53 protein-coding genes and 1 pseudogene (1 of these 54 only partly in view) are annotated in these 56871 nt (G+C 67.7%); 16 read left to right on the top strand and 38 right to left on the bottom strand.

The genetic code is table 11. The features are described 5' to 3' along the window. Positions 1-724, top strand: partial view of a hydrogen peroxide-inducible genes activator gene (locus tag DIS04_RS17975; RefSeq protein WP_111415171.1) — the 3' portion only. The gene continues 197 nt to the left of window position 1, outside the view; the window shows 724 of its 921 coding nt (coding positions 198-921); the start codon falls outside the window, past its left edge; the stop codon is at positions 722-724. After that, complete coding sequence (recG, locus tag DIS04_RS17970; RefSeq protein ID WP_111415170.1) at positions 721-2814, top strand: ATP-dependent DNA helicase RecG; 2094 nt, start codon at positions 721-723, stop codon at positions 2812-2814. The genes DIS04_RS17975 and recG overlap by 4 nt, the downstream gene beginning before the upstream one ends. A 6-nt stretch (positions 2815-2820) precedes the next feature. On the opposite strand, the gene yccS is transcribed toward recG, so the two are convergent. The 4 genes from yccS to DIS04_RS17950 all read right to left on the bottom strand — a co-directional run bounded on the left by yccS (position 2821) and on the right by DIS04_RS17950 (position 7249). Further along, positions 2821-5034, bottom strand: a complete 2214-nt coding sequence (gene yccS / locus DIS04_RS17965; RefSeq protein WP_111415169.1) for a YccS family putative transporter — start codon at positions 5032-5034, stop codon at positions 2821-2823. Between the two features lie 140 nt (positions 5035-5174). Further along, entirely contained in the window at positions 5175-5531 is a 357-nt protein-coding gene (locus DIS04_RS17960) for a hypothetical protein (protein WP_111415168.1), read from the bottom strand. Between the two features lie 79 nt (positions 5532-5610). Beyond that, a complete protein-coding gene (locus DIS04_RS17955; RefSeq protein ID WP_010625919.1) occupies positions 5611-5889 on the bottom strand; it encodes an HU family DNA-binding protein in 279 nt (92 codons plus the stop codon). A 199-nt stretch (positions 5890-6088) separates the two neighbouring features. After that, positions 6089-7249: an FAD-dependent oxidoreductase gene (locus DIS04_RS17950; RefSeq protein ID WP_111415167.1), complete on the bottom strand. Its 1161-nt coding sequence runs from the start codon at positions 7247-7249 to the stop codon at positions 6089-6091. Positions 7250-7351: 102 nt separating this feature from the next. Between DIS04_RS17950 and DIS04_RS17945 the strand changes: the two genes are divergently transcribed. From DIS04_RS17945 to phoR, 4 genes are all read left to right on the top strand, one after another. After that, positions 7352-7909, top strand: a complete 558-nt coding sequence (locus DIS04_RS17945; RefSeq protein WP_245904602.1) for a chorismate--pyruvate lyase family protein — start codon at positions 7352-7354, stop codon at positions 7907-7909. A 29-nt stretch (positions 7910-7938) separates the two neighbouring features. Beyond that, entirely contained in the window at positions 7939-8832 is an 894-nt protein-coding gene (gene ubiA, locus DIS04_RS17940) for a 4-hydroxybenzoate octaprenyltransferase (RefSeq protein ID WP_111415165.1), read from the top strand. An 85-nt stretch (positions 8833-8917) separates the two neighbouring features. Next, positions 8918-9607: a phosphate regulon transcriptional regulator PhoB gene (phoB, locus tag DIS04_RS17935; RefSeq protein ID WP_111415164.1), complete on the top strand. Its 690-nt coding sequence runs from the start codon at positions 8918-8920 to the stop codon at positions 9605-9607. A gap of 1 nt (position 9608) precedes the next feature. After that, a complete protein-coding gene (phoR, locus tag DIS04_RS17930) occupies positions 9609-10928 on the top strand; it encodes a phosphate regulon sensor histidine kinase PhoR (RefSeq protein ID WP_111415163.1) in 1320 nt (439 codons plus the stop codon). A 27-nt stretch (positions 10929-10955) separates the two neighbouring features. Here phoR and cysZ read toward each other — a convergent pair whose 3' ends face one another. The 6 genes from cysZ to DIS04_RS17900 form a co-directional block, all read right to left on the bottom strand. Next, positions 10956-11687: a sulfate transporter CysZ gene (gene cysZ, locus DIS04_RS17925; RefSeq protein WP_111415162.1), complete on the bottom strand. Its 732-nt coding sequence runs from the start codon at positions 11685-11687 to the stop codon at positions 10956-10958. A gap of 22 nt (positions 11688-11709) precedes the next feature. Then, positions 11710-12438: a phosphate signaling complex protein PhoU gene (gene phoU, locus DIS04_RS17920; protein WP_111415161.1), complete on the bottom strand. Its 729-nt coding sequence runs from the start codon at positions 12436-12438 to the stop codon at positions 11710-11712. A gap of 33 nt (positions 12439-12471) precedes the next feature. Then, a complete protein-coding gene (gene pstB / locus DIS04_RS17915) occupies positions 12472-13284 on the bottom strand; it encodes a phosphate ABC transporter ATP-binding protein PstB (RefSeq protein ID WP_111415160.1) in 813 nt (270 codons plus the stop codon). A gap of 17 nt (positions 13285-13301) precedes the next feature. Beyond that, positions 13302-14771 carry a phosphate ABC transporter permease PstA gene (gene pstA, locus DIS04_RS17910; protein ID WP_179951301.1) on the bottom strand — a complete coding sequence of 490 codons (1470 nt, stop codon included), beginning with the start codon at positions 14769-14771 and terminating at the stop codon, positions 13302-13304. Between the two features lie 92 nt (positions 14772-14863). Further along, the gene (locus DIS04_RS17905; protein ID WP_111415158.1) at positions 14864-15997 is read right to left on the bottom strand and encodes an ABC transporter permease subunit; all 1134 of its coding nucleotides are present in this window, start codon (positions 15995-15997) and stop codon (positions 14864-14866) included. Between the two features lie 43 nt (positions 15998-16040). Continuing rightward, positions 16041-17012 (bottom strand): PstS family phosphate ABC transporter substrate-binding protein, encoded by a 972-nt coding sequence (locus DIS04_RS17900; RefSeq protein ID WP_111415157.1) that lies wholly within the window; start codon positions 17010-17012, stop codon positions 16041-16043. Positions 17013-17165: 153 nt separating this feature from the next. Between DIS04_RS17900 and DIS04_RS17895 the strand changes: the two genes are divergently transcribed. After that, positions 17166-17573, top strand: a complete 408-nt coding sequence (locus DIS04_RS17895; RefSeq protein ID WP_111415156.1) for an acyl-CoA thioesterase — start codon at positions 17166-17168, stop codon at positions 17571-17573. A gap of 103 nt (positions 17574-17676) precedes the next feature. On the opposite strand, the gene DIS04_RS17890 is transcribed toward DIS04_RS17895, so the two are convergent. From DIS04_RS17890 to hexR, 3 genes are all read right to left on the bottom strand, one after another. After that, positions 17677-18765 (bottom strand): TRAP transporter substrate-binding protein, encoded by a 1089-nt coding sequence (locus DIS04_RS17890; RefSeq protein WP_111415155.1) that lies wholly within the window; start codon positions 18763-18765, stop codon positions 17677-17679. A 298-nt stretch (positions 18766-19063) separates the two neighbouring features. Next, on the bottom strand, positions 19064-21271 hold the full coding sequence (gene uvrD / locus DIS04_RS17885; RefSeq protein WP_111415154.1) for a DNA helicase II: 2208 nt from the start codon (positions 21269-21271) through the stop codon (positions 19064-19066). Positions 21272-21570: 299 nt separating this feature from the next. Then, positions 21571-22434 carry a transcriptional regulator HexR gene (gene hexR, locus DIS04_RS17880; protein WP_111415153.1) on the bottom strand — a complete coding sequence of 288 codons (864 nt, stop codon included), beginning with the start codon at positions 22432-22434 and terminating at the stop codon, positions 21571-21573. A 212-nt stretch (positions 22435-22646) separates the two neighbouring features. Here hexR and DIS04_RS17875 point away from each other — a divergent pair, with 212 nt between their 5' ends. Further along, positions 22647-22847: a PA3496 family putative envelope integrity protein gene (locus DIS04_RS17875; RefSeq protein ID WP_111415152.1), complete on the top strand. Its 201-nt coding sequence runs from the start codon at positions 22647-22649 to the stop codon at positions 22845-22847. 69 nt (positions 22848-22916) lie between these two features. Here DIS04_RS17875 and DIS04_RS17870 read toward each other — a convergent pair whose 3' ends face one another. From DIS04_RS17870 to argC, 25 genes are all read right to left on the bottom strand, one after another. After that, on the bottom strand, positions 22917-24263 hold the full coding sequence (locus DIS04_RS17870) for a sodium-dependent transporter (protein ID WP_111415151.1): 1347 nt from the start codon (positions 24261-24263) through the stop codon (positions 22917-22919). Between the two features lie 130 nt (positions 24264-24393). Then, entirely contained in the window at positions 24394-25224 is an 831-nt protein-coding gene (locus DIS04_RS17865; RefSeq protein ID WP_111415192.1) for a DUF72 domain-containing protein, read from the bottom strand. Between the two features lie 74 nt (positions 25225-25298). Then, entirely contained in the window at positions 25299-27134 is a 1836-nt protein-coding gene (gene glmS, locus DIS04_RS17860; RefSeq protein ID WP_111415150.1) for a glutamine--fructose-6-phosphate transaminase (isomerizing), read from the bottom strand. Between the two features lie 20 nt (positions 27135-27154). After that, positions 27155-28522: a bifunctional UDP-N-acetylglucosamine diphosphorylase/glucosamine-1-phosphate N-acetyltransferase GlmU gene (gene glmU / locus DIS04_RS17855; RefSeq protein ID WP_111415149.1), complete on the bottom strand. Its 1368-nt coding sequence runs from the start codon at positions 28520-28522 to the stop codon at positions 27155-27157. An 89-nt stretch (positions 28523-28611) separates the two neighbouring features. Next, positions 28612-29679, bottom strand: coding sequence for an FAD:protein FMN transferase (locus DIS04_RS17850; RefSeq protein WP_111415148.1), 1068 nt, complete (start codon positions 29677-29679; stop codon positions 28612-28614). Between the two features lie 33 nt (positions 29680-29712). Continuing rightward, positions 29713-30525 (bottom strand): undecaprenyl-diphosphate phosphatase, encoded by an 813-nt coding sequence (locus DIS04_RS17845; RefSeq protein ID WP_111415147.1) that lies wholly within the window; start codon positions 30523-30525, stop codon positions 29713-29715. 181 nt (positions 30526-30706) lie between these two features. Next, positions 30707-32080, bottom strand: coding sequence for a magnesium transporter (mgtE, locus tag DIS04_RS17840; protein WP_111415146.1), 1374 nt, complete (start codon positions 32078-32080; stop codon positions 30707-30709). A gap of 157 nt (positions 32081-32237) precedes the next feature. After that, positions 32238-32666: a F0F1 ATP synthase subunit epsilon gene (locus DIS04_RS17835; RefSeq protein WP_111415145.1), complete on the bottom strand. Its 429-nt coding sequence runs from the start codon at positions 32664-32666 to the stop codon at positions 32238-32240. Positions 32667-32690: 24 nt separating this feature from the next. Further along, positions 32691-34067, bottom strand: a complete 1377-nt coding sequence (atpD, locus tag DIS04_RS17830) for a F0F1 ATP synthase subunit beta (RefSeq protein ID WP_111415144.1) — start codon at positions 34065-34067, stop codon at positions 32691-32693. A gap of 69 nt (positions 34068-34136) precedes the next feature. Beyond that, positions 34137-35021: a F0F1 ATP synthase subunit gamma gene (atpG, locus tag DIS04_RS17825; RefSeq protein WP_111415143.1), complete on the bottom strand. Its 885-nt coding sequence runs from the start codon at positions 35019-35021 to the stop codon at positions 34137-34139. A gap of 68 nt (positions 35022-35089) precedes the next feature. After that, complete coding sequence (gene atpA / locus DIS04_RS17820; RefSeq protein WP_111415142.1) at positions 35090-36634, bottom strand: F0F1 ATP synthase subunit alpha; 1545 nt, start codon at positions 36632-36634, stop codon at positions 35090-35092. 16 nt (positions 36635-36650) lie between these two features. Next, positions 36651-37187: a F0F1 ATP synthase subunit delta gene (locus DIS04_RS17815; RefSeq protein WP_111415141.1), complete on the bottom strand. Its 537-nt coding sequence runs from the start codon at positions 37185-37187 to the stop codon at positions 36651-36653. 11 nt (positions 37188-37198) lie between these two features. Then, complete coding sequence (locus DIS04_RS17810) at positions 37199-37669, bottom strand: F0F1 ATP synthase subunit B (RefSeq protein ID WP_111415140.1); 471 nt, start codon at positions 37667-37669, stop codon at positions 37199-37201. Between the two features lie 73 nt (positions 37670-37742). Then, entirely contained in the window at positions 37743-37970 is a 228-nt protein-coding gene (atpE, locus tag DIS04_RS17805; protein ID WP_111415139.1) for a F0F1 ATP synthase subunit C, read from the bottom strand. Positions 37971-38036: 66 nt separating this feature from the next. After that, entirely contained in the window at positions 38037-38864 is an 828-nt protein-coding gene (gene atpB / locus DIS04_RS17800) for a F0F1 ATP synthase subunit A (RefSeq protein ID WP_111415138.1), read from the bottom strand. Between the two features lie 7 nt (positions 38865-38871). Next, positions 38872-39279: an ATP synthase subunit I gene (locus DIS04_RS17795; protein WP_111415137.1), complete on the bottom strand. Its 408-nt coding sequence runs from the start codon at positions 39277-39279 to the stop codon at positions 38872-38874. A gap of 187 nt (positions 39280-39466) precedes the next feature. Then, a complete protein-coding gene (locus DIS04_RS17790) occupies positions 39467-40393 on the bottom strand; it encodes a ParB/RepB/Spo0J family partition protein (protein WP_111415191.1) in 927 nt (308 codons plus the stop codon). A 53-nt stretch (positions 40394-40446) separates the two neighbouring features. Then, positions 40447-41217, bottom strand: a complete 771-nt coding sequence (locus DIS04_RS17785; RefSeq protein WP_111415136.1) for a ParA family protein — start codon at positions 41215-41217, stop codon at positions 40447-40449. A 28-nt stretch (positions 41218-41245) separates the two neighbouring features. Then, positions 41246-41911, bottom strand: coding sequence for a 16S rRNA (guanine(527)-N(7))-methyltransferase RsmG (gene rsmG / locus DIS04_RS17780; RefSeq protein WP_111415135.1), 666 nt, complete (start codon positions 41909-41911; stop codon positions 41246-41248). Continuing rightward, positions 41908-43803, bottom strand: a complete 1896-nt coding sequence (mnmG, locus tag DIS04_RS17775) for a tRNA uridine-5-carboxymethylaminomethyl(34) synthesis enzyme MnmG (protein ID WP_111415134.1) — start codon at positions 43801-43803, stop codon at positions 41908-41910. Before mnmG ends, rsmG begins: the two co-directional genes overlap by 4 nt. A gap of 529 nt (positions 43804-44332) precedes the next feature. After that, complete coding sequence (locus DIS04_RS17770; protein ID WP_111415133.1) at positions 44333-45106, bottom strand: ATP-binding cassette domain-containing protein; 774 nt, start codon at positions 45104-45106, stop codon at positions 44333-44335. A 10-nt stretch (positions 45107-45116) separates the two neighbouring features. Then, on the bottom strand, positions 45117-45788 hold the full coding sequence (locus tag DIS04_RS17765; protein ID WP_111415132.1) for an amino acid ABC transporter permease: 672 nt from the start codon (positions 45786-45788) through the stop codon (positions 45117-45119). Positions 45789-45894: 106 nt separating this feature from the next. Continuing rightward, positions 45895-46659, bottom strand: a complete 765-nt coding sequence (locus DIS04_RS17760; protein WP_111415131.1) for a transporter substrate-binding domain-containing protein — start codon at positions 46657-46659, stop codon at positions 45895-45897. Positions 46660-46772: 113 nt separating this feature from the next. Further along, complete coding sequence (gene erpA, locus DIS04_RS17755) at positions 46773-47129, bottom strand: iron-sulfur cluster insertion protein ErpA (protein WP_111415130.1); 357 nt, start codon at positions 47127-47129, stop codon at positions 46773-46775. Positions 47130-47235: 106 nt separating this feature from the next. Continuing rightward, the gene (gene argC, locus DIS04_RS17750; protein WP_111415129.1) at positions 47236-48270 is read right to left on the bottom strand and encodes an N-acetyl-gamma-glutamyl-phosphate reductase; all 1035 of its coding nucleotides are present in this window, start codon (positions 48268-48270) and stop codon (positions 47236-47238) included. A gap of 141 nt (positions 48271-48411) precedes the next feature. On the opposite strand from argC, the gene DIS04_RS17745 reads away from it, so the two are divergent. From DIS04_RS17745 to DIS04_RS17710, 8 genes and pseudogenes are all read left to right on the top strand, one after another. Beyond that, entirely contained in the window at positions 48412-50169 is a 1758-nt protein-coding gene (locus DIS04_RS17745; protein WP_111415128.1) for a chloride channel protein, read from the top strand. 52 nt (positions 50170-50221) lie between these two features. Further along, positions 50222-50653: a protoporphyrinogen oxidase HemJ gene (hemJ, locus tag DIS04_RS17740; protein ID WP_111415127.1), complete on the top strand. Its 432-nt coding sequence runs from the start codon at positions 50222-50224 to the stop codon at positions 50651-50653. A gap of 2 nt (positions 50654-50655) precedes the next feature. Further along, positions 50656-51447: pseudogene (thiD, locus tag DIS04_RS20685) on the top strand (bifunctional hydroxymethylpyrimidine kinase/phosphomethylpyrimidine kinase); the annotation flags it as partial. 189 nt (positions 51448-51636) lie between these two features. Then, positions 51637-52926: a glutamate-1-semialdehyde 2,1-aminomutase gene (gene hemL, locus DIS04_RS20680; RefSeq protein WP_218938194.1), complete on the top strand. Its 1290-nt coding sequence runs from the start codon at positions 51637-51639 to the stop codon at positions 52924-52926. A 28-nt stretch (positions 52927-52954) separates the two neighbouring features. Further along, on the top strand, positions 52955-54193 hold the full coding sequence (locus tag DIS04_RS17730) for a P-loop nucleotide/nucleoside kinase family protein (protein ID WP_162623114.1): 1239 nt from the start codon (positions 52955-52957) through the stop codon (positions 54191-54193). 464 nt (positions 54194-54657) lie between these two features. Further along, a complete protein-coding gene (locus DIS04_RS20535; protein WP_162623113.1) occupies positions 54658-55839 on the top strand; it encodes a hypothetical protein in 1182 nt (393 codons plus the stop codon). A gap of 93 nt (positions 55840-55932) precedes the next feature. Next, positions 55933-56301 (top strand): hypothetical protein, encoded by a 369-nt coding sequence (locus DIS04_RS17715; protein ID WP_111415122.1) that lies wholly within the window; start codon positions 55933-55935, stop codon positions 56299-56301. A gap of 24 nt (positions 56302-56325) precedes the next feature. Then, positions 56326-56871 (top strand): C39 family peptidase (locus DIS04_RS17710; RefSeq protein WP_111415121.1); only part of this gene is annotated, 546 nt, incomplete at its 3' end.

The following is a 56871-nucleotide window of genomic DNA, read 5'->3' as shown; positions in this document are numbered from 1 at the left end:
GCAGGCCCAGCGCGTGCTGGAACAGAGCAGCGTGATCAAGGAGCTGGCCAACGCCGGCAAGGACCAGTTGGCGAGCCCGCTGCGCATCGGCGCCATCTACACCATCGGTCCCTACCTGTTTCCGCACCTGGTGCCGGCGCTGACCCGCAGCGCGCCGCAGATGCCGCTCTACATCGAGGAGGGCTTCACCGCCAACCTGCGGCGCAAGCTGCGCAGCGGCGAGCTCGACGCCATCATCATCGCGCTGCCGTTCAACGAGACCGACGTGGTCACCAAGCCCCTCTACGAGGAGGAGTTCGAGGTGCTGATGCCGGCCGACCACGCCTGGGCCCGGCGCGAGTTCATCGACAAGGAGGACCTGCTCAAGGAGCGCCTGCTGCTGCTGGGCGAGGGTCACTGCTTCCGCGACCAGATCCTCGAGGCCTGCCCCGCCATCAGCCATCAGCTCAACAGCCCCAGCAACACCCTGACCGCCGAGGGCGGCTCGCTGGAGACGATTCGCCACATGGTCGCCTCCAAGCTCGGCATCACCGTGCTGCCGCGTTCGGCCATCGGCACCGGGCACTACGAGAGCGGGCTGCTCGTCAGCCGGCCGTTCAAGTCGCCGGCGCCGTCGCGCACCGTGGCGATCGCCTGGCGTGCCAGCTTCCCGCGTCCCAAGGCGATCGACGCCGTCACCGACGCCATCCAGCAGTGTCACGAGGCGCTTCCCGAATCGGCATGAGCGCTGACACAAAGGCGCTCGACGCGCCGGTCACCTCGCTCAAGGGCGTCGGCGAAGCGCTCGCCGTTAAGCTGGCGCGACTGCGCGTGGAGAGCGTGGCCGACCTGCTCTTCCACCTGCCGCTGCGCTACCAGGATCGCACCCGGGTCACGCCGATCGGCACCCTGCGCGCCGGCCACGAGGCGGTGGTGGAGGGCGAGGTCTCGGCCAGCGACGTGATCAAGGGGCGCCGGCGCAGCCTGCTGGTGCGGCTGCGCGATGGATCGGGCATCATCAGCCTGCGCTTCTTCCACTTCTCGCCGGCGCAGCAGCAGCAGTTCCGCCCCGGCACCCGGGTGCGCTGCTTCGGCGAGGCCCGCGCCGGCGCCACCGGGCTCGAGATCTACCACCCCGAGTACCGCCTGCTCAGCACCGATGCACCGCCGGTGGAAGATCACCTGACGCCCATCTACCCCACCACCGAGGGGCTGCACCAGGCGCGCCTGCGGGCGCTGATCGAGCAGGCCCTGGCCCGCCTCGACGAGGCCCCCGAGGCACTGCCCGACTGGATCGGCGAAGACCTGCGCACCCGCTTCGGCCTGCCGGAGCTGCACCACTGCCTGCACGTCCTGCATCAGCCGCCCCCCGACGCCGACCCCGAGCGCCTGGCCAGCGGCAAGCACCCGGCCACCCGCCGCCTGGCGCTGGAGGAGCTGCTGGCCCATCGCCTGAGCCTGCAGCAGGTCCGCCTGAAGATTCAGCAGGACGGCGCCCCGGCGCTGCCCAGCGGTCGCAGTCTGCAGGCGCGCTTCCTCACCCAGTTGCCCTTCTCGCTGACCGGTGCCCAGCGCCGCGTGCTCGACGAGATCGGCGCCGACCTGGCCCGCGAGGTGCCCATGCTGCGCCTGGTGCAGGGCGACGTGGGCTCGGGCAAGACGGTGGTGGCCGCCATGGCGGCCCTCTCGGCCATCGCCGGCGACTGCCAGGCGGCGATGATGGCGCCCACCGAGATACTGGCCGAGCAGCACTACCGTACGCTCAAGGCGTGGTTCGCGCCGCTCGGCATCGAAGTGACCTGGTTGGCCGGCAAGCTCAAGGGCAAGACACGCCTCGACACCAAGGCGGCCATCCTCGACGGCCGCGCGCGCATGGTGGTGGGTACCCACGCGCTGTTCCAGGGCGACGTGCACTTCCAGCGCCTGGGGCTCGCCATCGTCGACGAACAGCACCGCTTCGGCGTGCACCAGCGCCTGGCGCTGCGCGAGAAGGGCGAGGCCGGCGGGCTCACGCCGCATCAGCTGGTGATGACCGCCACGCCGATCCCGCGCACCCTGGCGATGAGCGCCTACGCCGACCTCGACGTCTCGATCATCGACGAGCTGCCGCCCGGGCGCACCCCGGTGAAGACGGTGGTGGTGCCCGACGAACGCCGCCCCGAGGTGGTCGCGCGCATCCGCCACGCCTGCGCCGAGGGGCGCCAGGCCTACTGGGTCTGCACCCTGATCGAGGAGTCCGACGCGCTGCAGTGCCAGGCCGCCGAGGCGACCCGCGACGAGCTCACCGAGGCGCTGCCGGAGCTGGCCATCGGCCTGGTCCACGGACGCATGAAAGCGGCCGAGAAGGCTGCGGTGATGGAGGCCTTCAAGAGCGGCGAGCTCGACCTGCTGGTGGCCACCACGGTGATCGAGGTGGGCGTCGACGTGCCCAACGCCAGCCTGATGATCATCGAGAATCCCGAACGCCTGGGGCTCTCCCAGTTGCACCAGCTGCGCGGTCGGGTCGGTCGCGGTACCAGCGAGAGCTTCTGCGTGCTGCTCTACCACGGCCCGCTGTCGGCCCACTCCCGCGAGCGCCTGGCGGTGATGCGCGAGACCACCGACGGCTTCCGCATCGCCGAGAAGGACCTCGAGCTACGCGGCCCTGGCGAGGTGCTGGGCACCCGCCAGACCGGGCTCGCCCAGATGAAGATCGCCGATCTGGAGCGCGACGGCGACCTGCTCGAGCGCGTCGCGCCCCTGGCCGAGGCGCTGCTGGCCCGCCACCCCGAGGCCAGTCGCCCGCTGATCCGCCGCTGGCTGGGCGAGGAGGCGGGCCGCTACGGACAGGTGTAGCGGGGGTCAGCCGGCCGCCACCGGGGCCGCGGTGTCGTCGCGGTCGCCGGGCGCGGCGATCAGACGCTCGGCGGCCTCGGTCAGCGGCCCGAGCTGCTGGGCGATCAGCAGCAGCTGCGTGTGCATGGGCCGGTAGACCTCTGCCTCCCACCCCGGCGGCTTGCCTTCGAGCTGCGCCAGGATCGCCTTTCTTGCCTCCTCCAGCCCGGGGCTGGCGGCGCGGCGCGCCAGCGCGTCGGCCAGCATCGCCAGGTAGTCGGCGATGCGATGCCCCTCGGCGAGCCAGCGGGCGTCGTGGGCCTCCGCGCCGAGCCGCTGGCGATGCGCACCCAGCGCCGACAGGTAGCCCAGCAGCGTGTGCGACAGCACCAGGAAGCGGAAGCCGTCGTCGGCGGCACGCTTGCGATAGGGCTCGGGCTCCTGCAGCACGTTGGCCAGCACGGTCGACAGCGCCGCATCGGCGTTGTGCGCATTGCGCCGCGCCAGGCGGTAGGCGAGATCGTCCTGCTTGCCGCTGGCGTACTGGCGCAGGATCTCCTCCAGGTAGCGACGGCTGGCCTCGAGCACACCTGCCGCCTCGCGGTGCAGGCGCCGACCCTGCCAGTCGGGCAGGATCAGGAACACCGCCGCCCCGGCGATCAGCGCGCCGATCAGGGTATCGAAGAGCCGCGGCCAGATCAGGTCGAAGCCGTCGCCGACCTGGTTGAAGCTGCACAGCACCAGCAGCGTGATGGCGGCGGTGGCGATCACGTAGTGCTTCTCGCGCGTGGCGAAGAAGGTCACGCCGGCGAATACCGCGATCAGCGCCTGCAGCAGCGCGGAGGGGAACAGCGTGATCGACAGCCAGCCGACCACCAGCCCCAGCACGGTGCCGGCGATGCGCTGGGTCAGGAAGCGCCGGGTGGCGGCGAAGTTGGGGCGACAGACGAACAGTGTGGTGAGCAGGATCCAGAAGCCTTGGGAGGGATGGACCCACTGCAGCAGGGCGTAGCCCGCCAGCAGCGCGATGGGCAGGCGAACGGCATGGCGGAAGGTGGGCGAACCCACCGTCAGGTTGAGGCGCACGCGCTCCCAGGCCTCCTTCACGCTGGCGGGCGAACGGTTGAACAGCGCCGCGTCGTCCGGGTCGTCGCCGGCATCGGGGTTGTCGCCCGCGGCCAGGCACTCCTCGAGGGTGGCGAGGTTGTCGGCCAGGGCGCTCAGGGGAGGCATCAGCTCGCGCCAGGCCGGGTTGCGCATGGCGCGCAGGTGGTCGATGGAAGCGCGCAGGTCGGCCAGCGCCTGCTCGCTCTGGTCGTGCTCGAAGGGGCGGTTGAGCAGCAGCGCCTTGCCCAGCCGCTTGCACGCCAGGCCCTGCTGGTCGAGCAGGCGCTGGCAGCGAAACAGCACGTCGTGATGGAAGAACGCCTCGGTCAGTCGGGCATAGGGGTAGTGCGTGGAGCTGGCGCGCTCGTGGATCTCCTGGGCGATGAAGTAGAGGCGCAGGTAGCGGTGGAGCTTGCCCTCGCCGCGCTGCCCCTCGAGCCGGCGGAAGATCATCTCCTTGGCCTGGTTGAGCGCCGTCACTACCCTGCCGTTCTGTCGCGCCAGCGCCAGGCGGCGCGCCTCGAGGTCGATGCCGCGCAGTGGCTCGAACAGCGTCGCCTTGAGCATCAGGTACCTGCCCAGCTCGCGATAGAGCTGGGCCATGCTCTGCTTGACCGGCTGGCGCGAGAAGAGCGCACACCAGACCACCGAGATCGCGCCGTACCAGGCCGCTCCCGAGAGGATCAGCAGCGTCTGGCTCCAGTCGCCCGGCTGCGGCACGCCGCCCTGGTGCTCGATGTTGATCATGGTGTAGATCGACAGGATCAGGGTGCCGGAGGCGATGGTGGCGTAGCGCTGCCCAATGGCGCCCAGCATGATCAGCACGAAGGTTGCGCCTCCCAGAGCCAGGGCGAACAGCCACGGCCAGGGAAACAGCCAGCGCACGACGAGCGCCGCCGCGGCGAAGCACACCAGCGTCACCGCCAGCGCCTGCAGGCGTCCCTGCCAGCTGTCGTCGGTCTCCGACAGCGCGCTGGCGATGATGCCCAGGAACAGCGGGATCACCAGACCGATGTCGGCCTGGAACCAGCTCAGCAGCAATGCCCCGCTGAAGGCGAGAAAGACCCGCAGGCTGTAGGCGAACTTGTCCAGCGTCCACAGACGCCGCAGGGGTAGCGTGAGCGAGATCGGCATGGGGGGCTCTAGGGCGCCATGTAGGAAGTCCAAGGGGTCATTCTAACCCACCCTAGACTTTCGTATAACTCATGATGCCTGGCGCGGCTGCGGCCGCTGGTGGGTAATGTCCACGTCACGTCATGCCGTGTACAGGGCGGTCAGAGCTGCTTGAGCAGCTTCTGCAGCTTGTTGAGATCGGCCGAGTCGCCGACCAGGCGTACCTTGCCGGCCATCATGCCGTCGAGGAAGGCCTGCTGGGTCGGCTTGCGCAGCACGCGGAGGGCGGTGGCCTCGTCGTCGAAGCGCAGCTCCAGGTCGAGATCCACCGGCAGGCCCGCACCGGTCTGGATGCCCTCCGGCGACATGCGGAAGTGGCGCGCGATGCTGAGGTCCTCGGTGGCGATGCCCCAGTCGAGGCGACGCGCGTCGGCGAGCGCCTGGCGGAACCCCGGCTTGCGGCGCAAGGCGCGCTTGAGCATCAAGCCCAGCAGCCACAGCAGCAGTCGCAGCTTCATGTCGAGTCCGATTCGAGCGAGGGAAGGGATATCGCGGCCTGACGGACAGGCCGCGTCACGAGAGCATTCGAACTTCGAATCAGCCCTTGCCGACGGCGTCCTTGAGGCCCTTGCCCGGCTTGAAGGCAACGGTCTTGCTGGCCGGAATGGCCAGCGGCTGGCCGGTCTGGGGGTTCTTGCCGGTGCGGGCGGCGCGCTCACGCACGGTGAAGGTACCAAACCCGATCAGTGAAACGTCCTGCCCCTGGGCCACGCTGCCGGTGATCTCGTCGAGAATGACGTTGAGCACCTGGCTGGCCTTGTCCTTCGAAAGTTCCGCACGCTCGGCAATTGCCGCAGCAAGTTCTGGCTTACGCATACTACAGCCCTCCTGGTATTGGCTTTGTCCCGGCAACGCTGCCGGTCAGTTGTTATTCATCTATGGTCAGTTCGTGCCGCCTGCCACTTCCCCCGGGAGAGCCCGTTCCCATGTGCGGGTTCGTCCCTTGCTCTTGAAGCGTCAAGCGCGTCGACCAACGGCGGTTCGCTCTGCGAAGCCGGCCGAGGCGATGACGTGACTAGCCTAGCAACGGCGGCGCCGCTCGCGCCAGCTCAACTTTCCGCTTCACGCAGGCTCCTGTCAACGCAAAGCCAATCAAACGTTCGTCTTGATCCTCGGCGAGGGCGGCCAGGTCGAAGCCATCCCCCTCGATTCGCCAGCGTGCCGGCGGCTCCAGCGGGGGCAGCGCCACCACCGGCAGCAGCGGCGTTTTCACCAGCACCGGCCAGGCGCCGTAGCTCACCGCGGTGGGCGTCCCGCTCAGCGTGCGCGCCAGCGCCTTGGCGCTGGCCTGCAGCGGCTGGACGTACATGGCGTTGACCCCGGCGACACAGGCCACGTCGCCCAGGGCGTGGATTCCGGGCGACGAGGTCGCCAGGTAGCGGTCGACCCGGATGCCGGCCGCCCCTGTCGCCAGCCCGGCCGCCCGGGCCAGCTCGCTGCGCGGGCGCAGGCCCGTGGCCACCAGCACCAGGTCGGCCTCGAGCCGCTCGCCATCGTCGAGCGTCAGGCGGACCTCTGCGCCGGCGTCCTTCAGCCGCGCCAGGCCGCGGCCCAGGTAGAGCCTCATGCCCGCCTCGGCGAAGGCCTGGCCCAGCGCCCGGCCCAGCGGCTCCGGCAGTAGCCGCGGCAGGGGCGCGTGCTCCGGCGCCACCAGGCTCACCGCATGCCCCCCCGCCGCCAGGTCGTTGGCGAACTCGCAGCCCACCAGGCCGGCGCCGACGATGGCCACGCGGCCGGGCCGGCCGAGCGCCTCCAGGGCGGCGTGGAAGGCGCGATAGTCGTCGAGATCGTTGATGGTGAAGACGCGACCGGCGAGCGCCTCGGGGATGCCGAAGGGCACCGCGGGCGCGGCACCGGTGGCCAGTACCAGCTCGGCGAAGGGCAGACGCTCCTCGCCGATGTGCAGGCAGCTGCCGGCCGGGTCGATGGCATCGACCCGGGTATGGGTGCGCACCACCGCGCCCAGCTGGTCGGCCATCTCCAGCGCCGAGCGTGCCGCCAGCCGCTCGGGCGGCAGGCGCTTGGCGAAGCCGGTGGAGAGCAAGGGCTTGGAATAGTCGTCACCGCTGTCGGCGGTGATCAGGGTCACGGGGCGATCGGTGTCCAGCGCGCGCAGCTGCCTGAGCAGGCCGATGCCCGCCATGCCGGAACCGATGATCGTCAGGGGTGCGCTCATGGAACTCCTCGCCGCTGGCGGGGCCGCGGGGGCGCCGCACGGGGAATCGTGTCAGGACCGCATGTTACACTATGCGCCCCCAGTTCGACCCGGAGAGTGACGGTGTCCCGGAACCGCACCGAGCGCCACGCCAATTGCCCTCATGCTGCCACCTGGCGCCCCCTGGCCGCGAGCCGACCGACGATGAGCCCGGCGTGGCGGGGCTGGGTCGCCACGCGGGACTCGCTCACCGCGCGGCTGATCGCGGCCGGCGCCGGCCGCGTCTTCCGCGTGCGCCTGCTCGATCAGCGCCTGGGCAAGCCGCGCCTCGACGAGGCCCGTGCCCTGGGGCTGCCGCTCGACCGCCTGGCCTGGCTGCGGGAAGTGGCGCTGTGCCTCGACGAGCGGCCCTGGGTGGTGGCCCGCTCGGTGGCCCCGCTGGCCCAGCTGCGCGGCCAGCGACTCGAACGGCTCGGCGAGCGCTCGCTGGGCAGCTGGCTGTTCCGCCAGCCCGGCCTGGAGCGCAGCCCCATCGAGGTCACCACCGCACGCCCCCCCTTCCATCCCGTGGCCGGCCCCTGGGGGCGTCGCTCGGTGTTCCGCCACGGCCGCTTCGCCGTGCTGGTGCAGGAGTTCTTCCTGGAGGAAATGGCGGATGAATTGGGCCTGCCATCACGCTAGGATGATCGCCATCGAATGAGGAGACACCGATGGATCGCTCCCTGATGCGCCCCAAGGGGCTGGCCCGCCTGCCCGACTTCCTGCACCTGATGCGGCTGGATCGCCCCATCGGCACCTGGCTGTTGATGTGGCCGACGCTGTGGGCGCTGTGGGTGGCCGCCGCCGGCGTCCCCGAGCGCCGCCTGCTGCTGATCTTCGTCGCCGGGGTCTACCTGATGCGCGCCGCCGGCTGCGTGATCAACGACTACGCCGACCGCCACTTCGACGGGCACGTCAAGCGCACCCGGAACCGTCCGCTGGCGACCGGGCGCATCGGCGAGCAGGAGGCCAAGGTGCTGTTCGCGAGCCTGGTCGCGGCGGCCTTCGTGCTGGTGCTGTTCACCAATCCGTTCACCGTCATGCTGTCGCTGGTGGGCGTGGCGCTGGCCTTCATCTATCCCTTCATGAAGCGCTATACCCATTTGCCGCAGGCGTTCCTCGGTGCCGCCTTCTCCTGGGCGATCCCGATGGCCTTCGGCGCCGTGCTCGGGCATGTACCGCTGGAGGCCTGGCTGCTGTTCGCCGCCAACGTGGCGTGGACGGTGGCCTACGATACCGAGTACGCCATGGTCGACCGCGACGACGATCTCAAGATCGGCATCAAGTCCACCGCGGTGCTGCTGGGCCGCGCCGACCGTGCCGCCATCGGTTTGCTGCAGCTGGCGACCCTCGCGCTGCTGGGCTGGGTCGGTTGGCGCCTGGGGCTCGGCGGGTTCTTCTGGCTCGGCCTGGCCGGCATGGCGGCCACCTTCGTCCACCAACAGTTCCTGATACGCGAACGCGCGCGCGAGCGCTGCTTCCAGGCCTTCCTCAACAACCACTGGTCGGGGCTGCTGGCGTTCGCCGGCATCGCGCTCAGCCTGTGGCCCGCCAGCGGTGCCTAGCGCCGCTATGGCGGGGCTGTCATCCAAGTGTCATGATGTCGTGGTGAGATCGTCACCGACCCGTCACTGACCGCGAGGCTTCGGGATGACCGCCAAGACCGTTCTGATCGTCGATGACGAAGCGCCGATCCGCGAGATGATCGCGGTGGCGCTGGAGATGGCCGACTACCGCGTGCTGGAGGCCGCCAACGCCCAGAGCGCCCACAGCATGATCGTCGACAACCAGCCCGACCTGCTGCTGCTCGACTGGATGATGCCCGGCACCAGCGGCATCGAGCTGGCACGCCGCCTCAAGCGCGAGGAGGCTACCCGCGAGCTGCCGATCATCATGCTCACCGCCAGGAGCGAAGAGGACAACAAGATCCAGGGCCTCGAGGCCGGCGCCGACGACTACATCACCAAGCCCTTCTCGCCGCGCGAGCTGGTGGCCCGGCTCAAGGCGGTACTGCGCCGTACCACGCCCAAGGGAGTCGAGGAGCCGGTGGAGGTCGACGGCCTGGTGCTCGACCCGGTCAGCCATCGCGTCAGCGCCGACGGCAAGGCGCTGGAGATGGGCCCCACCGAGTACCGCCTGCTGCAGTTCTTCATGACCCACCAGGAGCGGGCCTATACCCGCAGCCAGCTGCTCGATCAGGTGTGGGGGGGCAACGTCTACGTCGAGGAGCGCACCGTGGACGTGCACATCCGGCGCCTGCGCAAGGCGCTGGGCGATGCCCACCAGCATCTGGTCCAGACCGTGCGCGGCACCGGCTACCGCTTCTCCAACAAGGGCTGACGTGCGTCCCTGGAGCCACGAACTCTGGCGCATCGGCCTGCTCGCCGCTGGCGGCGGCCTGGCCGGCTGGCTGCTCTCCGCCCCGGGGCTCGGGCTCGCCGCGGGGCTCGCCCTGCGCCTCGTCTATCACCTGCGCCAGCTGCACGCCCTGCGCCGCTGGCTGACCCGCCACCCCCACAGCGAGCCGCCCGCGGCCAGCGGCCTGTGGGGCGAGCTGTTCGACCGCCTCTACCGCTACCAGAAGGGCCAGCGGCATACCCAGCATCGCCTGCAGGCGACCCTCAAGCGCATCCAGGAATCCTCCGAGGCGATGCGCGACAGCGTGGTGATGCTCGACCCCCACGGCGACCTCGAATGGTGGAACAGCGCCGCCGAGCGCATGCTCGGGCTCAAGGCCGCCCACGACCGCGGCCAGCACATCACCAACCTGGTACGCGACCCGCGCTTCGTCGCCTACTTCAACGCCCGCGACTACCGCGAACCGCTGACGCTGACCTCGCCGGTGGACGAACGCCAGGTGCTGCAGTTCCAGATCACCCTCTACGGCGACGACGAGCGCCTGGTGATGGCCCGCGACATCACCCGCCTGCACCGCCTGGAGGAGATGCGCCGCGACTTCGTCGCCAATGTCTCCCACGAGCTGCGGACCCCGCTGACCGTGCTGGCGGGCTACCTCGAGACCTATGCCGATGCCGCCGAGCGCCTGCCGCCGCGCCTGGCCCAGGGACTGACCCGCATGCAGGAGCAGACCATGCGCATGCAGAATCTGGTCAACGACCTGCTGCTGCTGTCGCGCCTGGAGATCGACCGCGGCGGCGCGGACCACCTGCCGCTGGCCATGGCCTCGCTGCTCGAGGAGGTGCGCCGCGACGCCGAGGCGCTGTCGGCGGGCCGCCAGCATATCGAGGTCGTGCTCGAGGAGTCCCGCTGGCTGCTGGGCAGCGACGCGGAGATCCACAGCGCGCTGTCCAACCTGGCCTCCAATGCGGTGCGCTATACCCCCGAGGGCAGCCATGTCGTGCTGCGCTGGAAGCCGCACCCCCAGGGCGCCTGCCTGGAGGTGGAGGACGACGGCGCGGGCATCGACCCGGTCCACATTCCGCGCCTGACCGAGCGCTTCTACCGGGTCGACAAGGGGCGCAGCAGCGAGACCGGCGGCACCGGCCTGGGGCTGGCCATCGTCAAGCACGTGCTGCTGCGTCACGACGCCCAACTCGAGATCGAATCCCGCCCCGGCCGCGGCGCCCTGTTCCGCTGCGTGTTCCCCGCCTCCCGCCTGGTCACGGCCGTGGCGTCGGCCGACAGCGCGGCCGATCGCTGAATCGGCGCCACGCCGCCGGCATTCCCCTCAGGTCGTGGCGATGTCCGCTTCGCCGCGGTAGTGGCGGTCCCACATCAGCACGGCCGCGGCCACGGCGCCGGGCAGCAGGAACAGGTTGGCCAGCGGGATCCAGGTGATCAGCGTCACCCAGCCGCCGAAGGTGAGGGTCTGCCAGGCGTGGGAAGAGAGCCGACGACGCATGTCGGCGAAGCTCACCTTGTTGTTGTCCATGGGGTAGTCGAGGTAGGTGATCGCCATGATCCAGGCCGAGAACGCGGCCCACAGGAAGGGCGCGACGACGTTGAGGACGGGCACCCAGCTGAGCACGAACAGCGCCAGCGCCCGCGGCAGGATGTAGCCCAGCTTGACCAGCTCACGGCCCAGCGCGTCCACCGCGGTGCGCGCCAGGCCGCGGTCGTCGAGTGGCGGCCGGCCGGTGGCCGCGACCTCCACCTTGGCCGCCAGGAAGCCGTAGAAGGGCGCCGCGATCAGGTGGGTGACCAGGGTGAAGCTGAAGAACACGATCAGCACCAGGCTCGCCACGAACAGCGGCCAGATCAGCCACTCCAGCCAGCCGAGCCAGGCCGGCACCATGGCCATCCAGGCCCCGAGCCAGCCGCCGAAGCGGGTCACCACGTAGTAGAGCATGGCCGCATAGACCGCCAGGTTGACGGCGATCGGCGCATAGACGTAGCGCCGCAGGCCACGGCGGTAGACCAGCCGTGTCCCGCGGTTGAGTGCCGTGAAGGCGTCCAGCATCAAGATCCTCTCTCGGTGAGCCTCATTCCTTGCGCGTCAGCGCATCCTCGTCGAGCTGGGCCGGGTCCATGTGACGGATGTCGAGCCCCTTGACCAGGTAGATCACGTACTCGGCGAGGTTGTCGGCATGATCGCCGACCCGCTCCAGCGCGCGCAAGATCCACATCACGTTGAGCACCGGGCCGATGGCGCGGCTGTCCTCCATCATGAAGGTCATCAGCGAGCGCATGGCGCTGCCGTACTCGTCGTCCACCGATTCGTCCTCGTGCACCACCTGAAGCGCCAGTTCGGTGTCGAAGCGGGCGAAGGCGGTCAGCGCATCGCGCAGCATGCGCCGTACGTGCTCGCTGATGTGGCGCACCTCCACCAGGCCGCGCACGTTGTTGCCGGCGTCGATCAGGGTCAGGGCGTTGCGGGCGATCTTGCTCGCCTCGTCGCCGATCCGTTCGAGGTCGGCGGTGGCGCGAATCACCGCCAGCACCAGGCGCAGGTCAGAGGCCGCCGGCTGGCGGCGGGCCAGCACCCGCGTGCATTCGTCGTCGATCCTGAGCTGCATGGCGTTGACGTCGCGGTCGCGGTCACGCACCTGCTCGGCCAGGCGGCTGTCGCCGTCGAGGAGCGCCTGGATCGCCTCCTGGACCTGCTGCTCGACCAGCCCGCCCATGGTCATCAGGTGGGTCTTGAGCGCCTCCAGCTCCTGGTTGAACTGGCGCGAGATGTGCTGGCTGTGGGTATCGCTGTTGATGTCCATGGTTCTCTCCTCGGGCTGGCGTGCCGGCCTCGGTCAGGCCATGCGGCCGGTGATGTAGTTCTCGGTGCGACGCAGGCTGGGGTTGGTGAACAGGGTGTCGGTGGGGGCGTACTCCACCAGTTCGCCGTCCTGCAGGAAGGCGGTGTAGTCGGAGACTCGCGCCGCCTGCTGCATGTTGTGGGTGACCAGCACCAGCGTCAGCTGCGACTTCAGGCTGCGGATCAGCTCCTCGATCTTCAGCGTCGAGATCGGATCCAGCGCCGAGGCCGGCTCGTCGAGCAGCAGCACCTCGGGGCGTACCGCCAGCGAGCGGGCGATTACCAGGCGCTGTTGCTGGCCGCCGGAGAGCGACCACGCCGAGGCGCGCAGGCGGTCCTTGACCTCGTCCCACAGCGCCGCGGCGTTCAACGCCCACTCGACGATGTCGTCCATGCGGCGGCGCGTCAGGCCGCCCTGCAGGCGCAGGCCGAAGGCCACGTTCTCGTAGATCGACATGGGAAACGGGTTGGGCACCTGGAACACCATGCCGACGCGCCGGCGCAGCTCGTCCACAGCCACCTCCGGGGCATGGATGTCCTCGCCTTCGAGCAGGATCCTGCCCTCGTGGCTCGCCTCTTCGTTGAGGTCGTGCAGTCGGTTGAGCGCGCGCAGCAGCGTCGACTTGCCACAGCCCGACGGGCCGATGAAGGCCGTGACCCGGTGGCGGGGTACCCGCAGCGAGATCCCCCGCAGTGCCCGCTTGCCGCCATAGGCCAGGCCCAGGCCCTCGATCTGAAAGCAGCTGGCCTCGGCCGGGAAGTCGATGATCGATCCCGAACTGGGCAGGGGGCGGGACGGCAGGGTCATGGCTCGGCGATACCTCCTCAAGGGCGCGGCTGCACGCCGTGACGCGCGCGAAAATGGTGGCGCAGAAAGATGGCAGTCAGGTTAAGCACCAGGACCACCAGCACCAGCAGCAGCGCCGTGGCGAAGACCAGCGGCATGGCCGCCTGCACGTCGCTGCCGTGGAAGGCCGTATCGTAGATGTGGTAGCCCAGGTGCATGAACTTGCGCTCAAGATGGAGGAAAGGGAACTCGCCGTCCACCGGCACCTGGGGCGCCAGCTTGGCCACGCCGACCAGCAGCAGCGGCGCCACCTCGCCGGCGGCCCGGGCCACCGCCAGGATCACCCCGGTGAGCATCGCCGGCACTGCCATCGGCAGCACCACCCGAGACAGTGTCTCGAAGCGGGTGGCCCCCAGTGCCAGGGCCCCTTCGCGCTGCTCGACGGGGATCCGTGCCAGCCCCTCCTCGGTGGCCACGATCACCACCGGCAGCGTCAACAGCGCCAGGGTCAACGACGCCCACAGCAGACCGCCGGTACCGAAGGTGGGCGATGGCAAGGTGTCGCTGAAGAACCACTCGTCCAGCGAGCCGCCGATGCCGTAGACGAACACCCCCAGGCCGAAGACGCCGTAGACGATCGAGGGCACGCCGGCCAGGTTGCGCACCGCGATCCGTACCAGGTTCGTCCAGCGGCCCTGATGGGCCACCTCGTTGAGATAGACCGCCGCCAGCACGCCGAAGGGCGTGACCAGCAGCGACATCAGGAGCACCATCAGCACGGTCCCGAAGATCGCCGGCCATACGCCGCCGGCCGAGTTGCCGTCACGCGGCCCCTCGGCGAGGAAGCGCCACACGCCGCCGCCCCAGGCGGCCAGCTTGTGCGCTGGCGACATGGCGTTGGGCCGCCAGGCGCGCAGCACCTCGTCGAGCGGCTGGTGCAGGCGCCGGCCGTCGGCGCTCTCCAGCAGCGCCACCTCGCCGCGCATCGCTTGCTGCAGGTCGTAGATCCGGGCGTTGGCCTCGGCCAGCGCCCGTCGCGCGCCGCTGTCATCCGGGTCGGCATCGAGCTGGCGGATCAGCGGCCTGAGCCCCTCGCGGCGCAACCGCTCGCGCTCGGCGCGCAGTTGATCCAGTGCCGCCAGGCGGGCCTGGAGCCTGGTCCAGGCGGCCTGCTGCGGCGCGGCGTCCCGTACCGCCTCGCGGTCCCCCACGGCGATCAGGCGGCCGATGAACTCGCCGTGGCGGCGCCGCTCGAGCACCACCAGTTCGGCGGGGCGCTCGATCGCGGCGATGTCGTCGACCGGCAGCCAGTGCCAGACCTGGCCGTCGAGATCGCGGTTGCCGGTGAAGTAGAGCCGTTCACGCCCCTTCCCTCGTTCCAGCGGCAGCTCGCGCACCGCACGGCCAGCCACGACCCGGCCATCCTCCATCTCGACCTGCACCACCGCTGCCGGCCAGAAGTGGCCCAGCCCGCGCCCGGCGATGAGCAGCAGCAGCCCACCGAGCATCAGCAGCGACAGCGCGACGCTACCGGCGGCGAGCCACGCCCAGGGGCCCTCGGAGCGTGGCAGGCGCCCCCTGCCGAACCACCGCCATGCCCTCACGGGGAACCACCGAGCCAGCGGTAGCGACGCCGCAGCCGGCTTCTGACCACCTCGGCCAGTGTGTTGACCAGGAAGGTGAAGCCGAACAGCAGCAGGGCCGCCAGCAGCAGCAGCCGATAGGCCTCGCTGCCCGGGACGGCCTCGGGCAGCTCGACGGCGATGCCCGCCGCCATGGTGCGCATGCCCTCGAACGGACTTAGGCTCATCAGCGCGGTGTTGCCGCTGGCCATGAGCACGATCATGGTCTCGCCCACGGCGCGGCCGGCGCCGATCATCACCGCGGCGAAGATGCCGGGAGCGGCGGCTGGCAGCACCACCCGCCACAGGGTCTGCCAGCGCGTCGCGCCCAGCGCGTGCGCGCCCTCGCCGAGCCGGCCCGGCACGCCGGAAAGGGCATCCTCGGCCAGCGCATAGACGCTCGGCATCACGGCGAAGCCCATCGCCAGCCCCACGATCATGGCGTTGCGCGTGGCGTAGTCGAGGTCCAGCTCGGCATCCAGCCAGCCGCGCAGGTCGCCGCCGAACAGCCGCGTCTCGAGACCGGGCGAGACGACCAGCGTGAGCGTCGCCAGCAGCGCCAGCCACGGCACCAGCCATAGCCCGGCCCGGGCCAGCGACAGCCGGCGTCGCCCCGCCGACGGCAGCCGCCGCCACGCCGCGGCGGCCAGCAGCACGCCCAGCGGCATGACCAGCAGCAGCGCCAGCGAGCCCGCCAGGTGACGCTCCACCCAAGGCGCCAGCACCAGGCCGGCAACGAAGCCGATCACCACCCCGGGGAGCGCTTCCATCATCTCCAGGGTCGGTTTCATGCGGCTGCGCAGCCGCTGCGACATGAACAGCGCCGAATGCATCGCCGCCCCCAGCGCCAGGGGAATGGCGAAGGCCATCGCCCAGAAGGCCGCCTTCAGCGTGCCCCAGGCCATCGGCGTCAGGGACATGCGAATGCGCGCCGAATCGAGCGCGCCCCCCAGCAGCGCCGGCAGGACCTCCATCGCCAGGAACACCCCGATGGCCAGCACCGCGACGATCACCCCGATGCCGCCGGCCGTGATCAGGGCGGTGGCCAGGCGATCGCGCTGGCGCCGCCAGAGGGGCCGGGAGGGGGGAGAAACGGGAGCGGGCTCTATCATGATCGGCAGCGTATAACGGCTTGATGACAGTAGGATGACAGCGTCACGGCGGTGGGCCGTCCAGCCCCAGCCGCTGGCGCTGGGACGCCAGCGCCGTGTCCGACAGCGCCACGAAGCCCAGCTCCGCGACCGTCTGCTGGCCCTGCGGCGACAGGATGAGCTCCAGCAGCGCCCGTTCCGGGCCGGCGAGGGCCTTGCCGGGCGGCAGGTTGGCATACAGGTACAACGCCCGGCTCAGTGGATAGTCGCCCCGGCGAACCTGCTCGGCATCGGGAAAGTGCCGCGTGCCCTCGTGATCCTCCAGCGCCAGGGCCTTGACCCCCGGGGTCAGGTGATTGAGCCCGACATAGCCGATCGCCTGGAGGCTCTCGGTCACCGCCGCCACCACGGCAGCCGAGCCGGGGTGCTCGTTGAGGCGGCGCCGGTACTCTCCCCCGCACAGCGCGCGCTGGCGAAAGAGCCCGTAGCTGCCCGAGGCCGGGTTACGGCCGTGCAGCGCGATGCGCCCGCCATCCTCCGCGCCGCCAAGCTGCTCCCAGCGGGTGATATCGCGCTCGCCGCCGCAACGACGAGTGCGCGAGAAGATGGCATCGAGCTCGGTCAGGCGCAGCGATTCCAACCCCCGGTGGCGATGGACGATGATCGCCAGCGCATCCCGGGCCACCTCGACTTCCACCGGGGCATAGCCGAAGCGCTGGACGAAGGCTTGACGCTCCTCCTCGTCCATCGGGCGCGACATCGGGCCGAGCCGGGTGGTGCCGGCCGCCAGGGCCGGCGGCGCACTGGCCGACCCGCTGGCCTGCAGCTGCAGGCGAATGCCGGGATGGCGCTCGCCAAGCTGCTCGCCCCAGCGCAGCATGAGCCCGGCCATGGTATCGGAGCCGACGACGCCCAGGGTGCCCACCGGCGGCTCGCTCGCCAGGGCCTGGGCGATGGCCACCGACAGCGCCAGCAGCACGGCGAGGCAGGCGTGGCGGCGCCTGCGCCGGCCACGCCGGCCGGCGAAGCGAATCATGTGCGCCTCCCGGGAACGGACGGTGAGGGATGCGGCTGGGGCGACTTGTCGCAGCGCTGGTGAGCACAGGAATCGGCGTATAAGATGGCCCACTGCAACCGCTGCGATGCAATATCACGGCCCCACAACAACAAGCCGAGCTTACGACATTCCATGACCGACCTCGACGATATCCCCGCCCCTCAGGGGCAACTGACCCTCAAGTTACTGGCCAACCGCCAGGATACCAACCTCTATGGCGACATTCCCGGCGGCTGGCTGGTGCGCCACATGGACCAGGCCGCCGAACTGGCGGCGGGTCGCGAAGCGCATGGCCGCACCGCCACCGTGGCCATCGAGACGATGGATTTCCTGTGCCCGGTGCGCGTCGGCTCGATGGTCAACATCTTCACCGCCGTGCGCGAGATCGGCCACAGCTCGATCAAGATCGACGTGGAGGTGTGGATCCGACAGCCCCACGAGCGCGAGAACAGCGAACTGCACAAGGTCACCGAGGCCCGCTTCGTGATGGTGGCGCTCGACGACAAGGGACGTATCCGCGCGGTGCCTGAGGCCAGCTGAGCGAACGCCGGGGCGGCTCCTTTCAGCCGTCACGAAACGCCCGGCGCAATGCAACGAGGGTGCCTTGCGGCACCCTCGTGGCTACGACGTTGCGCACCAGCGCTTACTTCACGAGGCTGTCGCGCGCCTTGAGATAGGCGAATTCCCCGGCGTCGTTGGAGGGGCGAACCAGGCGCTGGAAGGCCTGGTAGGACTCGTAGACCTTGGCCGAATCGGGGTCGCTCTCGACCTGCTCCTGGATGACCGCCTGGGAAGCCTCGTAGAGCGCCTCCATGACATCCTGCGGGAAGCTGCGCAGCTCCACCCCGTGCTCCTCGACCAGCGTCTCGAGCGCCTGGGCGTTGCGGTAGGTGAACTCGCTGATCATCGCCAGGTTGGAGGCCCGCGCGGCCTCGGTCACCACCGCCTTGAGGTCGTCGGGCAGCTCGTTCCAGGCATCCAGGTTGACGGTGCCCTCGAGCACCGCCGAGGGCTCGTTCCAGGCCGAGGTATAGTAGTAGTCGGCCACCTGATGCAGGCCGAAGGCCAGGTCGTTGTAGGGGCTGACCCAGTCGGCGGCGTCGAGGACGCCGGTCTGCATCGAGGTGAAGATCTCGCCGCCCGGCATGTTCACGGTGGTCACGCCGATCCGGTTCATGGCCTCGCCGGCGAGCCCCGGCAGGCGCAGCTTGATCCCCTGAAGGTCATCCAGGGAGTTGATCTCCTTCTTGAACCAGCCGCCTGGCTGGGTGGTGGTGTTACCCACCGGGAACGGCTTGAGGTTGTGCTTGGCGTAGACCTCGTCCCACAGTTCCTGGCCGCCACCGTGGTAGAGCCAGGCGTTGGTTTCCTGGGTGTTCATGCCGAACGGCACGGCGGTGAAGAACTGCGAGGCAGCGACCTTGCCGCGCCAGTAGTAGGACGCCGAGTGGCCCATCTCGGCGGTGCCGGCGGCGACGGCATCGAAGACTTCCAGCGGCGGCACCAGCTCGCCGGCACCGTGCACGCGCACGCGCATGCGGCCATTGGAGAGTTGCTCGATACGCTGGGCGAAATCGTTGGCCCCGGTACCCAGGGCCGGGAAGTTGGTCGGCCAGGAGGTGACCATGTCCCAGGTGATGGTTTCCTGCGCCTTGGCGGTGGAAACGAAGGGCGCGGCGACGACACCGGCGGCGCCGAGGCCGGCGGTCTTGAGGAATTTACGGCGTTGCATGGCGAGCCTGACTCCAGTGGTTATTCTGAGTCGCGTCTAATCAAGCGCGATGTGTCCGCCTGTGAGTATGCTGAATGCCCATTTGGGCAGCAAGCACGCCTTTTGACGTAGACGTCAACGTACCCGGGGATACTCTGATTTACGTCGCGAGCGAAGATAGGCTGGCCACCGCCGGAACGGAGCAACCGGAGTTGACTGGGGGTTCCTTGAGGATTGTACGGTCCGACGCTTCGGCGGTCCGACGCTTCGGTACCGCCAGTGGCCAGGATAGCAAGCGCAGCAGTAAAGCGGCGTATTCCTACAGAGGGGTGAGCTTGGCAAACCCCAGCACCAGCCACTTGTCGCCCTCGCCCTCGAAGCTGACCTGCACCCGCGCGCGGGCACCCTCGCCCTCGGCATTGAGGATCACGCCTTCGCCGAAGACCGGATGCTGCACGCGCTGGCCCAGGCTCAGGCTGGGCAGGTCGTCGCCGGGGTCGACCGAGGTCTGGCGCGAGAGGCCCACCGCCGGGCGGGCGGCCGTCACCGGCCGTGAGATCTGGCCGCGCAGGCGCACCTCCTCCAGGTACTCGGCGGGGATCTCGCGCAGGAAACGCGACGGCCGCTGGAAGGTTTCCTTGCCGTGCAGGCGGCGGATCTCCGAATGGGTGAGGTAGAGCTTGCGCATGGCCCGGGTCAGGCCGACGTAGCACAGCCGGCGCTCCTCCTCGAGGCGGCCGGGTTCCTCCAGCGACATCTTGTGCGGGAACAACCCCTCCTCGACCCCGGCGACGAACACCACCGGGAATTCCAGGCCCTTGGCCGAGTGCAGCGTCATCAGCTGGACGCTGTCCTCGAACTCGTCGGCTTCGTGCTCGCCGGCGTTGAGCGCCGCCTCGGCGAGGAAGGCCTCCAGCGCCACGGCGCCCTCGCCGGCCTCGGGCGGATCGAAGGATTCGCCCTGGGTGAAGGCGCGGGCGGCGTTGATCAGCTCCTCGAGGTTCTCGACCCGGGCCTGCCCCTTCTCGCCCTTCTCGTTCTGATGATGTTCGACGAGGCCGGAGACTTCGTTCACGTGGGCGATGATCTCGTGCAGTGCCATGCCGGCGGTATCGTTGTCGAGCCGCTCGACGAGGTCGGCGAAGGCCTGCAGCGCGGCGCCGGCACGGCCCTTGAGCGAACCGTCGGCGAGGCCGTCGTGCAGCGCCTGCCACAGCGATACCCCGGCCAGCCGGGCACGCTCGCGCAGCTGCTCCACCGTGCGCGTGCCGATCCCGCGCGGCGGCACGTTGACGATGCGCTCCAGCGAGGCGTCGTCGTCGCGGTTGAGCAGCAGCCGCAGGTAGGCCAGGGCGTTCTTGATCTCGAGCCGCTCGTAGAAGCGCTGGCCGCCATAGATGCGGTAGGGCATGCCCTGGCGGATGAGGGTCTCCTCGAGCACCCGCGACTGGGCGTTGGAGCGATAGAGGATGGCCACGTCGCGGCGCCGGTAGCCCTCGTCGACCTTCTCCTTGATGGTGTCGACGATGAAGCGCGCCTCGTCGAGGTCGTTGAAGCCGGCATACACCGAGATCGGTTCGCCGCGGGCGCCGGCCGTCCACAGCTCCTTGCCCATGCGCTCGGCGTTGTGGCTGATCAGCGCGTTGGCGGCATCGAGGATGACGCTGGTCGAGCGGTAGTTCTGCTCCAGCCGCACGGTGTGGGTGCCCGGAAACTCCCGCTCGAAGCGGCGGATGTTCTCGATGCGCGCCCCGCGCCAACCGTAGATCGACTGGTCGTCGTCGCCGACCACGGTCATCGGCGTCTGCATGCCGGTGAGCAGCTTGAGCCAGGCGTACTGCAGGGTATTGGTGTCCTGGAACTCGTCGACCAGCACGTGGGCGAAGCGCTCCTGGTAGTGGGCCAGCAGCGCCGGGGTGTCGCGCAGCAGCTCCAGGCTCCTCAACAGCAGTTCGCCGAAGTCGACCAGCCCGCCGCGCTCGCAGGTGAGCTGGTAGCGCTCGTAGAGCTCGACCATCTGGGCCAGGTAGGCGTCGCCATGCACGTCGACCTGGTGCGGGCGCAGCCCCTCCTCCTTGCAGCCGGAGATGAAGTACTGCACCTGGCGCGGCGGGTAGCGCTCGTCGTCGATCCGGTGCTCCTTGAGCAGGCGCTTGATCAGGCGCAGCTGGTCGTCGGAATCGATGATCTGGAAGTGCTGCGGCAGGCGGGCATCCTGCCAGTGGGTGCGCAGCAGGCGATGGGCGATGGAGTGGAAGGTGCCGACCCAGACGTTGCGCAGCGACAGCCCCAGCAGCGCCTCGAGGCGCGTGCGCATCTCGCGTGCGGCCTTGTTGGTGAAGGTCACGGCCAGCACGGCATAGGGCGACAAGCCCTCGGCCTGCATCAGCCAGGCGATGCGATGCACCAGCACCCGGGTCTTGCCCGAGCCGGCACCGGCCAGCACCAGCATGTTGCCCTGGGGCGCGCTCACCGCCTCGCGCTGGGCCGGATTCAACTGATCGAGAATCGCCGTGACGTCATCCATGGAAGGGGTCTGCCGCTGGAAAATTGGTCGCCCAGCTTAGCATATTGAACCCTGTGAGGCCTGGCGTTGACAGGCGCGGTACGATTCGCGACACGCTCGGACGAAACCCTGACGCGGCACTGGCCGCCTGCGCGTCGCGTCGGAACAAGGTCCCTCTTGCCGACGCTAAATCGACATCCCTGTCGATTTCCGCGCGCGGCTGCGTTGGCGTCAGCGTCCTCGCTAAGGTCGCTTCATCTGCACCGCGCCCGCCCCGTTCTCGGGTGAGCGGCGCCGAGGATAACCGAGTGCTCTGGCCGCTAGGGCTTGCCTTCCTGCTCGGGAAACCTCAGCGGCGTCAGGCTCTTCTTGACTGCCTTGAGCTGCTCGGCGAGCTTCGGCCCGCGGGTCTTGGCCACGCCCACGGCGAGCACGTCGACCAGCACCAGGTGGGCGATGCGCGAGCTCATCGGCGTGTAGATCTCGGTGTCCTCGTGCACGTCGATGTAGAGCGGCAGGGTCACCTCCTCGGCCAGCGGCGAACCGCTGGGACACAGGCCGATCACCGTGGCGCCGGCCTCGCGGGCCAGACGCACGCTGGCCACCAGCGCCCGGGTACGGCCGGTCTGGGAAATCGCCACCACCACGTCGCCCTCCTTGAGGGTCACCGCCGACATGTTCTGCATGTGCGGGTCGGCGTAGGCGGCGGTGGAGATCTGCAGGCGGAAGAACTTGTGCTGGGCGTCGAAGGCCACCGCGCCGGAGGCGCCGAAGCCGTAGAACTCGACCCGGTTGGCCATCGCCAGGGCCTGGATCGCCCGGCTCAGGGCATCGTTGTCGAGCCGGTCGCGCACCGACAGCAGGGTGCCCACGGTGGAGTCGAAGATGCTCTGGGAGAATTCGGCGACGGAGTCGTCGTCGTTCATCGAAAACTGGGCGAACTGGCTGCCCGAGGCCAGCATCTGCGCCAGCTTGAGCTTGAAGTCCTGGAAGCCGTTGCAGCCCAGGGCCCGGCAGAAGCGCACCACGGTCGGCTCGCTGACCTTGGCCTCGGTGGCCAGGTCGACGATGCGCATGTGGATGACCTCGTCGGGATTGCGCAGCACGAAGCGCGCCACTTTCTGCTCGGAGCGGCGGAAGTGCTCCATGCGGCGTCTCATTTCATCGAACAGGGCGCGGCTCACGCTGGACTCCTTGGTTGACGAACGCAGAAGATCAGTATGCCTGATCCGGCTCGCTTGCGGGAGTTTCCGCCCTGCTCGCAGGCTTCGCCCGCGGCCTAGCGTGGAATGGGCACGTCGTCATGAAAGTGTCAAGTAGGGTATAGTAAAGATGCTGTGATTTGATCTTGCTGCACGACAGAGATAAGGCACAGAAGAAGAAGGGAGAGTCGATCATGAGTAAGGTCGAACGGGTCACTTCCGTCAAGAACGAACTTCTCGACATCTTCATGAGCATCAACGTCGCCGAGCACGAGAAACGTTCCCGCAGCGCCGCGCAACGCAACCTGCGCGCCCGGCGCGGCATCGAGCTGCACCAGGAGTTCAAGCAGCTGGAGCGCGACATCGCCGATCTGGCCGACGAGGAGAAACACTGAAACGGCCGCCCGAAGGCGGCCGCAGAGTCAGGCAGCTCAGGCCCCGCCAGGCGGGGCCTACGGGGCGGTTTACCCCAGCAGCGAGTGCAGGAACACCGCAACCACGCCCAGCGGCGCCACGTAGCGCGCCACCACCAGCCACAGCGATTCGCTGCCCCCGGAGAGGTTGAGCTCGGCGGCCACGCTGCGGCGGTCCAGGCACCAGGCGACGAACAGGATCGCGCCGAGGCCCGTCAGGGGCAGCAGGAACTTGCTGGTGAAAGTGTCCAGCAGGTCGAAGACGTTGAGCCCCAGGATCAGGAACTCCCCCAGCAGGTTGAACGAGAGCAGGGCGAGGATGCCCAGGGTCCACACCGCCACCCCGCTGACCAGGGTCGCCGCGACGCGCGAGAGCGGCGTGCGCTCTTCGACGAATTCCACCACCGGCTCCAGCAGCGAGATGGCCGAGGTCAGCGCCGCGAAGGTCAGCAGCAGGAAGAACATCAGGCCCAGCAGGGCGCCGCCGGTCATGTTGCCGAACGCCAGCGGCAGCGTGATGAAGATCAGCCCCGGGCCCGAGTCGAGGTCCAGCCCGTTGGCGAACACGATGGGGAAGATCGCCAGGCCCGCCAGCAGGGCAATGCCGGTGTCGAGCAGGATCACCGTGCGCGCGGTCCCCAGCAGGTTGACCTCCTCGCCCAGGTAGGAGCCGTAGGCCATCATGATGCCCATGCCCAGCGACAGGGTGAAGAAGGCCTGGCCCATGGCCGCCAGCACCACCTCGCCGTTGATGGCGTCCCAGTCGGGCCGGAACATGAAGGAGAGTGCCTCGCCGAAGTGGCCCGTGGTCATGCCGTAGCCGACCAGCACCAGCATCAGGATCACCAGCGCCGGCATCATGGTACGCACGGCCCCTTCCAGCCCCTTGGTCACGCCGCGGGCGACGATGCCGATGACCAGCAGCATGAACACGGTGTGCCACAGCAGCAGGGTCCCGGGGTTACCCAGCATGCCGGTGAAGACGCCGCTGACGCCCTCCGCGTCGCGGCCGCTGAAGGCGCCAGTGACCGAACCGAGGGTATAGGAGAGCGACCAGCCGCCGATCACGCTGTAGAAGGAGAGGATCAGGAAGGCGGCGAGAACGCCACAGACGCCCACCAGGACCCAGGCCGGCAGGTGACCGCCGCGGCGAGCGAGCTCGGCCATGGCATTGATCGGGTTCTCCTGGCCTCGCCGGCCGATCAGCCATTCCGCGACCAGAATCGGCAGACCGATGACGGCGATACAGAGCAGGTAGACCAGGACGAAAGCGGCCCCGCCGCTCTCGCCCACCATGTAGGGAAACTTCCAGATATTGCCCAGCCCCACCGCCGAGCCGGCGGCCGCGAGCACGAAGGTCATCTTCGATGACCACTGGGCGTGTACGAGTTTAGACATGACTCACCTGTTGTTGTGTATCTGGTTGTTGATCTTTCTCAAGCGCAAAAACTCAGTAGATAGGAGGGTTTTTGGCTCGAATGTCGGCAAATCTATCCGATCATACGCTCGAACGCCAGTCGGATGGCGGTCACAACAGGCTCGTCTGACGCTCGCCGGCAAACTCCCCCAGCGGCGGCAGGCCGAGGTCGCCGGCCAATGCCTGGAACAGCCGTCTGGCCAGCTGGGGGGCCTGGCGGTTGTCGGCGGTATGCACAAACAAGAAAGGGGTTTTCCCCTGATTTATCCACAGCTTGATCTGGTCGATCCAGGGCGTGAAGTAGTGCAGGTTGATCGCCTCATCGAGATGCCCGATGAAACGAATCAGCGGTTGGTCTCCCGTGGAAAGCACGTGTAATGGGCATCTTGGCTTTTCCTTCTGGGCGTGGGCGAGCGCCGGACTGCCCTCAGGCGGGGTCGAGAACAGCGCGCGGACGTCGAGCATGGCGCGGTTGGCAGCATGAGTTATCAACAGGCGGTTCAAGGCAACTTCGGCCGCCCCCTTGTGGAAAAATTCGGGGTGGCGGACCTCCACGGCGCACGGAATCGCGGACGGCCAGCGCGCGAGCAGCGCCTCGAGGCGGGGCAGTTCGGCGTGGCCGAAGTCCCGCGGCAGCTGGACGAGCAGCGGACCCAGGCGTTCGTGCAGCGGCGCGAGCGCATCGACGAAGGCGTCGAACTCGGCCTCGACGTGGTCGAGTCGCTTGGCGTGGGTGACACTCGCCGGCAGCTTGAAGCAGAAGCGGAAGTGGGCGGGCGCCAGGTGCGCCCAGGCTGCCACCGTCTCCGCCCTGGGCGCACCGCTGTAGAAGGTGGTGCTGCCCTCCACCGCGGAGAAGACCCGGGCGTAGTCGGCCAGCCAGCCTTCCTGGCCCGCATAGGGCGGGTAGAGGGAGCCGCACCAGTCGGGATTGGCCCACATGGGCAGGCCCAGGAACAGTCCCGGCACGGCCTCCTCCTCGCTTCGCCGGCGAGTCGCGGCGCAGGGCGGCGTTGCTACTCCACCGTCACCGACTTGGCCAGGTTGCGCGGCTGGTCGACGTCGGTACCCTTGAGTACCGCCACGTGATAGCTGAGCAGCTGCAGCGGCACGGTGTACAGGATCGGCGCCAGGGCCTCGTGCACGTGTGGCAGGTGCAACACCCTGACGCCCGGCTCCTCCGCGATGCCGACCCGCTCGTCGGCAAACACGAAGAGCTCGCCGCCCCGCGCCTTGACCTCCTGCAGGTTGGATTTCAGCTTGTCGAGCAGCTCGTCGTTGGGGGCGACGGAAATGACCGGCATCTCGCTGTCGACCAGCGCCAGTGGCCCGTGCTTGAGTTCGCCGGCGGGGTAGGCCTCGGCGTGGATATAGGAGATCTCCTTGAGCTTGAGCGCACCTTCCAGGGCGATGGGGAAGTGCGCCCCGCGGCCGAGGAACAGCGCGTGATGCTTCTCGGCGAAGGCGGTCGACAGCGCCTCGATGTCGCCGTCCAGCTGCAGGACGCGGCCCACCCGTTGCGGCAGGTCGCGCAGCGCGTCCACCAGCTCGGCCTGGGTCTCGGCGGCGAGGCCCTTGACCCGCCCCAGCGCCAGGGTCAGCAGCATCAATGCCGTGAGCTGCGTGGTGAAGGCCTTGGTGGAGGCGACGCCGATCTCGGGGCCGGCCTGGGTCATCAGCGTCAGGGCCGATTCCCTCACCAGCGAGCTGCCCGGCACGTTGCAGATCGCCAGGGTGGCGAGATAGCCCTGCTCGCGGGCGAAGCGCAGCGCGGCGAGGGTATCGGCGGTCTCGCCGGACTGCGACAGGGTGACGAAGAGCGTGTTCTCGGGCACCACCACGCTGCGGTAGCGATACTCCGAGGCCACCTCCACCTGCACGGGTAGCCCGGCATAGCGCTCGAGCCAGTAGCGCGCCACCAGCCCGGCGTGGTAGCTGGTGCCGCAGGCCACGATATGCACCTGCGCGACCCGGGCGAAAAGCGCCTCGGCGTCGGGGCCGAAACACTCCGCCGGCACCGAACGCTCGCCCAGTCGCCCTTCGAGGGCCGCCGCGATCACCGCCGGCTGCTCGAAGATCTCCTTCAGCATGAAGTGGCGATACGCGCCCTTGCTGGCGGCCCCATCGCCGTGCTCGAAGGACTGCACCGGGCGGCGCACGGCCTGACCCGCAGCATCGAAGATCTCGACGCGGCCGCCGGCGGCGAGCCGCACCACATCGCCCTCCTCGAGGTAGATGAAGCGATCGGTGACCTGCAGCAGCGCCAGCGGATCGGAACCGAGGAAGGCCTCGTCGATGCCCACCCCCACCACCAGCGGGCTGCCCTTGCGCGCGCCGACGATGACGCCGGGCTCGTCGGCGTGCACCACCGCCAGCGCGTAGGCGCCCTCGAGGCGTGACAGGCCCCGCTGCACCGCCGCCAGCAGGTCGCCACCGTGGCGGTACTCGTGCTCCAGCAAGTGGGCCACCACCTCGGTATCGGTCTGCGAGGAGAAGGCGTAGCCGGCCGCCTGCAGCTCGCGCCGCAGCGGCTCGTGGTTCTCGATGATGCCGTTGTGCACCAGCGCCAGCCGGTCACCCGACTGGTGCGGGTGGGCGTTCTCCTCGCTGGGCTTGCCGTGAGTGGCCCAGCGGGTGTGGGCGATGCCGCAGCGACCCGGCAGGGCATTCTCCTCGAGCATCGCTTCGAGAGCGGCCACCTTGCCCAGCGCCCGACGCCGCTGCAGCTCACCGGAACCGGCGAGCACGGCCATGCCGGCCGAATCGTAGCCGCGATACTCCAGCCGCCTGAGGCCCTCGAGCAGGATGCCCTCCACGTTGCGTTCGGCAACGGCACCAACGATTCCACACATGACGATTCCTCGCGCTTGCTTCAGTCTCGGGTCTTGCTGGCCGGCCGCACCCAGTCGGCCTTGGCGATCTGGCGCCCTCGGGAAACGGCCAGGGCGTTGTCGGGCACGTCCTTGCTGATGGTCGAACCGGCACCGACCGTGGCGCCGCGGCCGACACTGACCGGCGCCACCAGGGCGGTGTTGGAGCCGATGAAGGCGTCATCGCCGATGTCGGTGCGATGCTTGTTGGCCCCGTCGTAGTTGCAGGTGATGGTGCCGGCACCGACGTTGACGTCGCGCCCCAGCCGCGCATCGCCGACGTAGCTCAGGTGGTTGATCTTGCTGCCCTCGCCCACCTCGGCGTTCTTGGTCTCGACGAAATTGCCCACCCTGGCCCCCACCGCCAGGCGAGTGCCGGGGCGCAGCCTGGCGAAGGGCCCGATGCGGTTGTGCCCGGCCGCCACCGCACCCTCGAGGACGCTGTGGGGCTCGATCACGCTTTCGGCGCCGATATGGCTATCGCGGATCACGCAGTGGGGGCCGATGCGCACGCCCTCGCCCAGTTCCACCTCGCCCTCGAACACGCAGCCGACATCGATCTCGACGTCGTGTCCGCAGCTCAGGCGGCCGCGCACGTCGATGCGCGACGGATCGATCAGCGCCACCCCCTGGGCCATGAGGGCCTCGGCGAGGTGGCGCTGATGGGCACGCTCCAGCCGCGCCATCTGCGAGCGGTTGTTGACCCCCTCCACTTCGAGCGGATCGGCAGGCTGGGCGGTGGCGATGGCGATGCCCTCGGCGGCCGCCATGGCGATGACGTCGGTCAGGTAGTACTCGCCCTGGGCATTGTCGGCGGAGAGCCGCGGCAGCCAGCGCTTCAGCTGGGCGGCGGTCATGGCCATGATGCCCGTGTTGCATTCACGGATCGCCAGCTCGCTCTCGCTGGCATCCTTCTGCTCGACGATGGCCACGGCCTGGCCGTGCTCGTCGCGCAGGATGCGGCCGTAGCCGTTCGGGTCGTCCAGGGTCACGGTGAGCAGTCCCATGCGCGACTCGTCCACCTCCTCCAGCAGCGAGGCCAGTGTCTCGCGCCGGATCAGCGGCACGTCGCCGTACAGCACCAGCACCCTGCCGTCGCCCATGTTCTCCAGCGCCTGCGCCACCGCATGTCCGGTACCCTTCTGCTCGGCCTGCAGCGCAAAGCGCACGGGATACTCGGAAAGCGCTTCGCGCACCCGCTCGGCGCCGTGGCCGATCACCACGTGCAGGCGATCCGCCTCGAGCTCCCGTGCGGTGTCGAGCACGTGACGTACCATCGGCTTGCCGGCCAGGCGATGCAGTACCTTGGGCAGGGTCGAACGCATCCGCGTGCCCTGCCCGGCCGCCAGAATCACCACATCCAGGGTCATCGAAGACTCCTTGTCCAATCGAATGGCTCCAGTATCATCGGGGCCCGAGCGCCCGCCCTTCTCGGGTGGCCGGCGCGCTCCCGGCGCCCTCAGCGCACTTCCAGGCCCATCTCATCGCTCAGCTCCTCGCCGAAGTAGTCGGCGAAAGCAGGGCTCGCCAGGCTGCTCCAGCCTTCGTCCTGACGCACCAGCAACAGCACCTTGAGCCCCTGCTCGCGTGCCAGCGCCAGGCCCGCCTCCTCGCCCAGCACCATGATCGCCGTGGCCCAGGCATCAGCCCAGGCGTTGGAGGGGTGGGCCACCGTCACCGACGCCACGCGATGCTCGATGGGACGGCCGGTGCGCGGATCGATGGTGTGCGAGAAGCGCCGCCCCTCCTCCTCGAAATAATTGCGATAGTCCCCCGAGGTCGCCACCGAGATGTCGTGCAGCGGCACGATATGGGTGGCCTCCTGGCGATCGTCGAGCGGGGCCTCGATGCCGATGCGCCAGCGCTCGCCGTCGCCATCGCGGTAGCCGCGCGTGATCAGGTCGCCGCCGAGGTTGACCAGGTAGTGCTCGATGCCCTCGGCGTCGAGGTAGGCGGCGACCCGATCGGTGGCGTGCCCCTTGGCCACGCCGCCGAGATTGACGAAGACGTCGCGCAGGCGCCGCGCCTGCATGTCAGTCTCGTCCACCTCGATGCTGTCGGGACCGACCTCGGCCAGGCGTGCCTGCAGGGTCTCGTCGTCGGGAATCTCGCGCGGTCGCGCCTCGGAGCCGAAGCTCCACAGGTTGACCAGCCCACCGAGGGTGACGTCGAAGGCGCCACCGCTCGCCTCGGCCACCGACTGGCTGATCGCCAGCACCTCGATCAGCTCGTTGGAGAGCGGCTGCCATTCCCCGAGCGGGGCCTGGTTGAAGGTCATCAGCTCCGAGTCGTCGCGATAGATCGACATCGCACCATCCACCTGCTCGAGCACCTCGATGAGCCCCTCCTCCAGGTCGCGCGCCTGGCCCTGGGTGAGGCTGTCGCCGATGGTCACCTGATAGAAGGAGCCGAAGATGCTCCCTTCCAGGCGCACCGGCGACTCCAGCGGACGGTCGTTCTCGGAACAGCCGGCGATCAACAAGCCCAGGCACAGCGCCAAAATCACGGGGCGCAGGACAGCTTTCATGGTAACAGGACTCCTCGATAGAGTGTTGCTCGGCTAGCCGAAGATCCACAGCAGCCATAGGCCCAGCACGATGCGGTAGACGACGAAAGGCTGCATGCCGATCCGCTTGATGAAGGCGAGGAAGTAGTGGATGCAGAGATAGGCACTCAGCCCCGACAAGGCCACTCCGGTCGCCATGGCCAGCCAGTCGATGTCGCCTGGCGACTGCAGCAGGCCGACGATCTCCAGCCCCGACGCCAGCACGATCACCGGAATCGAGAGCAGGAACGAGAAGCGCGACGCCCCCTCGCGGCTCATCCCCAGCAACAGCGCCGCGGTGATGGTGATACCGGAGCGCGAGGTGCCGGGAATCAGCGCCAGTGCCTGGGCCAGGCCGATCAGCATCGCGTCGCGCAGGGTCAACTGGTACTCGCTGCGCCCCGAGCGCCTGCCCCAGTCGGCATAGCTCAGGAGCACGCCGAACACGATCAGCCCCCCCGAGATCAAGAGCGGCGAGCGCATGCTCTGCTCGATGGCATCGTGCAGGGCGAGGCCCGCCAGGCACACCGGAATCGTGGCCAGCAGCACCCACCAGGCCAGCCGGGCATCGGGATCGTCGGTCCCGTGGCGCAGGGTCCGGCCGCGCAGGGACAGCAACCAGCTCGTCGCCATGCGCCGCAGGTCGTGGCGGAAGTAGCACACCACCGCCAGCAGGCTGCCCAGGTGCACCGCGACGTCGAAGACCAGGCCCTGGTCGGTCCAGTCGGTCAACACGGGCACCAGGATCAGGTGGGCCGAACTCGAGACCGGCAGGAATTCGGTCAGCCCCTGGACCACGGACAACACGACGACCTGAAGCCAATCCATATGGCGCTCTCCCCCGATGGCTAGGACGTGCGCAGCCTGGCAGCGAACGCACGGCAGGACGCGAAGAGGATACACGTCCCCCCGCCGCTTGTCCGCCGTGTCTCGTTACCATTCTGTTCGAGCCCAGGCCGCCGCCATCGGGCGGCCGCGCCCCGTGGGGAGCTGTTCATGATCGTGCCCGCTAGTGTCCGGCCAGTACCGCCGTGGCGATGGTGAAGTAGATGACGACGCCGCTGGCGTCGATCAGCGTGGTCACCAGCGGCGCCGAGGCGGTGGCCGGGTCCCAGCCCACACGGTTGAGGAGGAACGGCAGGCACATGCCGAGCAGGCTGCCGAACAGCACGATGGTCACCATGCTGGTCGCCACCACCATGGCGACCGCCTCGCCGCCGCGCATCACGCCGATCGGCGCGACGGCCAGCGCCATGGTCAGCCCCAGCGCACCGGCCACCATCAGTTCGCGCCCGAGCAGCTTGCCCCAGTCCTTGACCCCGACATCGCCGGTGGCCATGCCGCGTACCGTGAGCGTGGCGGCCTGGGCGCCGGCGTTGCCGCCGCTGCCGATCAGCAGCGGCAGGAAGAACACCAGCGCCACCTGGGCGGCGATGGTGTCCTCGAAATAGGCGATCCCGGCACCGGAGAAGAGGTTGGCGAACACCAGCAGCACCAGCCAGGTCACGCGCTTGCGGTAGAGGCTCCACAGCGGCACCCGGCTGACGCCATCCTCGAGCTGGCCGATGGACATGCCCTTGTGGAAGTCCTCGGTAGCCTCCTCCTCGGCCACGTCCATGGCATCGTCGTGGGTGACGATGCCGACCAGGCGCGCCTCGTGGTCGGTGACCGGCACGGCCAGCATGTCGTAGCGGGCCACCAGGCGCGCCACCTCCTCCTGCGCCTCGTCCACCGACACGCTGATGACGTCCTTGATCATCAGGTCGTCGACCTGTGCGCCGGGGCGCGCCACCATCAGTTGGCGCAGCGACAGGGTGCCGGCCAGCCGGCCCTCGGGGTCGATGACGTAGAGCTGGTAGACCGTCTCGGCGTCGGGCGCGGTCTGGCGCACCCGCATCATCGCCTGGGACACGGTCATGCCGCTGGGGATGGCGACGTAGTCCGAGGTCATGATCGCCCCGGCGGTACCCTCCTCGTAGCTCGCCAGGCGCTTGAGGTCCTCGCGCTCCTGACGCGCCATGCGCCGCAGCAGCACCTCCTGGCGATCCTCGCCGAGCAGGTTGAAGAGGTCGGCACGCTCGTCCGAGCCCATCTCCTCCAGTACCGAGAGCAGCAGCTCGTCGGACATGGCTTCGGCCACCTCGAGCTGGACCTCGCCGGGGAGATAACCGAGGACGTTGGCGCGGCGCTCCAGCGGCAGGCAGTCGAGCAGCTTCAGCACGCTGGGTAGGTCGTCATCCTCCTCGGCCATCTCCTCGAGGATCTCGGAGAGATCCGCGGCGCGCAGCTCAGGCAACCACTGGTCGAGACGCTCGCGATCCTCCTGCTCGAGGGCCTGGACCAGGGTTTCCTTGTGTTCCTGCAGCTGTTCGCTCAATGACATGGCGCTCTCCTGGAACCGCGCAGTGGGAAGCGTCACCACGGCCTGGCGGCATGAGTATGGGCTGGGACCCTCCCGCTACCCGCTCGCACATGATAACAGAGACGAAAACGCCCCCCGAACAGTGTTCGGGGGGCGCTTCGCGACCGGCCGGCTGGAATCAGCCCCGGCCACCCTTCTTGCGCAGCTGCTGGATGGTGCGCAGCTGCGCCACGGCTTCCGCGAGCTCAGCGGCGGCACGGGTGTAGTCCATCTCCGCCGACTTCTCGTTGAAGGCGCGCAGCGCATGCTGGCGGGCCTCCTCGGCAGCGGCCTCGTCGAGGTCGCTGGCCCGCGCGGCCGAGTCGGCCAGCACGGTTACCACGTCCGGCTGCACTTCGAGGAAGCCGCCTGACACGTAGTAGTTCTCCTCCTGGCCACCGTCGTGGATCACGCGGACGGGGCCCGGCTGCAGCTCGGTCAGCAGCGGGGCGTGCCCGGGCAGGATGCCCAGGTCGCCCATGATGCCCGAAGCCACGATCTGCTCGACTTCCCCGGAGAAGATCGAGGCTTCGGCGCTGACGATGTTGCATGTGAAGCTTTTCGCCATGGCGAAGTCCCCCTATGGACGGGATTACTTCATCTGGTTGGCTTTCTCGACGGCTTCGTCGATGCTGCCCACCATGTAGAAGGCCTGCTCCGGCAGATTGTCGTACTCACCGTCGAGGATACCCTGGAACCCGCGAATGGTGTCCTTCAGCGGTACGTACTTGCCCGGCGAGCCGGTGAAGACTTCGGCGACGAAGAACGGCTGCGACAGGAAGCGCTGGATCTTGCGCGCCCGCGACACGGCCAGCTTGTCCTCGTCGGACAGCTCGTCCATGCCCAGGATCGCGATGATGTCCTTGAGCTCCTTGTAGCGCTGCAGCACGTTCTGCACACCGCGAGCGGTGTTGTAGTGCTCCTCGCCGACGACCAGCGGGTCGAGCTGGCGCGAGGTGGAGTCCAGCGGATCGATGGCCGGATAGATGCCCAGCTCGGCGATCGAACGCGCCAGTACCACGGTGGCGTCCAGGTGCGAGAAGGTGGTGGCCGGCGACGGGTCGGTCAGGTCATCCGCGGGCACGTAGACCGCCTGCACCGAGGTGATCGAGCCGGTCTTGGTGGAAGTGATGCGCTCCTGCAGGACGCCCATCTCCTCGGCCAGGGTCGGCTGATAACCCACCGCGGAGGGCATGCGGCCCAGCAGGGCGGATACCTCGGTACCGGCCAGGGTGTAACGGTAGATGTTATCGACGAACAGCAGCACGTCGCGACCTTCATCGCGGAACTTCTCGGCGATGGTGAGGCCGGTCAGGGCCACGCGCAGGCGGTTGCCCGGCGGCTCGTTCATCTGGCCGTAGACCAGCGATACCTTGTCGATGACGTTCGACTCGGTCATCTCGTGGTAGAAGTCGTTGCCCTCACGGGTCCGCTCACCCACGCCGGCGAACACGGAGTAACCGCTGTGCTCGGTGGCGATGTTGCGGATCAGCTCCATCATGTTGACCGTCTTGCCCACGCCTGCGCCGCCGAACAGGCCGACCTTGCCGCCCTTGGCAAACGGACAGACCAGGTCGATGACCTTGATGCCGGTCTCGAGCAGCTCGTTGGACGCTGCCTGCTCGGCATAGGTCGGGGGCTTGCGGTGGATCGGCATGCGCTCCTGCTCGCCGATGTCGCCGGCCTCGTCGATCGGCTCGCCGAGCACGTTCATGATGCGACCCAGCGTCTCCTTGCCCACGGGCACGGAGATGGCGGCACCGGTGTTGGCGACTTCCATGCCACGCTTCAGGCCCTCGGTGGAGCCCATGGCGATGGTGCGCACCACGCCGTCGCCCAACTGCTGCTGGGTTTCCAGCACGGTCTCGGCATCCGAGACCTTCAGCGCGTCGTAGACCTTGGGAACATCGTCCCGCGGAAACTCTACGTCAATCACCGCGCCGATGATTTGTACGATACGTCCGCTCATCTTGGTTCCTCTCAAAAACCTGCAAATGAAACCTGTGTGCCGGGGAGCGCGCTTGGCGCCCCCGAGGCGCTATACGGCAGCGGCGCCGCCGACGATCTCGGAAATCTCCTGGGTGATGGCGGCCTGGCGGGCCTTGTTGTACACCATCTCCAGATCGTCGATCAGTCCGCCGGCGTTGTCGGTGGCGTTCTTCATGGCGATCATCCGGGCCGCCTGTTCGCAGGCCCCGTTCTCGACCACCGCCTGATACACCTGGGATTCGATGAAACGAATCAACAGGCTATCCAACAGCGCCTTGGCATCCGGCTCATACAGGTAGTCCCAGCTACCGGGACGCTTGTTGTCCTCTTCGTCCGCATCCGCCCCCATGTCGGGAGCGAGCGGCAGCAACTGGCGAACCACCGGCCTTTGCGTCATGGTGTTGACAAACTCGTTGTACACCACGTAGAGGCGATCCACTCGGCCCTCGTCATAGGCATCCAGCATCACCTTGACGCTGCCGATCAGATCCTCCATCTCCGGCGACTCGCCCAGCCCGCTCTTGGCCGCGACCAGATTGCCGCCATAGTTGCGGAAGAAACCGCCGGCCTTGCTGCCCAGGGCGCAGAAGTCAAGCTCCGCGCCCTCGCTGCGCCAGGCCACGGCGCTCTTCACCACGGCCTTGAACAGGTTGACGTTCAGACCGCCGCACAGGCCGCGGTCGGTGGACACCACGATGTAACCGACCCGCTTCACCTCGTCGCGCTCGACCATATAGTCGTGCTTGTACTCGGGGTTGGCGTCGGCAAGGTGGCTGGCCACGTTGCGGATCTGCCGGGCATAAGGCTGGCTGGCCCTCATCAGATCTTGTGCTTTACGCATCTTCGACGCAGCGACCATTTCCATGGCGCTGGTGATCTTCTGCGTATTCTTGATGCTCCCGATCTGGGTGCGTATCTCTTTTGCAGCTGCCATAGCGATCTACCTCGTTCGTGGCCCTCAGAAGATGTCCAGGGCCCGCCCTCGCGGGCGGGCCGGCGGATTTACCAGCTCTGAGTGGCCTTGAACTGCTCGAGACCCTGCTTCAGCCCTTGCTGGATCTCGTCGTTGTAGTCGCCGGTCTGGTTGATCTTGTCGAGCAGCTCGGCGTGCTCGGACTTCATGTAGTCGTGCAGGGCACGCTCGAAGTCCAGCACCTTGCTGACGTCGATATCATCCAGGAAGCCTTCGTTGGCGGCATACAGCGTCACACCCATCTCGGCCACCGACAGCGGCGAATACTGCTTCTGCTTCATCAGCTCGGTGACGCGCTGACCGTGCTCCAGCTGCTTGCGGGTGGCTTCGTCCAGATCGGAGGCGAACTGGGAGAAGGCCGCCAGCTCGCGGTACTGGGCGAGTGCCAGACGCACACCGCCGCCGAGCTTCTTGATGATCTTGGTCTGGGCCGCACCACCCACACGGGATACCGACAGGCCGGCGTTGATGGCCGGACGCACACCCGCATTGAACAGATCGGTCTCGAGGAAGATCTGGCCGTCGGTGATCGAGATCACGTTGGTCGGAACGAATGCCGACACGTCGCCGCCCTGGGTCTCGATGATCGGCAGCGCGGTCAGCGAGCCGGTCTTGCCGGTCACTTCACCGTTGGTGAACTTCTCGACGTACTCGACATTGACGCGAGCGGCACGCTCGAGCAGACGCGAGTGGAGGTAGAAGACGTCACCCGGATAGGCTTCACGGCCCGGCGGACGACGCAGCAGCAGGGATACCTGACGGTAGGCCCAGGCCTGCTTGGTCAGGTCGTCATAGACGATCAGGGCGTCCTGGCCGCGGTCGCGGAAGTACTCGCCCATGGTGCAGCCGGCATAGGGTGCCAGGAACTGCATCGGGGCCGGGTCGGCGGCGCCGGCGGCGACCACGATGGTGTGCTCCATGGCGCCGTGCTCCTCGAGCTTGCGCACCACGTTGGCGATGGTCGACTGCTTCTGACCGATGGCCACGTAGATACAGGTGACACCCTTGCCTTTCTGGTTGATGATCGCATCGACGGCGATGGCGGACTTGCCGATCTGGCGGTCGCCGATGATCAGCTCACGCTGACCGCGACCGATCGGCACCATGGCGTCGATCGACTTGAGGCCGGTCTGGATCGGCTGGTCCACCGACTGGCGGGTGATGACGCCCGGGGCGACCTTTTCCACCGCGTCGGTCAGCTTGGCGTCGATATCGCCCTTGCCGTCGATGGGGTTGCCCAGCGGGTCGACCACGCGGCCGATCAGCTCGGGACCCACCGGCACCTCGAGGATGCGACCGGTACAACTGGCGGTCATGCCCTCTTCTAGCTGGAGGTAGTCGCCCAGTACCACGGCGCCCACGGAGTCGCGCTCGAGGTTGAGCACCATGCCGTAGATGCTACCGGGAAATTCGATCATCTCACCGAACATCGCATCTTCGAGGCCGTGAATACGCACGATGCCGTCGGAGACACTGACGATGGTGCCCTGGTTACGGGCTTCGGATGCGACATCCAGCTTTTCGATACGCTGCTTGATGATGTCGCTGATCTCGGAAGGATTCAGTTGCTGCATGCCATGTCCCTCGGACTCAAGCGGTAAGAGCTTCGGAGAGGCGGTTCAATCGACCGCGTACCGATCCGTCGATGACAGTATCGCCGGCGCGCAGGACGACGCCTCCGATAAGCTTCGGATCCACCTGAGTGATAATGGAGATTTCGCGATTCAGCCGCTTCTTGAGCGCGCCGGCGAGCTTGTTCTGCTGCTTGTCGTCGAGCGCATAGGCCGAGACGACGGTGACCTCGACGCGCTGATCATGCTCGGCGCGCAGATACGCGAACCGCTCGGCGATCGCGGGAAGCGCCGTCAGCCGACCCTTTTCGCCCAGCATCTCGACAAAGGCCTTGGCCGAGTCGTCGAGCTTGACCTCGGTCAGCTCGATGAGCATGGCGACCTTGCGCTCGGGCGAGAAACGCGGGCTGGACAATAGCTTCTGCACGTCGCGTACGGCAACGGCCTGGCCCAGCTTGTCGAGCCATTCGGACCAGCCGTCCAGCGCCTGATGATCGCGTGCGTGTTCGAATGCCGCTCTAGCGTAGGGTCGCGCGACGGTAGAGAGTTCCGCCATGGATCACCTCCTCACAGTTCGGCAGCAAGCTTGTCGAGCAGCTTGCGATGCGCCTTCTCGTCGACGGAGGCTTCCAGGACGCGCTCGGCACCGACCACGGCGAGGCTGGAGACCTGGGCCCGCAGCTCGTCCTTGGCCCGCTGGATTTCCTGATCGATCTCGGCACGTGCGCTGGCGATGATGCGCTCGCCTTCGGCACGCGCCTGCACACGGGCTTCCTCGACCATCTGCGCCGAACGCTTGTTGGCCTGCTCGAGAATCTGCGAAGCCTGCTCCTTGCTCTCGCGCAGCGTCTGGGACGCCTGCTCCTGGGCGAGCTCGAGGTCACGTGACGCCCGGCTGGCCGCATCGAGACCTTCGGCGATTCGCTTCTGGCGCTCGTGAAGCGCGGTGCTGATCGGCGGCCACACATACTTGATACAGAACCAGACAAAAATCGCGAAGGCGATCGTTTGTCCGATAAGCGTCATGTTGATATTCACGGGTATGTACCTCTGACGGGTTCGTGGCGACCGGAAACGAGCAAACCGAGCGCTTCAGCGCTCGGCAGCGGCGTTAACCGGCGACGACGAAGATCAGGTACATCGCGATACCCACGCCGATCATCGGCACGGCGTCGAGCAGACCGGCCATCAGGAAGGTCTTGGTCTGCAGCTGGTCGCCCAGTTCGGGCTGGCGAGCGGTGGACTCGAGCAGCTTGCCGCCGAGAATGGCGAAGCCGATACCGGTACCCAGAGCGCCCAGACCGATCATGAGGGAAGCGGCGAGGTAAATGTAATCCATTGTGTGCTCCTAGTTTTCAAGTTGACTTTCAAGGGGTTGAGGGTTGGGAACTGCAAGTTGCTCGTTTCAGTGATGCTCGTGCGCAGCGCTGAGGTAGACCACGGTGAGCATGGTGAAGATGAACGCCTGGAGTGTGATCACCAGGATATGGAAGATGGCCCATGGCACGTCGAGCAGCCAGATGGCCCAGAACGGCAGCAGGGCGATCAGGATGAAGATGACCTCACCGGCGAACATGTTGCCGAACAGTCGCATCGCCAGGCTGAAGGGCTTGACGACCAGGCTCACGATTTCGAGAACCAGGTTGAACGGGATCAGCAGCCAGTGGTTGAACGGTGTCAGCGAGAGTTCGCGGGCGAAGCCGCCGACGCCCTTGACCTTGAAGCTGTAGTAGAGGATCAGCAGGAACACCCCCAGCGCCATGCCCAGGGTGGCGTTGACGTCGGTGGTGGGCACGATCTTCATGTAGTCGACGCCGAGGCGGATGAACAGCTCCGGAAAGTAGTCGACCGGGATGATCTTCAGCGTGTTCATGAGCAGGATCCACACGAACAGCGTCAGCGCCAGCGGGGCGATGATGGGATTCTTGCCGTGGAAGGCGGAGCGCACCAGGCCCTCGATGAACTCGATGACCATCTCGACCGCGTTCTGCAGCCCGCCGGGCACGCCGGTGGTGGCGATCTTGCCGGCCTTGCGGAACAGCCAGATGAACAGCAGGCCCATGGCGATGGACCAGCCCATGGTATCCAGGTGAATGGCCCAGAAGCCCATCTCGCGAGCCTCCTCGGCGGAGTGCGCGATCGACCAGCCATTCTCGGGATGGCGCCCGAAGGTCAGGTTCTGGAGGTGGTGCTGAATGTAGGACGCTGCCGTAACTTCGTTACCTGCTGCCATGCTGTCGTTACCTCGATTCAGGAGCCGGTCTTCCACGCTTGAACCAGGGCGCGAGCCAATGCGTGAACAGTACCGCCACGTATGCGACAAAGAAGAAAATCGGGTTTGAGGGAGGCACTGCCGCGAATACCGCGGCCAGCAGTGCCACCGTCAAACCGAACTTTCCTGCCTCGGCCCGGTACAGGTTCGAGACGAAGCGACTTGCCTGCCTGCCTCCGCGTACCGAGCCGATCCGCCAGGCGAAATAGAGGGAGGGAATCAGGCCTACCAGGCCACCCTTCAGCGCCGACACGGCGCCTTCGGTTCCCGCTATCCATGCGCCGATCGCCGCGACGGACGCGACCGCTGCGCCCTGCCACCCGAGCAGGCGGGTGATGTCGATGCGCTCGCGTCTGCGACTCGAGTGTCTGTGCATCTGTCGACAGTCCGGCCCCGCCAGAACAGGGCATGAGGGCCATCTGAACCTGGCCGGTCGCCCAGGCAAACAACGGCGGATTATAGGGAAGCGCCTTGGCCGGTTCAACCAGACTCGGCGCTTTTCGCCCACGAATGGTGCAGGTTTGCTACCAAAGAAGCAATGATTGTCGACACCGTTTGCGGCGTCAGCGGATGTGCTCGAGGATGCCGTCGAGCTCGTCCAGGCTGGAGTAGCGTATCGTCACCCGCCCCTTGCCCCCCCGGCCGTGCTGTATCCTCACCGGGGCGCCCAGCAGCTCACCGAGCCGGGTCTCCAGGCGCGCCACGTCGGGGCTCTCGGAAGCGGTCTCGGCCTTCTTCACCTCGCCCTGGGCGAGGCGCTTCACCAGCGCCTCGGTATCGCGCACCGTGAGATCCTTGTTGACCACTTCGTGCGCCGCGCGACGCTGCTTGGCCCCGGAGAGGGCGAGCAGGGCGCGGGCGTGGCCCATGTCGAGATCGCCGCGCTCGAGCAGGGTCTGCACCTCCGGGTCCAGCGCCAGCAGGCGCAGCAGGTTGGCGACCTGGGCACGCGACTTGCCCACCGCATCCGCCACCTGCTGCTGGGTGAGCTCGAACTCGTCGAGCAGGCGCTTGAGGGCCATCGCCTCCTCGACCGGGTTGAGGTTCTCGCGCTGGATGTTCTCGATCAGCGCCAGCGCCAGCGCCACTTCGTCACTGACCTCGCGGATCACCGCCGGGATGGTGTCGAGCTCGGCCAGCTGGGCGGCGCGCCAGCGCCGCTCGCCGGCGATGATCTCGTAGCGCGCCTCGCCGATCGGGCGCACCACGATGGGCTGCATCACGCCCTGGGCGCGGATCGAGTCGGCCAGCTCCTCCAGTGCCTCGGGCTGGATGTCGCGGCGCGGCTGGTACTTGCCGCGCGAGAGCTGTACCAGCGGCAGGCGCTCGAGGCGCTCCTCGGCGGCAGGAGCGGCTCCTTCGGCCGGCGCACTCGTCTCGTTCTCGTCGAGGCGAGCTTCGACCTCGGGCAGCTCGAGATTCTCGCGGCGACGGGCGCCGGCACCGATCAGGGCATCCAGGCCTCGGCCCAGGGCGCGTTTACGCGTCATCAGCATTCCCTCATCACGAAAATCGGTCACGACCGGAGGTTACACCCACCGCGCTACAGCGACAGGCGACGAATCAGTTCCTTGGCCAATACCCGGTGCGCCTGGCTGCCGCGCGAGAAGCGCGCATACTTGGTCACCGGCAGGCCGTGGCTGGGCGCCTCCGCCACCCGCACGTTGCGCGGGATGGTGGTCTTGAGCAGCGCCTCGCCGAAGTAGTCGCGCAGCTGCTTGCTGACGTCACGGGTCAGGCTGTTGCGACCGTCGAACATGGTGCGCAGGATGCCATAGATCGCCAGGTCGGGGTTCACGCTGTCCTTGATCTGCTCGACGGTGTCGAGCAGGGCCGAGAGCCCCTCGAGAGCGTAGAACTCGCACTGCAACGGTATCAGCACGCCGTTGGCGGCGGTCAGGGCGTTGACGGTGAGCATGTTGAGCGAGGGCGGGCAGTCGATCAGCACCACGTCGTACTCGCCGGCAACGCTGCCCAGCGCCTCGGTCAGGCTGCGCTCGCGACCTTCGGCCCGATCCAGCAACTCCACCTCGGCGGCGGTGAGGTCGCCGTTGCCCGGTAGCAGCGAGTAGCCGGCGGTGGGACAGTCGAGCATCACCTCGGGCGCGCTCTTCTCGCCCAGCAGCAGGTCGAGCACGCTGCCTTCGAGCGCGTGCTTGTCGATGCCGCTGCCCATGGTGGCATGCCCCTGGGGGTCGAGATCGACCAGCAGCACGCGGCGATCCAGGGCGGCCAAGCTGGCGGCCAGGTTGACGGCGGTGGTGGTCTTGCCCACGCCGCCCTTCTGGTTGGTCAAGGCGATGATTTGGGTCACGGGCGACTTCCTTGCGTCGAAGGCTCGCTCACAGGCGGCCTGGGTTGGAATCGGTTCGCTCGACGATCAACAGCTGACGCGCCCCCGTGGTGAACGGCACGGCAAGCGCATGCCGCTCGCGTATGGTCAGGCCGACCCCCAGGGCGGTCAGTTCCTCGTCGGCGGCCGGCCCCTTCATGGCCAGCCAGTGCCCGCCTTCCGCCAGCAGGTGGTCGGTCAGCCGAACGAAATCGGCCAGGCTGGCGAAGGCCCGCGAGATCACCTGGGCATAGCCGCCCGGCGGCGGCTCGAAGGCCTCGACCCGCGCCTGCACGGGCGTGACGTTGGCGAGCCCGAGCTCCATGACCGCCTGACGCTGGAAGCGCACCTTCTTGCCGTTGCTGTCGAGCAGCGTGACCGCAAGCGCAGGCTCGAGGATCGCCAGCACCAGCCCCGGCAGGCCCGGCCCCGAGCCCACGTCGAGCAGCGGTGCGGCGCCGACGAACGGCAGTACCGCCGCGCTGTCGAGCAGGTGCCTGGCCACCATCTCTTCCGGTGAGCGTATCGCGGTGAGGTTATAGGCGCGATTCCACTTGTGCAACAACCCGACCAGACGCAGCAGCCGCTCGCGTTGCCCGGCATCGATGACGACGCCCAGCGCGGCGGCCCCCGCGTCGAGCCGAGCCTCCACCTGGGGCGTGATGGCATCGCTCATCCGTTGGCCACTCGCGTGTCGTCGAGCAGACGACGCTTCTTGAGGTGAATCAGCAGGATGGACACCGCCGCGGGGGTGACTCCGGAGATCCGCGAGGCCTGGGCCAGGGTCCCGGGGCGAGCCGCGGCGAGCTTCTGGCGGATCTCGTGGGAAAGCCCCTCGACCTGGGCGTAGTCGAGATCGGCCGGCAGCGGCGTCGCCTCGTGGCGCTTGAGCTTGTCGATCTCCTCCTGCTGACGGTCGATGTAGCCCTGGTACTTGGCCTGGATCTGCACCTGCTCGGCCACCGCCTCGTCGTCGACCGGCTGGCCGGCGAGGGGCGCCACATCGGCGTAGCCGAGCTCGGGCCGCTTGAGCAGGTCGAGCAGGCTGTACTCGCGCGACAGCGGCTTGCCGGTCTTGCCCTCGACGGCCGCGGCAGCGGCCGTGCCGGGCTGGACCCAGCTGGCCTTGAGCCTGGCACTCTCGCGCTCGATCGCCTCGCGCTTGGCACTGAACGCAGCCCAGCGCGTGTCGTCGACCAGGCCCAGTTCGCGGCCGGCCTCGGTGAGGCGCAGGTCAGCGTTGTCCTCGCGCAGCAGCAGGCGGTACTCGGCGCGCGAGGTGAACATGCGGTAGGGCTCCTTGGTGCCGAGGGTGATCAGGTCGTCGACCAGCACCCCCAGGTAGGCCTCGTCGCGCCGCGGCCACCAGGCCTCGAGCCCCCTGGCGCGACGCGCGGCGTTGAGACCGGCCAGCAGCCCCTGGGCGCCCGCCTCCTCGTAGCCGGTGGTGCCGTTGATCTGCCCGGCGAAGAACAGGTTGTGGATGAACTTGGTCTCCAGCGAGTGCTTGAGGTCGCGCGGATCGAAGAAATCGTACTCGATGGCGTAGCCGGGCCGCGTGATACGGGCGTTCTCCAGCCCCTGGATCGAGCGCACCACCGCGAGCTGCACGTCGAAGGGCAGCGAGGTGGAGATGCCGTTGGGGTAGAGCTCGTGGGTGTCGAGCCCCTCCGGCTCGATGAATACCTGATGGCTCGCCTTGTCGGCGAAGCGGTGCACCTTGTCCTCGATCGACGGGCAGTAGCGCGGCCCGACACCCTCGATCACGCCGGAATACATCGGCGAGCGGTCGAGGTTGGCGAAGATGATCTCGTGGGTGCGCTCGTTGGTATGGGCGATATGGCAGCTCACCTGGCGCGGGTGCATGTCGCGGCTGCCCAGGTAGGACATCACCGGCGTCGGCGTATCGCCCGGCTGCTCCTCGAGCTGCGCGTAGTCGACGCTTTTGGCGTCCAGCCGTGGCGGGGTACCGGTCTTGAGCCGGTCGACCCGGAACGGCAGCGCCCTCAGGCGACCGGCCAGCGCGTTGGAGGGCGGATCGCCGGCGCGACCGCCGCGGCTCTGCTCGAGACCGATGTGGATCACGCCACCGAGGAAGGTGCCGGTGCACAGCACCACCGTCTCCGCCAGCAGGCGAATGCCGGTCTCGGTGACCACCCCGCGCACGGTGTCGCCCTCGACGATCAGGTCGCCGGCGGCCTGCTGGAAGAGCGTCAGGTTGGCCTGGTTCTCCAGCATGCCGCGGATAGCGGCCTTGTAGCGCACCCGGTCGGCCTGGGCGCGGGTGGCGCGCACCGCCGGCCCCTTGCGTGCGTTGAGCACGCGAAACTGGATACCGCCGAGGTCGGTGGCCAGGCCCATGGCCCCGCCCAGGGCATCGATCTCCTTGACCAGGTGGCTCTTGCCGATCCCGCCGATGGCGGGATTGCAGGACATCTGGCCGAGCGTCTCGATGTTGTGGGTCAGTAGCAGGGTCTGACAGCCCATGCGGGCGGAGGCCAGAGCGGCTTCGGTTCCCGCATGGCCACCGCCGATGACGATGACGTCAAAGCGGTCGGGATACTCCAATGTGCACCTCGTTGCGCTTGCGCGTGGAAATTGGCAAAGGGGCGAAAAACAAGCCTGCCAGTATAAACCGCCTGTGGGTAAGCGTCAGGGGTTTTCCACATCGGGTTCGCCAGCGTGTCTGCCCGGTACCCTCACTAATCAAAACAGAATGATTTAAGAGAGAAGTTCTGTTGTGGTAGTGACTATTGGTGTGGACAAATTCTGTGGGTAAGCGGAAAGATGTGATATTTATCAACAAGTTGAATTGTTGACTTTCGTGGTGAGAAGAGGGTGACGAGCTGAGGGCGGCCGGTGTCGAGCCTGTGGATGAAACGGGGGCTTTTCCACAGAGCGAACGCTACACCGTTTTTCCACCGCCGGCTACCCCGCTTGTCACCGTGGCTGTGAACAATCCCCCGTAAAGCTGGCGCATGCCCCAACCATGCGGTCTGTGGCCCGGAATGGGGGCGCTGGCGGATAATGTTATCCACAGGCAGAAAAAAGCCCTGGGGGAGTCCCGCCAGGGCGTCGACCGAGAAAGGGAAGGGGGTCAGTGCTTGAGCACGCGGGACAGGAAGTTCTGCGTGCGTTCGTGACGCGGAGCGTCGAACAGCGCGTCCGGGGCGGCCTGCTCGACGATCTCGCCCTGGTGGATGAAGACGACGCGGTCGGCGACCTCGCGGGCGAAGCCCATCTCGTGAGTGACGATGATCATGGTCATCCCCTCGCGGGCCAGCTCGCGCATGGCGTCGAGGACCTCGCCGATCATCTCGGGATCGAGCGCCGAGGTCGGCTCGTCGAACAGCATCAGGCGTGGCTCCATGGCCAGCGCCCGGGCCAGGGCCACGCGCTGCTGCTGGCCACCGGAGAGCTGGCTGGGGTACTTGTCGGCCTGGTCGGCGATGCCCACCCGCGCCAGCAGGCGCTCGGCGGTCTCGATCGCGTCGTCCCGGCTCCAGCCGCGCACCTTCATCGGTGCCAGCGTGACGTTGTCGCGCACCTTGAGGTGGGGGAAGAGATTGAACTGCTGGAACACCATGCCGACCTCGGTGCGGATCTTCTGCAGCGCCCGGCTGCTGCGGCCGTTGGGCAGCAGCTCGTTGCCGTCGACCTCGATATGACCGGCCTGGAATTCCTCGAGACCGTTGATGCAGCGAATCAGGGTGGACTTGCCGGAGCCGCTGGCGCCGATCACTACCACCACCTCGCCGGGGGCGATCGTCAGGTCGATGTCCTTGAGCACGTGCAGGTCGCCGAAGTGCTTGTTGACCTTGTCCATGCTTACGATGGGGGCGGCCGGAGAGGGGGAATTGCCTCGGTTCATGTCGCGCTCCTTATTGTCCGACCAGGCCCTTGCGCTCGAGCAGGCGCAGTGCGAATGACAGGCTCAGGGTGATCACCAGGTAGAGGAAAGCGACCATCAGGTAGACTTCCAGGGCGTTGAAGGTGGTGGCGATGTAGACCTGGCCTTGGCGCACCAGCTCGCCGACGCCGATCACCGAGAACAGCGAGGTGTCCTTGATGCTGATGATGCCCTGGTTGCCGAGCGGCGGGATCATGCGACGCAAGGCCTGGGGCCAGATGACGTAGCGAAAGGCCTGCGTGCGCGACAGCCCCAGCGAGAGGCTGGCCTCGCGCTGGCCGCGCTCGATCGACTGTACGCCGCCGCGCACGATCTCCGAGATATAGGCGCCGGAGTTGACCGCGATGGCGGCGATACCCGCCACCAGGGCATTGATGGGCCCGCCGAGGATCTGCGGCAGGCCGTAGAAGATGAACAGTACCTGGACCAGCACCGGGGTGCCGCGGAAGATCTCGATGTAGGCGATCGCCGGCACCCGCAGCCAGACGATGGGGCTGATGCGCAGCAGGCCGAAGAGGATGCCGATCAAGAAACCGATGGCCAGCCCGCCGAAGGAGATCAGCAGGGTATAGGGGATCCCCTTCAGCAGGAAGGGGATGGAGGCGAAGGCAGCCTCCCAGTCGAATTGGAAGGTGACGTCCACGTGGGTTCTCCGGTCAGGACGCGCCTCGGGGCAGGCAGGCGCGGGCAGATGGCAACGCAGCGGGGTCGAGTCCTCGACCCGACCCCGCCTCAGGAGCGCTGGGCAGTCACTCGTCGCTGTCGCTGCCGAACCACTTCTCGTGGATTTCGTCGTAGGTGCCGTCCTCACGCATCTCGGCCAGTGCCTCGTTGGTGGGTTCGACCCATTCGCTGCCCTTGACGAAGACGATACCGTACTGCTGGCCCTCGTAGAGCGGGCCGACCACCTTGGCCCGGCCTTCGCCGCGGGTCTGGGCGAAGTAGCTGACATTGGGAGCATCGTAGAACACGGCATCGGCACTGCCGCCGAGCAGAGCCATGTACATGTCGCTGCTGCCGGGGTAAGGCGTGATCTCGGCGTTGTCGCCGAGGTTCTCCTGCAGGTAGTCGTAGCTGGTGGAGCCGACCTTGGTGGCGACGGTCTTGCCTTCGAGATCCTCGATCTCCTCGATGCCCTCCTCGTCGGCGCGCACCAGGATCTTCAGGCCGCTGTCGTAGTAGGGGTCCGAGAAATCGACGATCTCGGCGCGTTCCTCGGTGATGGTGATGCCGGCGATGGCGACATCGACGTTGCCGGTCTGCACGGCGGGAATGATGCCATTGAAATCCATCGTCTCGAGTTCGTAGTCGAACCCGGCACGTTCGGCGACCGCGGCGATGATGTCCATGTCGAAACCGACCATTTCGCCGCTTTCCTGATCCATCATCTCGAAGGGAACAAAGCTCGGGTCGGTGACCACGTCGAGCGTCTCGTTGGCGACGGCCGAGCCGACGAGGCCGAGGGTAAGGGCAAGTCCCGTGACCTGGGTGGCCGTCTTCACGTGTCGTTTCATACGTTTCCCCATGGTGAATTGTTGTGGCGTTGCGCCTTTAAACCATGGCGAGTCCACGGGGAAGCGTCAAGTCGAACGGAATCTGTGCTGTCGTGACGGGGTTTGTAGGAAAATCACACCATGAAGGAGGCGCCGCAGCCGCAGGTGGTCGTGGCGTTGGGGTTCTGGACCAGGAAGCGGGCACCCGCCAGCCCCTCCTCGTAGTCGACGGTGGAGCCCACGAGGTACTGGTAGGAGAGCTCGTCGACGACCAGGGCCACCTCGCCGAACTCGATGACAGTGTCGTCCTCGCCGACCGCGTCGGCAAAGTCGAAGCCGTACTGGAAACCCGAGCAGCCGCCCCCCGTCACGTAGACGCGAAGCTTGAGGTCGGATTTGCCCTCCTCCTCCTTGAGCAGCGCCTGCAGCCGCTTCCTGGCGGCCTCGGAGAGCATCATGGGAGTGGGCACGAAGGATTCTGCGCCGCTCATCGGGGTCCTCCCTGAATGAATGGGTAACGGGGGATTATCCCCAATCCCCAGTAAAACGGTCAACTATTACCGGGGTGAGGTTCCTTTTCCCTCAAGGCCAAGGGTGTCAGGGCATCAGGGCGGGGGCAGCCAGGCCGGCGTTTTCGGCGAAGCCGAACATCAGGTTGAGGTTCTGCACCGCCTGGCCCGAAGCGCCCTTGACCAGGTTGTCGATCACCGACAGCACCACCACGGTATCGCCGCCCGCGGGGCGATGCACCGCCAGGCGGCAGACATTGGCGCCCTTGACGCTGCGCGTCTCGGGATGGCTGCCGGCGGGCATCACGTCGACGAACGGCTCGTCGGCGAAGCGCCGCTCGAAAAGCGCCTGGAGATCGCCCGGATCGCCCTGCAGGCGACCGTAGAGGGTAGCGTGGATGCCGCGGATCATCGGCGTCAGGTGGGGCACGAAGGTCAGCCCCACCGGCCCCCCGGCGGCATCGCCCAGGCCCTGGCGGATCTCCGGCAGGTGGCGATGACCCGAGGCGCCGTAGGCCTTCATCGACTCGCTGGCCTCGGCCAGCAGCGACGGCACCTTGGCGCCGCGGCCGGCACCGGTGACGCCGGACTTGCAGTCGGCGACGAGATGGCCGGGGTCGATCAGCCCGGCCTCGAGCAGCGGCAGCAGCCCCAGCTGGACCGCGGTGGGGTAGCAGCCCGGCACGGCGACCAGGCGGGCCTGGCGAATGTGTGCACGGTGCATCTCGGGCAGGCCATAGACGGCTTCGTCGAGCAGCTCCGGCGCGCCGTGGGGCTGGCCGTACCACTCGGCCCACACCTGGGCGTCGCGCAGGCGGAAGTCGGCGGAGAGGTCGATCACGCGGGTGCCCTGGGCGAGCAGCTCGCCGGCCAGGGCATGGGCGACGCCGTGGGGCGTGGCGAAGAACACCGCGTCGCAGGCGCCGAGCCGGCGCGGGTCGGGCTCGCTGAAGGCCAGCGCGTCATAGTGGCCGCGCAGGTTGGGGTACATGTCGCACACGCGCACGCCGGCCTCGGAGCGCGAGGTGATCGCCTCGACCTCGACCTCGGGGTGCTGGGCCAGCAGCCTGAGCAGCTCGACGCCGGTGTAACCGGTGCCGCCGACGATTCCGACCTTGATCACAACGCGACTCCTTCGAAGTTTGCCTGGCGGGGAGCGGCCGTCAACGGGACCGCCCTGTCCGGATATGATACACAAGAGAGGGGGCGGCGACTCAACCGCCTTGACCATGCATCAAGGAACCGACAGCACAGGAATCACGCCGTGGCGCGCCTCTCGTTTCCCACCCTCAGCCTGGAAGGCTTTCGCCGCAAGCTGGCCAGCGTCGACGCGCTGCCGCAGCTCTGCGTGCTGGGGGTCGTCTCGGGAGTGGTGACCGGCGCCGTGATGGTCGGGTTCCGGCTGCTGCTCGGCCTGGGGGGCCTGCTGTTCATGCCGGGAGGCGACCACGAGGCCTTCGAGGGGCTGTCGCCGGCAATGCGCGCCAGCCTGCCGCTGGTCGCCGTGGCAGTGATCGGGATCTTCCTGTGGCGCCAGCCGGCGGCGGCGCGCAAGCTCGGTGTCGGCCACGTCATCGAACGCCTCACCTACCACCAGGGCCGCTTTCCGCTGCGCAACTGGATCAACCAGTGGTGGGTCGGGGTGACCACGGTGCTGGGGGGGCTTTCCGCCGGCCGCGAGGGGCCGGCGATCCACCTCGGGGCGGCCGCGGCCAGTGGCCTGGGCCAGCGGCTGCGGCTGCCGCACAACAGCCTGCGGGTACTGGTGGCCTGCGGCACGGCGGCGGGCATCTCGGCCTCGTTCAATACGCCGATCGCTGGCGTCATCTTCGCCATGGAGGTGGTGATGATGGAGTACACCATCGCCGGCTTCATGCCGGTCATCCTGGCTTCCACCATGGGCGCCCTGATCGCCATGCTGGTGTACGGTTCGGAGCCTGCCATCCAGGTTCCCAGCGTCAGCCTGGGCTCCCTGATGAACCTGCCGTGGATCGTGGTCACGGCGCTGTTCATCGGGCTGCTGGCGGGGCTGTTCATCCACGTGGCGCGCAGCGAGCGCATCAGCGGCCTGCCGGTGGTGCTGCGCCTGGCGCTGGTGGCCCTGGCCACGGCGGCGGTGGCGTGGTGGTACCCCGACGTGCAGGGCATCGGCTACGACAGCCTGGACGCCTCGCTGGCGGGGAGCCTGAGCGTCGACGTGCTGCTGGCGCTGGTGGTGGCCAAGCTGCTGCTGACGGCCATCACCGTGGCCAGCGGCATTCCCATCGGCATCATCGGCCCGGTGCTGGTGGTCGGGGCGGCGGCCGGCGCGCTGGCCGATCTGGCCGGGGCGTGGCTGTTTCCCCAGCTTGGCGTCGAACCCGGTTTCTACGCCATGCTCGGCATGGCGGCGATGATGGGGGCGGTGTTGCAGGCGCCGCTGGCGGCGCTGATGGCGCTGCTGGAGCTGACCCACAACCCCAACATCATCCTCCCGGGAATGCTGGCGGTGGTGGTGTCGGGGCTGACGGCGCGCCAGCTGTGCCGCTGCGACGGCTTCTTCATCAGCGTGACCCGCCATGGCCTGCACCCGCTGCAGCAACCCCTGATGCAGGCGCTCTCGCGGGTCTCGGTGCCGGCGGTGATGGAGCGCAGCTTCGTGACCACGCCACGCATGGTGACCCGCGACCAGGCCCGCGCCCTGCTCGATGCCAAGCCGGCCTGGATACTGATACTGCGTTCCAGCGGCGACAAGCCGACCCTGGCACTGAAGGCGGCGGACCTGGCCCGCGCCCTGATCGATGAGCAGGAGCTGGAGGAGATCACCACCGATGAGGCGCTGATCGACCTGCTCGAGGTACCGGGGCTGCGCCTGGAGATGGCGCCGATCCACCTGCAGGCAACCCTGTCGGAGGCCTTCGAGCGGCTCAACGACCAGGCTGTCGACGCCCTCTACGTGGAGTACGGTAGACGTCCGAAGCACAAGCGAATTTCGGGTATCATCACCCGCGGCGCCATCGAGCGTTACTATTCGCTGAAGTGACTTCGCCAGTGCCCGCTCGCGGCCGTGTCGATACCACCTTCTGGGAGTAAGCATGTATCTCTGGATCAAGGCCCTGCACATCGTGGCCGTCGTGACCTGGTTCGCCGCGCTGTTCTACCTGCCGCGCCTGTACGTCTACCATGCCATGGCGCGCGACAAGGGGGAGCAGCAGGCCATCGACCACTTCCTGGTGATGGAGCGCAAGCTCTACCGCGGCATCATGACGCCGTCGATGATCGCGGTGATCGGGCTTGGCATCTGGCTGCTCTACCTCATGCCCCAGTGGCTCGGCATGGGCTGGATGCACGCCAAGCTGCTGCTGGTGCTGCTGCTGGTGGTGTACCACCACGTCTGCCTGGTCTACCTCAAGCAATTCGCCGCGGGCCGCTGCCAGCGTAGCCATGGCTTCTTCCGCGCTTTCAACGAACTGCCGGTAATCGCGCTGCTGGGCGTCGTGTTACTGGCGGTGCTCAAGCCGTTCTGACCATGACCTACGCCAAGAATGATCAGCTTCCGGTCGTGCTGGTGCTGGCCGGTCACGACCCCACGGGCGGGGCGGGACTCACCGCCGACGGCGAGGCGATCGCCGCCTGTGGCGGCTGGGCCGTGACGGTGCCGACCGCGCTGACGGTACAGGACTGCCACGACGTGCGGCGGGTGGAACCGGTACCCGTGGAGCTGTTCCGCGAGATGGTGGGGCAGCTGGCCGCATTTCGCCCGGCGGCGATCAAGATCGGGCTGCTGGCCAGCCGCGAGATGCTCGAGGCCGTGGTGGAGATCGTCCAGGCGCATCCGGGGGTGCCGGTGATTGCCGATCCGGTACTCAAGGCAGGAGGAGGCAAAGAGTTATCCACAGCGACTTTGGTCGAGGCCTTCCGCTCGCGCCTGCTGCCGCTGGTGGATACGTTAACTCCCAATCGTCTCGAGCTGGCACGCCTCGCCGGGCCCCAGGCCGGAGACGATCAGTCGCGCGTCCGCCGGTTGCTGTCATACGGCTGCCGCGCCGTGCTGGTGACCGGCAGTGACGAGCCGGAATCCGGCGTGCCGGACGATGAAGTCGAGCTGGTGCTGTACGACGGCCAGGGGCGCTTTGCCTGGCGCTGGCCTCGGCTGGCGGGCAGTTTCCACGGCTCGGGCTGCACCCTGGCCGCCGCCCTGGCGGCACGCCTCGCCGCCGGTGAGCCGCTGCATGCGGCCTGCGAGCAGGCCCAGCGCTTCACCTGGCAGGCCCTGGCGCATGCCTGGCAGCCGGGCGATGGCCAGGCACTGCCGCGGCGTACCGGCCTTCCGGGTTACGTTCCCGGATCATCGCCGGGCGTGACCCCGGCCGCTCTCCTGCGCGAAACTCACCGTTCATGCACTCGCGATGCCAAGGTTATCCAGGAAGTTATCCACAGGCCGGGCAGCGCGAGCCCGGCACCGCCCGTGACGGGGACGACCCATTTTCGAGACAGCAATGAGGCTGACATGACCACTTCCGCAACGCTCTTCGAACAGGCCTGCCGCCACATCCCCGGCGGCGTCAACTCCCCCGTGCGCGCCTTCAAGGGGCTGCACCGGCCGCCGGTCTTCATCGAGCGAGCCCAGGGCGCCTACCTGTTCGACGTGGAAGGCAAGCGCTACGTCGACTACGTCGGCTCCTGGGGGCCGATGATCACCGGCCACGCCGACCCGGACGTGCTCGGAGCCGTACGTAGTCGTCTCGACCACGGACTCTCGTTCGGCACGCCGACCGCCATCGAGACCATCATGGCCGACCTGATCTGCGAGATGATCCCCTCGATCGAACTGGTGCGCATGGTCAACTCGGGCACCGAGGCCACCATGTCGGCGATCCGGCTGGCGCGCGGTTTCACCGGGCGCGACAAGATCGTCAAGTTCGAGGGCAACTACCATGGCCACTCCGATTCGCTGCTGGTCAAGGCCGGCTCCGGCGCGCTGACTCACGGCGAGCCCAGTTCGCCCGGGGTGCCCGCCGCCCTCGCCGAGCACACCATCACGCTGGCCTACAACGACATCGACGAGATCGAGGCCTGCTTCGAGGAGCTCGGCAGCGAGATCGCCTGCATCATCGTCGAGCCGGTCGCCGGCAACATGAACTGCATCCCGCCCCAGCCCGGCTTCCTCGAGGCCCTGCGCCGAGTTTGCACCGAGTACGGGAGTGTGCTGATCTTTGATGAAGTGATGACCGGTTTTCGCGTCGCCATGGGCGGTGCCCAGGCGCACTTCGGCATCACCCCCGACCTGACCTGCCTGGGCAAGATCGTCGGCGGCGGCATGCCGGTGGGGGCCTTCGGCGGCAAGCGCGAGATCATGGAGCAGATCTCGCCGCTGGGGCCGGTCTACCAGGCCGGGACGCTCTCGGGCAACCCGCTGGCCATGGCGGCGGGCATCGCCCTGCTGAACAAGCTGCGCGAGCCCGGTTTCCATGATGCCCTGGCGCAGCGCGTGGAGACGTTGTGCCACGGATTGCAGGAGCGTGCCGATGCCGCTGGTGTCGATCTGATCACCCAGCGCGCGGGCGGCATGTTCGGGCTGTTCTTCACCGGGCAGACCCGGGTCGACAACTTCGCCCAGGCCACGGCCTGCGATGTCGATGCCTTCCGCCGCTTTTTCGCGGCGATGCTGGACGAAGGCGTCTATCTGGCGCCATCGGCCTATGAGGCGGGCTTCATGTCCAGTGCCCATACGCCGGAAGACATTCAACTGACGCTGGATGCCGCCGAGAGGGCTTTCGCGCTGGTGCGCCAGCCCTGACGCGGCACCGCTGCCACGAGGAGTGAACATGGATGCCACCTCAGCGAACCGCCAGGCCACGTCCCCCGCGGCGCTCAGCCTGGATGAACTGATCGATTCGCTGGTGGCCTCCCACCGCACCCTGGTCGACGATCTCCCCTACGCCGGGGCCTCCTGCTGCCTGGCGGCCACCCGCGCGCTGGTGGAGGAGGAGGTGAAGGTGCTCGACGCCCGCCTGACGGGTGAGGAGGACCGGCGCCGCCTGCGCGACCTGAGGCAGTGGCTGGCCCAGGAGCTGGTGCGACTCGAGCCGTGGTTCCACGACCGCGGCGCACCGCGACCGAGCTGGGTCGTCGGCCGCCAGACCGTGGCGTTGTGCGATCGGCAGCGCCTGATCATGTCCAGCGCCCTCGATCTCGAGGCCACGGACCCGTTGGCCCGGCGCTGCCTGGACCCTGGCTTCGATCTGGTGTCGCTGCTGGTGGGCCTCTACGTGCGGGACGAGACGCGCCTTGCCCACTACGCCTTCGACCGCTACCTGCGGCTGTCGGGCGACTACGCCCTGACACGCCTCATCTCGGTCTTCGCCGTGTGCCGTTCGCTCGCGGGCGCGCGACGGGCACTGCAGCGCTGGGAGGCGGGACGCGGCACGGCCTTCCACCTGGCCGAGGTCATGACGGAGTGCCGGCGCTACCTCGAGCTGGCCGAACGGGTCTCCAACTTTCGCTTTCCTCCCTTGATCATCGGCGTCGGCGCGGCCGGCAGCGGCAAGAGCCGCTTCATGGCCGAGATCGTCGAGCGGCTGGGTGCCGTGAGGCTCTGCTCTGACGCCGAGCGGCGGCGCCTCTTCGGGATTTCTCCACAGGCGGTCGCGGCGGCACCGGCTGTGGATATCTTCGCTCCTTCGACCACCGAACGCACCTACCTGCGCCTCGCCAGCCTGGCCGGACTGCTGCTGAATGGCGGCATCCCCACCTGCATCGATGCCACCTGCCTGACGCGGGCTCAGCGTCAGCTGCTGCGCCAGCAGGGCGAGGCCCGCGGCTTGCCGGTGCTCCTCGTCAGCTTCGAGGCCGACGAGGAAACGCTCAGGGCGCGCATCGTCAAGCGTGCCAGGCGCCAGGGGGGGGACCCGGCGACGAGCCTCGCGGTGCTCAACCGACAGCTCGCGCAGTTCGAGGGGTTCAGCGACGAGGAGCGTCAGCAACTGCTGCACCTCGATACCACCGCCGACAATGCCACCGACACCCTGGCGCTGCTGATCCAGCAGCGGGTGTTTGCCGGCTGAACATCTTTACCCCTTGCCCTCTGACCGCCCAGGCTCACGCTCCACCTTGACCTCAGCGAAGCGGCTCGCCTGGCGAAAGTTTCTCTGTAAACACAGGGAAACAATCAGGGTATCCAGTAACCGTTTGACAACAAAAGAATTAAAGCAACAGAAAAGAAGCTCCCCTCAGAAGTGTTAATATTCCGTAACGGTTCTTCTCCTCTTCTCCCCTGTTATTTTATGTAACCGTCCGAGATTCAACTCGGTCGGCTTTCCTTGATGCTAGGCAACTTTTTGTTTACTGATGATTTTTCTAGCGTGTGGCATGGAGAGTGCCAATAGGTATTGCGACCACTGTCTCTGGTTTTCGGCAGGAAAAGGGAGGCGAACAGGATGTTATTTCCTTCGACAATCCGAACGAAATACCTCAGACGGCCAGGTCATTCTGGGAACAAAAACATCATGCATGATAGGGAGTATTCAACATGAAAAAGTATTACGTGATTGCCGGTTCCTCCATGCTGGCATTGGTGCTCGCCATTTCGAATGCGCACGCCAACCCGAGCTCAGGTTCCGCCGAGAACGTCGACCAGCAGGTCAACTCTGCGGCACTGGCCGTGGGCGGTAGCGGCGGCAACAGCAGCGGCGGCAACGGTGGCGACGGAGGCGGCAGTAACAGCTATTCCGGCTCTGGGGCCTGGAACAACGCCAGCGAATTGGACGACGGGGCCGATGCAGGTAGTGAAGCCGAGATCTCCGCCAACAGCGACGCTTCCAGCGACGCTGGAAACGGTGGCGCCGGTGGTATGGGCGGGGCTGGCGGTGCAGCCGGGGCCGGCGGCGATGCCTGGGCCATGAGCGAATCCTACAACACCAGCACCAGCGTGGTGGCGATCCAGGACCTGCGCTCCACCGTGACCGGGTCAAGTATCAACATCAACGCCGGTAGTGGGGCGCAAGGTGGCGCCGGCAGCAATGGCGGCGATGCCCTGGGTGTCAGCGCCGGTGTCGGCGTCGGCGGTGCCGGCGGTGAGGGCACTGGAGGGGACGGCGGGCACTCCGTGGCGGTCGGTGGCGATGGTGCCGACGGCGGCGATGGCACCGGCCTGGGCCTGGGTCTGGGTCTTGGTGCTGGCCAGGGTGGCAGCGCTGATACCAACAACGGTAGCGGTGGTGCCGACAGCAGCGCCTCGGGCGGGCTGGCTGGTAACTTCGCCGGGGATGACGTCGAGGACAATGTCGAAACTTCGGCAGGCGGCAGCAGCAGTGGCGATGCAACTGCCTCGCCCGATGTGGCGGGCGGCACCGGTGGGGCCGGCAGCGGTACCGGCAGTGGTACCGGCACTGGCAGCGGCACCGGTGGCGCTGGCGGCTCGGGCGGTGATGCCATGGCCGGCAACGGGGGCAACTCTACCGGCAATGGCGGTGGCGGCGGCGGCGGTACCGGCACCGGCGGGGATGCCTATGCCTATGCCGGCGATGGCGGCAACGGTGGTGCCGGTGGTGACGGCGGCAACGCTTCCCTCGTCACCGGAGGAGCTTCCATGGCCGCAGGCGCCGGTACCTTCGGCGGCATTGCCAACATGAACCTCTCCACTGGCATCTACAACTCCCAGCTGGCGGGCACCAACGTGGCGGCACACAGCAACGTCAACATCGGTAACTGATGGCTTGTGTTCGCTGAGCGCGGAGGGCCGGTGGCGAGACTGCCGGCCCTCCCTTGGTTCCATCGACGAAACGGCGGAAGAGGGAGCGGTACCATGAAGCGTATCGGGCGAGCAATGCAGACTGCGCTGGCGGCCGGTTTGGGTCTTGCCAGTCCACTGACGATAGCCGAGGACGGGGCGATGACGGGGTTCGATGCACACCAACGCATCGAGGCAGCGGATCTGGAGGGCGTTACCGGCCGGGAGGGATTTCGGAATCTGGTCAATGTCCAGAGTATCCAGGACTTGGAAGCGGTGGCGCAGGGGGCCTCCTTCACCGCCGGTACGATCGTCTCGGGCAACATCACCGTCGAGGCCAATGCCATGGACAACGTCTCGGGCATCACCCTGATGAATCTCATGACGGGGCATGCCAATGCGGTCTCGACGGGCGTCAGCATCAGCATCTATGCGCCCCAGTAAGGCTGGGGCGCGACGGGGGCCAGCATGACCAGAACCCTGAGGTGGCTTGGTTTGGCGGCGAGCTGCGCCGTCCTGAGCCTACCGGTGATACCGCTGCAGGCGGCGCCGGTCACGATCGCATTGAATGGAGGTTTCGGCTCGGTCACGGTGGCGGCCCGGAGCCACCAGGAGATGCGCTGGGACGGCGTCGTCGCCCAGCAGTACGACTACAGCTGCGGCGCTGCCGCGGTGGCGACGCTGCTCACTTATCACTACGACAGGCCGACCTCGGAAGCAGAAGTCTTCGAGTCGATGATCCGTGACGGTGAAGTGGAACAGATCCGGGAGCAGGGTTTCTCGATGCTCGACATGAAGCGCTACCTCGATGCCCAAGGGTTGAATTCGGATGGCTTCCGGGTAGGCCTCGAGGACCTGGAACGCATCGGGATCCCCGCCATCACCCTGATCGACACCGCGGGCTACCGGCACTTCGTGGTATTCAAGGGCGTGGATCGGGAAAGCGTGCTGCTGGGGGACCCCGCCGTGGGCACCGTGGCGATTCCCAGGGCGCATTTCGAATCGATCTGGAGC

This window comes from Billgrantia lactosivorans, from assembly GCF_003254665.1.
GTDB classification, from domain to species: domain Bacteria; phylum Pseudomonadota; class Gammaproteobacteria; order Pseudomonadales; family Halomonadaceae; genus Halomonas; species Halomonas lactosivorans.
Note: the sequence above shows the minus strand (reverse complement) of the source record. Positions and strands in the feature narration are given on the sequence as shown.

What these genes read in the sequence shown, in the direction of transcription:
- pstB (WP_111415160.1), bottom strand. Translation starts at nt 13,284, where the DNA reads ATGACCCTGCCGTCCCGCCCCCTGCCCAGTTCGGGATCGATCATCGAC.
- DIS04_RS17730 (WP_162623114.1), top strand. Translation starts at nt 52,955, where the DNA reads ATGGATGCCACCTCAGCGAACCGCCAGGCCACGTCCCCCGCGGCGCTC.
- DIS04_RS17865 (WP_111415192.1), bottom strand. Translation starts at nt 25,224, where the DNA reads ATGTGGGCCAATCCCGACTGGTGCGGCTCCCTCTACCCGCCCTATGCG.
- DIS04_RS17875 (WP_111415152.1), top strand. Translation starts at nt 22,647, where the DNA reads ATGAGTAAGGTCGAACGGGTCACTTCCGTCAAGAACGAACTTCTCGAC.
- pstA (WP_179951301.1), bottom strand. Translation starts at nt 14,771, where the DNA reads ATGCTCGGTGGGCTGCTGCTGCTCATCGCCGGGCGCGGGCTGGGCCAC.
- DIS04_RS17795 (WP_111415137.1), bottom strand. Translation starts at nt 39,279, where the DNA reads ATGCACAGACACTCGAGTCGCAGACGCGAGCGCATCGACATCACCCGC.
- ubiA (WP_111415165.1), top strand. Translation starts at nt 7,939, where the DNA reads ATGGATCGCTCCCTGATGCGCCCCAAGGGGCTGGCCCGCCTGCCCGAC.
- atpE (WP_111415139.1), bottom strand. Translation starts at nt 37,970, where the DNA reads ATGGATTACATTTACCTCGCCGCTTCCCTCATGATCGGTCTGGGCGCT.
- atpB (WP_111415138.1), bottom strand. Translation starts at nt 38,864, where the DNA reads ATGGCAGCAGGTAACGAAGTTACGGCAGCGTCCTACATTCAGCACCAC.
- recG (WP_111415170.1), top strand. Translation starts at nt 721, where the DNA reads ATGAGCGCTGACACAAAGGCGCTCGACGCGCCGGTCACCTCGCTCAAG.
- DIS04_RS17845 (WP_111415147.1), bottom strand. Translation starts at nt 30,525, where the DNA reads ATGGATTGGCTTCAGGTCGTCGTGTTGTCCGTGGTCCAGGGGCTGACC.
- erpA (WP_111415130.1), bottom strand. Translation starts at nt 47,129, where the DNA reads ATGAGCGGCGCAGAATCCTTCGTGCCCACTCCCATGATGCTCTCCGAG.
- atpG (WP_111415143.1), bottom strand. Translation starts at nt 35,021, where the DNA reads ATGGCAGCTGCAAAAGAGATACGCACCCAGATCGGGAGCATCAAGAAT.
- atpD (WP_111415144.1), bottom strand. Translation starts at nt 34,067, where the DNA reads ATGAGCGGACGTATCGTACAAATCATCGGCGCGGTGATTGACGTAGAG.
- uvrD (WP_111415154.1), bottom strand. Translation starts at nt 21,271, where the DNA reads ATGGATGACGTCACGGCGATTCTCGATCAGTTGAATCCGGCCCAGCGC.
- DIS04_RS17890 (WP_111415155.1), bottom strand. Translation starts at nt 18,765, where the DNA reads ATGCAACGCCGTAAATTCCTCAAGACCGCCGGCCTCGGCGCCGCCGGT.
- mgtE (WP_111415146.1), bottom strand. Translation starts at nt 32,080, where the DNA reads ATGTCATTGAGCGAACAGCTGCAGGAACACAAGGAAACCCTGGTCCAG.
- cysZ (WP_111415162.1), bottom strand. Translation starts at nt 11,687, where the DNA reads ATGCTGGACGCCTTCACGGCACTCAACCGCGGGACACGGCTGGTCTAC.
- yccS (WP_111415169.1), bottom strand. Translation starts at nt 5,034, where the DNA reads ATGCCGATCTCGCTCACGCTACCCCTGCGGCGTCTGTGGACGCTGGAC.
- rsmG (WP_111415135.1), bottom strand. Translation starts at nt 41,911, where the DNA reads ATGAGCGATGCCATCACGCCCCAGGTGGAGGCTCGGCTCGACGCGGGG.
- DIS04_RS20535 (WP_162623113.1), top strand. Translation starts at nt 54,658, where the DNA reads ATGAAAAAGTATTACGTGATTGCCGGTTCCTCCATGCTGGCATTGGTG.
- DIS04_RS17790 (WP_111415191.1), bottom strand. Translation starts at nt 40,393, where the DNA reads ATGACGCGTAAACGCGCCCTGGGCCGAGGCCTGGATGCCCTGATCGGT.
- atpA (WP_111415142.1), bottom strand. Translation starts at nt 36,634, where the DNA reads ATGCAGCAACTGAATCCTTCCGAGATCAGCGACATCATCAAGCAGCGT.
- phoB (WP_111415164.1), top strand. Translation starts at nt 8,918, where the DNA reads ATGACCGCCAAGACCGTTCTGATCGTCGATGACGAAGCGCCGATCCGC.
- DIS04_RS17950 (WP_111415167.1), bottom strand. Translation starts at nt 7,249, where the DNA reads ATGAGCGCACCCCTGACGATCATCGGTTCCGGCATGGCGGGCATCGGC.
- DIS04_RS17895 (WP_111415156.1), top strand. Translation starts at nt 17,166, where the DNA reads ATGACCGACCTCGACGATATCCCCGCCCCTCAGGGGCAACTGACCCTC.
- glmU (WP_111415149.1), bottom strand. Translation starts at nt 28,522, where the DNA reads ATGACCCTGGATGTGGTGATTCTGGCGGCCGGGCAGGGCACGCGGATG.
- DIS04_RS17835 (WP_111415145.1), bottom strand. Translation starts at nt 32,666, where the DNA reads ATGGCGAAAAGCTTCACATGCAACATCGTCAGCGCCGAAGCCTCGATC.
- DIS04_RS17770 (WP_111415133.1), bottom strand. Translation starts at nt 45,106, where the DNA reads ATGAACCGAGGCAATTCCCCCTCTCCGGCCGCCCCCATCGTAAGCATG.
- DIS04_RS17815 (WP_111415141.1), bottom strand. Translation starts at nt 37,187, where the DNA reads ATGGCGGAACTCTCTACCGTCGCGCGACCCTACGCTAGAGCGGCATTC.
- DIS04_RS17960 (WP_111415168.1), bottom strand. Translation starts at nt 5,531, where the DNA reads ATGAAGCTGCGACTGCTGCTGTGGCTGCTGGGCTTGATGCTCAAGCGC.
- hemL (WP_218938194.1), top strand. Translation starts at nt 51,637, where the DNA reads ATGACCACTTCCGCAACGCTCTTCGAACAGGCCTGCCGCCACATCCCC.
- DIS04_RS17715 (WP_111415122.1), top strand. Translation starts at nt 55,933, where the DNA reads ATGAAGCGTATCGGGCGAGCAATGCAGACTGCGCTGGCGGCCGGTTTG.
- DIS04_RS17905 (WP_111415158.1), bottom strand. Translation starts at nt 15,997, where the DNA reads ATGATAGAGCCCGCTCCCGTTTCTCCCCCCTCCCGGCCCCTCTGGCGG.
- phoU (WP_111415161.1), bottom strand. Translation starts at nt 12,438, where the DNA reads ATGGACATCAACAGCGATACCCACAGCCAGCACATCTCGCGCCAGTTC.
- DIS04_RS17900 (WP_111415157.1), bottom strand. Translation starts at nt 17,012, where the DNA reads ATGATTCGCTTCGCCGGCCGGCGTGGCCGGCGCAGGCGCCGCCACGCC.
- DIS04_RS17850 (WP_111415148.1), bottom strand. Translation starts at nt 29,679, where the DNA reads ATGAAAGCTGTCCTGCGCCCCGTGATTTTGGCGCTGTGCCTGGGCTTG.
- DIS04_RS17760 (WP_111415131.1), bottom strand. Translation starts at nt 46,659, where the DNA reads ATGAAACGACACGTGAAGACGGCCACCCAGGTCACGGGACTTGCCCTT.
- hemJ (WP_111415127.1), top strand. Translation starts at nt 50,222, where the DNA reads ATGTATCTCTGGATCAAGGCCCTGCACATCGTGGCCGTCGTGACCTGG.
- DIS04_RS17870 (WP_111415151.1), bottom strand. Translation starts at nt 24,263, where the DNA reads ATGTCTAAACTCGTACACGCCCAGTGGTCATCGAAGATGACCTTCGTG.
- DIS04_RS17955 (WP_010625919.1), bottom strand. Translation starts at nt 5,889, where the DNA reads ATGCGTAAGCCAGAACTTGCTGCGGCAATTGCCGAGCGTGCGGAACTT.
- glmS (WP_111415150.1), bottom strand. Translation starts at nt 27,134, where the DNA reads ATGTGTGGAATCGTTGGTGCCGTTGCCGAACGCAACGTGGAGGGCATC.